Raw genomic sequence first — 57,671 nt, forward strand, 5'->3', positions numbered from 1 at the left:
GTTTTCCGAGCCGTGAATCACGCAGAGCAGCGAAAATCAATGCATCCTGACCCTAAGCCCCCCGCTGACCTTGCATTCCAATGAGGCTGAAGCAGGCAAACAGGATGGCCGCCACGCAGACGATCGACGGACCTGCTGGAGTGTCGAATACGTAAGCTGCCCGCAGGCCTGCTACGGCCGAAACCGCCCCAATCGCAGCCGCAATCACTGCCATCGTTTCCGGCGCTCGCGCCAGGTTGCGTGCGGCCGCGGCCGGAATGATCAACATAGCGGCGATCAGCAGCACGCCTACAACCTTGATTGCGACGGCGACTGTGACCGCCAATGACAAGGTAAGGATCAACTGCTCGCGCTTGGGGTCGAAGCCGCTGGCATAGGCCAGCTCCTCATTCAGTGTCGCGGTCAGGAGTTGCGACCAGCGCCACGCAATCAGCCCGACGACAAGCGCCGCACCACCCCAGATAACGGCTAGATCGGCGCGCGAAACGGCGAGAATATCGCCAAACAGATAGGCCATCAAATCGATACGAATGCCGGACAAAAACGACACCGCAACAAGACCGAAGGCCAGCGCGGAATGCGCCATAACACCCAGCAGCGTGTCCATGGCATAGCCGCGACCGGCCAGGAGTGTCACAGTCAGCGCCATCAGGAGAGCAACCGTCAGTGCGCCCGTGAAAATCGACATCTGGAATGTCAGCGACAGCACCACACCCAGTATCGCGGCATGTGCTGTCGCGTCTCCGAAATACGCCATGCGGCGCCAGACGACGAAACATCCAAGCGGAGCTGCGGCAAACGCCACACCCACGCCGGCGAGCGTTGCTCGCGTCATGAAATCATCAAGCATTATTCTGCCGCTTCCTGAGAATTTGCACCGTGGTCGTGGTGATGATCGTGATCGTGGCGATAAAGGGCGAGCGCGCCGCCCGTGCCTGTTCCGAACAGGGCCCTGTACTCCGGGGCCGAGGCCACCACCGCGGGTGATCCCGCACAGCAGACATGGCCGTTGAGGCAGATCACGCGATCAGAGGCGCTCATGACCACGTGCAGCTCGTGACTGATCATCAGGATCGCGCAGCCGGTATCACGGCGGACGTCTTCGATCTGCCGGTAGAATGCAGCCGACCCCGGCTGATCGAGACCCTGCGTCGCTTCGTCCAGCAACAGGATGTCCGGCCGATTGATCAGGGCCCGGGCCAGCAGCACGCGCTGGAACTGTCCGCCCGACAGCTGCGACATCTGGCGTTTCAGAAGGTCAGGCACACCGGCTGATTCAAGCGCATTCGCGCAATCCTGTCGTGAAACGCGATTGGTCAGTCGCAGGAAACGTTCAACGGTGATCGGCAAGGTCGGGTCGATGTGCAGTTTTTGCGGCACGTATCCGATTTTCAGCCCGGGCTTCAGCGTAACCCGCCCGGCGGACGGCGTGGTCGCCCCGATGATGGCCCGCAAAAGGCTGGTCTTGCCCGAGCCGTTTGGTCCGACGATGGTTACGATCTCGCTGGGCTCGATTGCAATATCCACATGACTCAGAACTGTGTTCACGCCATAGCGCACGCTGAGATTGTCAACGGTGACTAGGGTCATCTTTACGCCTTTTCGGTGCAGTCGGGGCAGATGCCTTCGGCCTCTACAACCGTCCGCTCAATCTCGAAACCCACCGCGCGCGCAGCCGCACCCAGCGCGCCTTTGGCCGGGGCTGAATGCGCCTCTGCCACGGCATCGCATTTCCGGCAAATCATGAAGGCGGGCGAATGCGCGGCGCCGGGATGCGCGCACGCGACAAATGCATTCAGACGCTCGATCTTGTGCACGAAACCGTTATCGACCAGAAAGTCGAGCGCCCGGTAAGCCACCGGCGGCTGCGATCCAAACCCTTCCTCGCGAAGGCGGTCAAGAATAGCATAGGCACCAAGCGCCCGATGTTCCTGCAGCAACATCTCCAGCACCTTGCGCCGAACCGGGGTCAAACGCAGCCCTTCTTCCCTGCATCGCGCCTCGGCCGTGGCCAGGGCCGTTTCTACGCAGGTCGCATGGTCATGTTTCTGGAACCCTACGGGGGCCGATTGATCAGCCGGCACGGGTCGCGTCTCACTTGTCATGTTATTCCATATCATGTATGCCGCTCGTAACGTTATAAAATCACACAGAGGGTCTGATGTCCAGAAAGCTTCTTCCAGTTTCAATCATGGCTGCGCTGATTGGGGGCACAGCCATGGCAGATGTCCCGAACGTGGCGGTCGATATTGCGCCGGTGCATTCGCTGGTGGCGCGGGTGATGGAGGGTGTCGGGACACCTGACCTGATTGTTCCGCCGGGTGCTTCCCCACATGAATACAACCTGCGCCCCTCGGAAGCCTCAGCCCTGCAGGAGGCGGATTTAGTGTTCTGGCTGGGCGAGGGCCTGACGCCATGGATGGAAGATGCGGTTGAGACCCTCGCCGACGGTGCGACCGTCACGACCCTGCTGGAGTCGGACGACACCATTCTGTTGGATTTCCGCGAGGGTGCTTTGTTCGAGGCGCACGAGCATGGCGATGAAGACGAACATGGTCATGAAGAGCATGCCGAGGACAAGGAACATGATGACCACGATCATGACGACGAGCATGCCGAAGATGGCGAACACGCGCATGAAGAAGACCATGGGCATGACGAGCACGACGAAGACAAAGAGCATGATGATCACGCCGAGGATGACGAACATGGCCACGAGGAGCACGCTGAGCAAGACGATCATGATGCGCATGCCCACGGCGAACACGATCCCCATGCCTGGCTTTCGCCCGAGAACGCCCAGATTTGGCTGAACCTTATTGCGGCAAAGCTCTCCGCTGCCGATCCGGACAACGCAGGTGCCTATTTCGCAAACGCTGCGGCGGCGCGCGAGGAACTGGATGCGCTTTCCGCCGAAGTGGCCGGGATGCTTGAACCGGTCCGTGGCGGCAGCTTCATCGTGTTCCACGACGCCTACCAGTATTTCGAGAATGCGTTTGACTTCCCGGCCTCCGGCGCGATCTCTCTCAGCGACGCTTCCGACCCGAGCCCGGCTCGCATTGCTGAAATCCAGGGTAGAATTCGCGGTGAAGGCGTTGGTTGTGTTCTGGCAGAGCCACAATTCAGTCAGGGAATTATCAACACCGTGCTGGACGGGACCGAGGCCAGCACAGGCGTAATTGATCCTCTCGGATCTGATCTTGAACCTGGTGCGGCCTTGTACCCACAGCTTATCCGGAACATGGCCAAAGCGCTGGCCGAGTGCCTGTGAACCACTCAGACCACCCGGTCGAAGGCTCAACTTCGACTGGGTCAAGTGCCGCTTGGGGCCTCGCGCATAGCGGACGCTTGGTGGCTTTGGCGATCGCGCTTATTCTAGCTGGATCGGCGCTGGTGTTGTGGCTCTCCGTCCCCTGGAACCGACTTTCGCAATGGGCGGCGCAAGAGCAGCGTGACTTCCAGAACGCAATGGCCCGCGCCCTGCGGGCGATCCGTGCTGGCGATGCCTGGGCAATCTGGGCGTTGTGCAGCGCGACTGCCGCCTATGGCTTTGTCCACGCCCTTGGACCCGGGCACGGCCAGGTGTTGCTGGGAGGAACTGCGCTGGCCAGTGGAGCAACGCTGCGTCGGATGATCGTGCTGACGCTGGCTTCGAGCCTCGCGCAGGCTGGCGTTGCAATATTTCTTGTGGGCGGCGTAGCTCTCGCTCTGGGATGGGCGACGCGTGACCTTGTCGGGATGACCGAAGCCTGGCTCGCCCCAGCAAGCGCAATTGCAATTTCCGCGATTGGCGTGCTGCTGATCGTAAGAGGCGTGCGAGGCTGGCCTCGGCAGGAAAGAGTAAGGCATGGCCGTCACGTGTCTCACTGTGGTTGCGGTCATGCCCACGGGCCAACCGTCTCTGAAGTGCAAAGCCTGAACTCGACACGAGAAGCATTAGCGCTGATCGGAAGCGTGGCTGTCCGACCCTGCACGGGCGCGCTCTTTGTACTGGTGATCGCACTGCGTATGGACGTGTTCCTTGTCGGCTGCCTCGCGGTTCTGACGATGAGCTTGGGAACAGCTGCCTTTAATCTGATTGTTGCCGGGTCGGGTGTCGCAGCGCGCAGGCTGACAAGTTTTAAGCTTGAGGGTAAACGCCTGAAGCAGTTTTCTGCCGGGCTTCATATTGTCGGTGGTGCGCTCATCGCAATTCTTAGCGCCGGGCTTTCAATATCATATCTGGACGGTTCGATCTAATTTCCCTATGAATGATATGTTATTACATAGTGATTCAGGAGAGCTTACAGTGACGTCCCAAGAAGCAACGGTTACCGATGACGCGTCGGATCAGCGGATACCGGTCACGGTTGTGACGGGTTTTCTCGGCGCCGGAAAGACAACGCTGCTGAATGCGGTCTTATCGGAATCGTCAGCCGGACGTATTGCAGTGATCGTGAACGAGTTCGGCGAGGCGGGGCTGGATCACGACCTGATCGAGTCTGTCGAAGACGAAATTGTCCTGATGCAATCAGGCTGCCTCTGCTGTTCGATCCGGGGCGATTTGTCAGGAACGATAGGCAGCTTGATCAAACGTCGAGACGATGGGCTGCTGGGTTTCGAACGTATTGTAATAGAGACGACAGGGCTGGCCGATCCGGGTCCTATTTTGCAGACGCTTTTGGTCGACCCCGGTTTGGCGCACACCACCCGCATGGACGGTTTGGTGACAGTCGTTGACGCAGCCACCGGCCCCGCGACACTGGACGCGCAGTTCGAGGCGGTCTCGCAAGTTGCGATGGCTGATCTGATCCTGCTCAGCAAGACAGATCTGGTCACTGCGGCGGCAGCAGACGCCTTTTTAAAACGATTGAGCGGATTGAACCCCACGGCCCGGATCGAGCGGCCCGTTGCTGATCAATTCGAGCCAGACACACTCTGGGGATTGAGCGGCTTGCGCAAGGGCGTGGCCCAGCAAGACGGGATTGCTTGGACCACACCTGCTGCGGAGTGCAAAAGCGACCCGCTCGCGAACCTCTCCGGACTGTCCGCGCTCAAGCGGTCGTCTTTTGTCCCCACACCACATGATGCGAGGATCAGTTCCGCCTCGATTGTATTGGACGCGCCGCTCAAGGACGCAGCGTTTGACCTCTGGCTGGACACGCTGGTCGCACTCAAAGGGCCAGATATTCTGCGCGTCAAAGGTATCGTCTTTCTAGAAGGCATCGACGTCCCCTTCGTGTTTCATGGCGTGCAGCACATTTTCGATCCGCCGGTCCCACTGGAGAACTGGACTGGCGATGACCGCCGCTCGCGCATCGTGGTCATCGCCCGAGATCTCAGCCGTCCTGAATTACAACGCAGCCTCGACATGCTGCGCGCCCATCAACCAGACATCGCCACGAAAGACGAAGTGTTCCTGCCCATGACTGATACTCGCCTTCCTGTAACCGTCCTATCAGGCTTCCTTGGTGCTGGCAAAACCACCCTCCTGAACCGCGTGCTGAATAATCGCGAAGGCAGGCGTGTCGCCGTGATTGTCAACGACATGTCCGAGGTGAATATAGATGCCGATCTGGTGCGCGCTGAAACCGAGCTGAGCCGTACCGATGAGACGCTTGTCGAGATGTCGAACGGCTGTATCTGCTGCACCCTGCGCGACGACCTGCTGGCCGAGGTGCGGCGGCTGGCTGCCGAAGGCCGGTTCGACTACCTGCTGATAGAGTCCACTGGTATCTCCGAACCCCTACCCGTCGCGGCAACCTTCGATTTCCGTGACGAAAACGGTGAGAGCCTGTCGGATGTCGCCCGACTCGACACCATGGTCACGGTCGTGGATGCCGTGAACCTACTCAATGACTTCTCCAGCCATGACTTCCTGCGTGACCGTGGAGAGACAATGGGGGACGAGGATGAGCGAACGCTTGTCCATCTTCTGACGGACCAGATCGAGTTTGCAGACGTGGTCATCCTCAACAAGGTAGACGATGCAGGGGCCAAGCGCACCGATGCCGCCCGCAAGATTATTCGCAGCCTGAACGCGGATGCCAGGATCATCGAGACGAACCATTCAGAGGTTGCGAGCAAGGCAATCCTCGACACCGGCCTGTTCGATTTCGACACAGCTCATGAGCACCCGATGTGGGCCAAGGAACTGTATGGTTTTGCCGATCATGTCCCGGAAACCGAAGAGTACGGCGTCTCGTCATATGTGTACCGCGCGCGTCAGCCGTTTGAGCCCGAGAAAATTCTGACGGTGCTGAACGGCGACATGCCCGGTGTGATCCGCGCCAAAGGGCATTTCTGGATCGCAACTCGGCCCATGTGGGTCGCCGAGTTCTCGCTTGCTGGCGCCTTGTCGAGCGTAAAGCCGATCGGGACATGGTGGGCATCGGTTCCAAAGGAACGCTGGCCCGAGCATCCGTCAGTGCAGAGCTACATCAAGCAGCATTGGATGGAACCCTGGGGGGACCGGCGACAGGAGATCGTCTTTATCGGCTCGGGCATCGACTGGCCGAAACTGAAATCTAGGCTCGATGCCTGCCTGCTGTCCGAGACCCGTGCCCCCGGGCCGGATGCTCTTCCAGGAGATTTGCCTGACCCGTTCCCGCTATGGCGCCGAGTGGAGGATGCCGCATGAGCTACGTCCAGTCCGAGTTAAGAAACGCAGCTGTCGGTGTTGGCATCGCTGACACTCCGGATGGGCTTGCCAAAATCCGAACACCCGGTTGCGCGGCGACAATCTGGCGCCGCCAGGTCGAGCCGGGTTTTCAAACATGGATCAACGCTCTCGATCCGTCGCAACTGCCAAAAAGGGCGGCTCGTTCTGCGCCCGGATGCGGTACCCGAAGCCACGCGCCATCTTTGCGAAATGGTAGCGTTAGACGAGGGTGCAGAGCGAACATGGCTGGAAAACGACATCGCCGATCTGGCTGCACGTTTCGCCGAATTGATGCATGCACCCTATCTGCGCTTGCGGCTGGACGTGATCAATACAAACGCGTGTAGAAAGTTCCACATTGACGCGATCTTCGCGCAGTTGATCTGCACCTATCGGGGCACCGGCACCCAATACGGGATCTCAACCGACGGCGAGGACCCAAAACGGATTTTCACCGTCGCAACCGGATCGCCTATGGTCATGCGCGGCACGCAATGGCCTCAGAAACCGCCCTTAGGCCTCTTGCACCGCTCACCGACCATAGCGGGTACCGGCGAAACTCGGCTTGTTCTTGTGTTCGATCCGATTTTCGACATTGAAGAAGAGAAGGAGTAACGAGACTGACGGCCGGTTTGCTTTTTTGTACAAGACAGCCGCATTCTGGCTGATGTTGTTGAAAAAGTCATTGGTTTTGACGGTTTGCTCGGGACCAACGCTCTGATTTTGTGGAGCAATCTGCAGCCGTTCCGCCTTTCTAGCCTGCGACTGGTTCCATCGGCTTGAGTTTCGCCGACTTCCGGAGCCTTTGGGCGGTGGCTGCGAGAGTGAATTCGTCCTGGCCGCCGCCTGGCCCTCGTAATCGTAGCCCAGCTAGTCATGCTGGCATCCACGGCGAAGCCCTGGCCGCAGACCAGCCCTTCCTCCATGCTCCACTCAACAGCTGCCTCGAACACATGACGGAAGCAGATCACTCTCGCGAAAGCGACCGGGTCGGTTCTTCGAGAATGCCGAATGCGCTGGAATGCTGTCATTCAGATTAAGACAGAAAAACCAAGCTCTAATGTCAGCGTGATCAGTCAGAGGTACAACAATCCGTCGCTCGCATCCTTTCCCAGTAAGTCGTTTGTTGCTTCGCATGCAGACCAGCATGACGCCATAGATTTGACCGCCTTAGAAAACTCAGCTTCCCAACACGAGCTCTGTTGGCTTGTTTTGATAACAAACAGGCCGCAGGAATCGGCGGATCGACAGCGTTCCAACACTTGTCGCCCCAAAATTTGTTGAGGCAGGATAAGGGCCGCCGTGTACCATACTGTCGGCAACCTCGACGCCGGTCGGGAAGCCGTTGAACAGAACCCGCCCGGCCTTTCGTTCGAGAACGGGAAGAAGTTCGGCCGCCAGGTCGGCATCCCCGTCATCCATGTGGATCGTCGCAGTCAACTGACCCTCTAGAGCTTTGGCCAACTGCGTGAATTGCTCCGCGTTCTCGGTCACGACAACCACGCCCAGAGGCCCGAAGACCTCGTGTGACAAAACCGGGTTGGCCGCGAAAGTCTCGGCAGAAACGCGATACAGGAACGCACTGGCGGATCGGCTTTCAGCGGTCCCGGCAAAGACCGTCTCAACATCTTGTGTCGATGCGATGCGGTCCCGGCCATCGCAGAACGCACTGGCAATCCCTTCGGTTAGCATGATCTGAGGTGTGACCTCGTGCAGCGCTTTGGCGGTTTCCGAGATGAAAGCCTCGGCGTCCGGTCCGGCAGGCAAAATGGCTAACCCCGGATTTGTGCAGAACTGCCCCGCCCCCATGGTCAGCGATGCCGCCCAGCCGCGGGCTATATCCGTGGCGCGGGCGTTCAAAGCCGTAGGCATCACGAACATAGGGTTTACGGACCCCAATTCGCCGAAAAACGGAATGGGTTCGTCGCGCGCCGCGCACAGATCGAACAGCGCCCGCCCGCCCCGCAATGAGCCGGTGAACCCAACTGCCTTGATGAAGGGGTTCTGGACCAGCGCACCACCCACTGCATTGCCGCCGTCGTGAACAAAGCTGAAAACGCCGGGATTTATGCCCAGCGCTGCCCGTGCTGCGTCGATTGCCTCGGCCACGATCTCACCGGTGCCCGGATGAGCCGGGTGCCCCTTCACGACCACCGGGCAACCTGCGGCCAGCGCGGCTACGGTATCACCCCCGGCGGTCGAGAAGGCCAGCGGGAAATTTGAGGCGCCAAATACGGCTACCGGGCCAATCGGACGCTGGACCATCTTCAGATCCGGTCGTGGTAGCGGCTGACGGTCTGGCAACGCCGCGTCATGGCGCAGATCAAGGTAATCGCCCTTGCGGATATGGTCTGCGAATAGACGCAACTGACCTGTGGTGCGGCCCCGCTCGCCTTCTAGCCGCGCGGCGGGTAGGCCGGTTTCGGCGCTGCCGATCTCAGTGATCTCGGCGCCGCGGCTTTCGATCTCCTGGGCGATGCGGTCCAGAAACGTGGCCCGGTCTTCGCGGGTGGAATAGCCGTAGGACCAGAACGCATCCTCGGCGGCAGCGCAGGCTTTTGCCACGAGATCCGGAGAACCCGCAAAGTAGCTTTTGGGTTCTCCATGCGCCGGGGCGGAGAAAAAGCTGCCTTCGCCCGCCATCCATTCTCCTGCAATCAGGCTTTTACCGTCCATGTCAAAATCCTCAGATAAGATCGCGTGCCGCGAGGTTTTTCATCAGCGCACTGGTGCCGAACTCCCAGGGGGGACATTCGGTTGACAGTCTTACTGTGTTGGAAAGCACACCAAGCGCAGGGTTGGAGATTTCTACGACATCACCCATCTTATGCGTGAACCCGCCGCCGGGCGTGTCGCGGTCCTGGGTTGGTGCAAAGAGCGTGCCCAGCATCAGAAAGAACCCATCCGGATACTGGTGGTGTGTGCCCCGCGTCTGCCCCACAAGGTTTTCCGGATCGCGGCTGATTTCGGTCATTGAGCTGGTGCCATTCAGCACAAACCCGTCCTCCCCCGTCACCTGCAAGGTCAGCTTGGCCTGCCTTACGTCATCAAGACCATAGCTGTCGTCGAACAACCGCAGCATCGGGCCAATTGCGCAAGAGGCGTTGTTGTCCTTGGCCTTGCCCAGCAACAGAGCCGAGCGCCCCTCGACATCGCGCAGGTTCACATCGTTGCCCAGCGTTGCCCCCCTGATCCGGCCGGTGCTGTCCACGGCCAGAACGACCTCGGGTTCCGGGTTGTTCCAGGTCGAAATCGGGTGCAGCCCAATGCTGGCCCCGAAGCCGACCGCTGACATGGCTTGCGACTTGGTGAACACCTCGGCATCCGGTCCGATCCCAACCTCAAGGTATTGCGACCACACATCTTCTGCGATGAGTGCCTCCTTTAGCGCCATAGCCTTTTCCGATCCGGGCACCACGGCGCGCAGGCTGTCGCCCAAAATCTCTGTGCAGCGTGCACGGATGGCGTCGGCTTTGGCTGGATCACCCTTGGCTTTCTCTTCGATCACCCGCTCAAGCATCGACGACACAAAGGTGACCCCGCAAGCCTTGATCGGTTGCAGATCGGACGGCGCAAGAAAGTAGGGCTTGTCCGGGTTTGGCGCTTCGGTCGAATTCGCCACGACATCCGCAAGGCTGCAGACATCCGTCCCGGGTACTTCACGGGCCTCGGTGGCCGGATCATCCAGTTCCAGAAGTTCCTGCATCGTGGGCACGTTTGCCGACGTGATGTCCACGAGGCGATCGCTCCGCCGTGCGACCAGCGCGGGTCCTTGCGCCTCGGGCAGCCAGATCCGGCCAACGAAAGTTCCCGTGTCAGGTAGGTTCAGTGTCATTCGGTGGTTCCCAAAGAATAGAGTTTGGACAAGAGCGCGTCGGCCCGATCGCAGGCAGCCCATATCAGCGACATGTGGTCGGCGCCGTCGATCACGTGCCAGTCGGCATTTGCGGATTGAGACATCAGCGCACCGCTGCGCAAGAACTCATGGGTTTCAGAGCTGCCGTTGACGTACAAGACGGGTCCGCGGTCTGTTTCGGGCGGCAAAGTGAATGCCGTGACCTCCTCAGGTGTCAGTTGCAATTCCGACTGCAGGAAGGACAGCCGCACGGGGGCAAGATCGTAGACCCCGCTGAGCGCCAGAACCCCACGGATACGGTTGGCCAGCGTGGCGTCGGTCATGGCAGACAGCGCGAGATGGGCACCTGCGGAATGTCCAATCAGCACGAGTTTCGACGCCGGAAACCGCTCGGCCAGCGCCCGCAATGCCGCCCGGACATCAGCCACGACATCGGTCAGCCGAACCTCTGGCATCAGACGGTATTCGACATTGGCCACAGCCGCACCCGCAGGCAGAAAGGCCGGTATCATGAACCGATGCGTCTCCGCCTCCAGCGCGCGCCAGTAGCCGCCATGAATGACAACCGGCAACACCGTCCGAGGGCCGGTTCCGTCGGTCCACTCAACCCACTGCCGCGCATGATCTCCATAGGCTACGCGCGTGAACCGGGATCGCTTGGCAACCTCTGCGCTGTGCTGCGCCATACGGTCGAGGGCATCCACGAAGTCTGGAATAACCTCGGAGAATTTGAACTGCCGATCCCAGAAAGCCTGCACAGTTAATCCCCCACCGTGGTCTCTGCAATTTGTCGATAAGCCTGATCCAGCGCACGGATTTGCGAATCTGTCGCTCCGCGTGTCGAGTTGACGACAAGGCCAATCAACGCAATGCAACTGGCGGAGCTTTCGACCGGTATCAGGGCCACATTTGTTCGGCGTGCTACCTGACCTTCGAACCATCGCAGCCCGACTTCGGTCACCTGACCGATGGCAAGGTCTGGGATGGTTTCGAACCCGTAGGTGCGTTGCAACCGTGTGCCGCGCGTCTCGCGCCCGATGGAATGTGGACCCATGTTCAGTTCCATATCGCGAGCGATCGCCAGAAACGACGTCAGCTGGGTGCTCTGTCGCAATTGCAGAAGGATGGGTTGGACCAACGGCGCCAGTCGCCCCACGCCGAACCCTTGCAAGCCCACGCGGACCGCCGACATACCAGTAAGGTAATTCCCCTGCCCGTCCCGCCGCAGCATCCCTTCGGCCTCAAGCGTCGCCGTATGGCGATAACCGCTGCTGGCCGGAACGTCCGCAGCCCGGATCAGCCCTGCGGGAGAGGAATGCGCCTGACGCCCGGGGGAGGTGACAAGGGCCTCGAAAACATCGACTGCGCGTGCATAAGCGGTTTGTGTCATCCCGTGGCACTCCCTCTGATTGATCGTTTGGCACTTCGTAGTGCGGGCCCCTGTGACAGGATCGCGTCATCTGGTAGGTCCCAGGCAACATGCAGTTCGGCCCACGAATCCGCTTTGACCGAGGCGGTCTCCAACCCCCGGGGCAATACGATTTGCACCGGTTCTTCGACGCGCTGCGGCACCACGTTTCCGCCGAGGATGTCCAGCGCCAGTCCAAGCGCCCGCGCGCCCATGCTGGCCGGATAGTCCAGCGCCGCCATCGGAACCTTGTGGTGAAGACACAGCTTGTACATCTCGTTCAGGTCACCACCGGTATGGGCAGGAACGTCGAACCCGCCCTCCAGGAACCGGCGTACCGAGCCCACCCCCTGCAACCCGCTGTCACACCACACACCGTCCGGTGGGCGACGGGCTTCGGCCAGAACCTTGCCGATGGCGTCATAACCCCCTGCTTCAGTCCAGTCGGTGTAGCTGACGTTTTCCACGCGAATGCCCGGAAACTCCGCAAAAACGGCCAGTGCCGCCTGCTGTCGGCGCAAGGCCGGGCTGGCCCCGTCGAGACCGCTCAGCAGCCAGACCCGACCCTGCCCGGACAGATGTTCCGCCATCCAATGCGCGCTGATACGTCCGATCCGGTGGTCCGAGGCCGTGACAAAGGAAACCAGCGAGGACCGGTCGTTGGGGCGCCGGTCCACGGCAACAATGGGAAGGCCCTCGGCTGCCAGTGCCCCCAATCGGTCGCTGAGTTCGGTGTCGTTGACCGAGGTGATCGAGATTAGCAACAGGTCAATTTCCTGCGCCACCAGTTCATCAATCTGCCGAAGTTGCAAAGACGGATCGTCCTGCGCATCCAGCACGAACAGCGCGTCGATCTGAGCCTGTGCGATGCGTTCGGCATAGAACAGGCTTTGCAGCATTGCGCGGCGCCAGGCATTGCTGGTCGAGGCGTTGGAGAACCCGATGCGATAGGGTGCCGGGCGCTGATAGCGGCTGGCATCCACCGTCCGGACCAGCGCAGGGTCCCATTCAAGATCGGGCGCACCCTCTCTTTTCCCGGCCCCAGTAACGCCCGGCCGGGCCAGGAGTTTCTTGCCAGATCCGATCTCCGGCACCTCAAGTGCTGCAAAAATCATCTGCCGGGCCTTTGGACCCAATCTCAGGAATCCGTGGTCGAACCTTTCAAGCCAGCCCGCCGCGACCATTGCCCGCAACAGCCCAAACCCCGTTGAGCGGGTGACGCCCAGTTCCTCAAGAATATCATGGGTGCGGCGCGGCGTGTTCTGCGCGTCGAACCCTTTCAGGATCGCAGCGATGCGCTGCACGTTTGATTTATCATCCTGAGACATGGGCGCCTTCCCGATCAGCTCTGCGACCGTTTCATGTAAACGGCTGCGGCGAGGATAATCAGAGCGCCCTTGATCACCAACTGCAGCTCGATGGACAGGCCCAGGATCACCACGATGTTGAACAGCGACACAAGGATCAGCGCCGCCAGCAATACGCCAGGGACCGAGCCCTTGCCGCCGGACAACACCGCCCCGCCAATCACCGCTGCCGCGATACTGTCCAGCTCGTATCCACGTCCGGTCCAGTTATCGACGATCCCGACATAGCCCACCAGAAACAGACCGGCGATAGCGGCCATCACACCCGAGATCACGAAGGCCACAACCACCAACAGCTTGGTCGGCGCGCCGGTCATGTAGGCCGCGTCCGGGCTGTCTCCGTAGAGCTTGAGGCGGCGGCCGAACACGGTGCGTTCCAAAACCCAATGGATCCCGACGGCGACGATGGCCAGTGCGATCAGCGCGACGGGGATGCCAAGGATGTCCCCAGTGGCGAGCCAGCGGAAGGTCTCCGGCAAAGTTCCGCCCGGCGCGCCCTTGGTATAGGCAAAGCGGATACCCTGAAGCACGATCATTGTCGCCAACGTCGCAAGGAATGGCGTCACTTTTCGATAGGCTACGAGATAACCATTGATGGCCCCGATGAATCCGCCCAGCAGCAGACCGACGACGAAGATAACAGGCGTCGAGTCGATCAGCGAGGTCGACAGAACCGCGACCGTCGCCATGATCGACGCCACCGAAAGATCGAGACCCCGCACGATGATGACGATCATTTGACCGATCACCACAAAGCCAAGCGGCGCGGCCTGGATCAAAATGTCCTTCAGGTTGGCGGGGGTCAGGAACCGGGGCGACAGCGCCGTTGTCACCGCCCAGATCACCGCAAGAAAGCCCAGAAGGATCAGCAGTTCCCGCCGCTGGGTTGCGCGGACGGTGGCACGGTTGGGTTTGACGTTTGTGGGGTTGATGGCGGTCGCGGTCATGACTTGCCCTTTCCTGCAAAGAATGAAACGGCAGCGATGATGATCAGGCCTTCGGCGATCCACTGGTAGTAGCTGGAGATGTTCATGAAGTTCAGGGCATTGGCCAGAAACGCCAGCAGGATCACCGCCAGCGCGGTACCCAGAACGCCACCTTTGCCACCGGCCAGCAACGTGCCGCCGACGATCACCGGCGTGATGGACCGCAGATCGAACCCAACGCCCGCACGCGGGTCGCCCACACCAAACCGCCCGGTCATGTACATGGCGGCAACGGCGCAGAGCAGCCCCGACAGCGCATAGATGGCCACTTTGGTCTGCCTGACCGGAAGGCCAGACACGGCGGCAGCGACTTCATTGTCACCGATGGCAAAGATGCGAGTGCCAAAGGTCGTGCGCCACAGCATGAAGCCGACCAGCAGGTACAGAGCGATGACGAACAACATGCCAAAGGGCATGACGCCGATGCGCCCATAGGTAAAATCTTCGAAGAACAACGGCACCGATCCCGAGGGCTGCCGGGTGATCAGCAGCGCCGCACCAGCCAGGATCGTCGAAGTGCCAAGCGTGGTGATCAGAGGGTGCACGCCGACATAGGCGGTGAGGCCTCCATTGATCACGCCGATGAATATCCCGAGCGCCACGACAGCAGCCATCGCCATCAACAATGTACCGGCGCTGTCCCCCGCAATTGCCGCGAACACCACGCACAGAAAACTGAGCGCTCCGGCATAGCTGAGGTCGATCCCGCCGGACAGAATGACGATGGTCTGCGCCAGGGCGACAATCGCAAGGGCGACCATCTGATCCTGCACATTGGCCATGTTGAGCAGGGTCGCGAACCGGTCGGACGCGGACATGCCGATCACGAATACAAGTGCGATCAGTGCGACAACAACCAGGTGAACGGGCTGGGCGCGCGTGGCGCGGGCGATCGTGCTCATGCGGCAACTCCGTGATGGGTTGAGGTCTCGGCGGCGGCAACGGCGATGATCGCCTCTTCGGTGATCTCTTCGCCGACCAGTTCTTTTGCGAGTTCTCCGTCGCGCATGACATACACGCGATCACAAAGACCCACGATTTCAATCAGTTCCGACGAGATCACCAGCAAGGCCATGCCCTCATCCGCCAACTCCCGCAGTGTCTTGTAGATCTCGGATTTTGCACCGACATCGACGCCGCGCGTGGGCTCATCGAGGATGAGCAGCTTGGGCCGGTTTTCCAGCAGGCGCGCAATCAGGACCTTTTGCTGATTGCCCCCCGACAGGGCCGAAATCGGCAGCCCGACATGATCAACCACCACGCCCCGGCGTTCCTTCAGAACGGCGGCCCTGCGTTCCTCGTGACCCGACGGAATCGCGTTGTGATGCACTCCAAAGCCGGGCGTCGTGGCCGCAAAATTGCGCGCAACAGAAGAGTTCAGGAACAGCCCGTCATCCTTGCGGGACTCGGTCAGCATCAGAATGCCCGCCTCGATACAGCCCGCCGGGTCCCGATGCGGCATCGGTTCACCCATCAGGCTCACATTTCCGGTGGCCGGAGCCACCCCGAACAAGGCCAGCGCAAGTTCGGTGCGGCCCGAGCCAACCAAGCCGGCCAGCCCAACAATCTCACCCGCATGTACGTCAAAACTGGCAGGCGGAAGGTGCGGAGCAACCGAGAGGTTTTCCACCTCCAGCACCTTCTCGCCCGCCGTTGGGTTCGCGGCCTTGTGCGGGAAGAGGTCACCAAGCTCGCGCCCCACCATGGCCGCGATAACGCTGTCGTGGGTATAATCAGTGGTGGGCCCTTTCGAGGTCACCACCCCGTCCTTGATCACCGTGATATCGGTGCAAATCTCGAATATCTCATCCAGCCGGTGGGACACATAGACCAACCCCATCCCCCGCTCGCGCAGATCGTTGATGATGCGGAACAGGTGTCTGGTCTCGTTCTGGCTGAGCACTGCGGTGGGCTCATCCAGGATCAAAACCTTGGCCTCGACCCGCAGCGCCTTGGCAATTTCGACCATCTGCTTGTCTGCAACTGAAAGTGTTTCAACCAGAACGTCGGGGTCGAGAGTGATCCCCAGATCGTCCAACAGGGCTTGCGCGTTTTCCTTCAGCGCCTTGCGGTCAATCAAACCCAGCCTCGTGCGCGGCTCAGCCCCCAGATAGATGTTCTCGGCAATCGACAGCGCGCCCAGAACCGAAAACTCCTGATGCACAACCGCGATTCCAGCAGCCAGGCTCTGACGCGGATCGGACCAGCCGGCCTCCTGCCCTTCGAACTCCACATGTCCGGCGGTTGGGGTGTAGAGCCCGGTCAGCAGCTTGATCAGGGTCGACTTTCCAGCGCCGTTCTCACCGCAGAGCGCAACGGAATGGTGGCCGTGAACTTCGAACTCGATGCCCTTGAGCACTTCGTTGGGGCCAAATGACTTGCTGAGGCCGCGCGCGGCCAGGTATGGCTGTGCCATCGTCTCTCCTCCCGTGGAGTGGCGGGGCGGTACTTTGCCGCCCCGATCCGGCTATTTGGGATAGACCGCATTGAACGTGGCCGGGTCATAATCAGCGCCCACGCCCGAGGACATGATGACTGATCCCGGCTTGTCCATCAGTGCGTAATCCGCAACGAACACGTCCGCCTGAACCGAAGGTGTTTCGTGCCCCTCCGAGACGACGACCTGCTGGTTCACTTCGATCCGCTTGGGAATGCCTTTGCCGTCGAGCACATCGAACAGAACCTCAAACGCGCGCGCACCCATCGCTGGCGGATAGTCGATGCCAATCATCGGCACGTCATTGTTGACCGACAACTGGTACATGGCGTTGAAGTCGCCACCGGTGTGCGGCGGGATGGTTCCAGCCTCGTAACCCGCCGCCAGGAAAGCTTCGATTGATCCCGACCCCTGCAGGCCCGAGTCCGCCCAGACACCGGAGATTTCGTCACCGTATTTCTGGATTAGAGCGGACATGATAGTCTTTCCATTTGCGGGCGACCAACTCGTGTATTGGGTCTCCAGCACTTCCAGTTCCGGGAACTGGTTAAACACCTCCATTGCGGCCTGAATGCGGGCTTCGGCAGGTGAGGCACCGGCCAACCCGCCCAACATCACAACCTTGCCTTTGCCCTCAAGCTTTTCGGCCAGCCATTGTGCCGAGATCCGCCCCAGCGCCTGATCTGACGCGGTGACGAAGCTGATGAAATTCTCTGTAGACGGGACAGAGCGGTCCACCAGCACCACCGGAATGCCCTGACGCTTGGCCCGGCGAATGACCGGATCCATGGCCTCGGCTGTAGCGGGCGAAATCAACAGGATATCGACGCCCTGCGCGATCAGATCCTGCACGTCGGCGGCCTGCTTGCTCGGGTCGTCATTGGCATCGGTGATGATGAACCGGCTCAGCTTGTCCGCATTGCGCTCGGCCGCCGCTTCGATCCCGTGCAGCATGGCCACGCGCCATGGGTTCGAGATCGAGGCATTGGAAAAGCCAATCGTATAGGGCCCCTCTTTCTTGTATTCAGCGGCGTCATAGATTTCCAATGCGCCCGGGTTCCAAAGAAAGGTGCGCGGCACCCCTTGATACCCCTCTGCCATCGCCGATCCGGCAAACAGCCCCAGAGTCACGGCCGCGGCCGCAGTTTTGATCATACGCATGCGTTTCCTCCCTGGCGTATTGATTTGTTTTGATTATTCGGCAGCGCGGATCAGGCCGCCCGCGTTGCTCCCGGCCCGGGGGTCCTTGAACATCACCCCGTCCTTCATGATCATCGACAGATTGTCCTGATGCTGAACTAGGCTGACATCCTGAGTGACGTCCCCTTTGACCAGAAGCAGATCGGCAAGGAAGCCCTCTTTCACCTGACCAATCTGGTCTTCCATCTGCATCAGCTCAGCACCGACCGTGGTCGCGCACCGCAGCGCCTCGACGGGCGAATAGCCGAAATAGCGCACGAAATGCTCCAGATCCCGGGCGTTCTGACCCATTGGCGTGACGGCGAAACCGTAGTCACCTCCGACAGCAACGCGCAGGCCCCGCTTGCGGATTTCATGATAGGTGGCGCAGGTGGCATCGAACTTGCGGAACAGGTTCAACTCTTCGGCCACCTCTTTGGTGATACCCACCACATCGCCTTCGCGCGTTGCATTGTGGACAAGGCCGAACGCCGGTCCGAGGATAACGCGATCCTTGGCCTCCTCCAGCATGTCCAGCGCTTCTTCATCGGCGAAGTCGCAGTGATAAATGCAGTCAACGCCGTGACGCACGGCCATTTTCACGGATTCTGACGACCGCGCATGGGCGGCAACCGTCTTGCCATACTTGCGCGCCACCGCCATGAAGGCGGCCAGTTCGTCGTCTTCCAGCGGCGTGATCTCGGCGCGGGCAAACGAGACGAACTCATCCCCCGAGATATTGATCTTCATGTTGTCGACATTGTCGCGCACGCATTCGCGTGCCACGCGCCGCATTTCGATGGGGCCATCGGCGACCAGACCAAAACTCTCTTGATAAATGTGGCGCTTGCGCTCGTCACCCAGGCCGGCGGTTGTCGTGATCTCGGGGCTTGAGGCGCGCATTCTGGGCCCGTCCAACATGCCCTGATTGATCGCATCCCTAGCCGTCACACCAAGCATCGGCTTGGCCGAAGCGGCCTCGAAAATGGATGTAAACCCGTGGCTCAAAAGCAGACGAAGGTTCTGCGCCGTCAGCAGCATGTGTTGTTCAGGGCAAAGCTGGCCCAACTCCCACGGCTCACCAACACCGGTAAAGCTGGGATGGCAGTGACCTTCGACCATACCGGGCATCAGTGTATGGCCCGTGCCATCAATGATCTCACTGGCAGATTCTGCAGATGTGTCTTCACCCTTCGTGATCGAAGTGATTTTGTTGTCGTTGATGGTTACGGTTCCGGGGTAGCGCGCGTCTGATACGCCATCCCAAATCTGAGCACCTTTGATGGTGATCTGTGACATCTTTTCCTCCCTGAGCGCAGACTTGAACCCGCTGCGATCAAGAAAAAGGTGCATCAAATCTTAAGCAATTTAAGCGCGCAAAGCAGCTCTTTATGCCATATATTGGACTAAGCCATTTCGTGGGATGGCTGGCGTTGCCAGTACAAAATGCCTGGCGAAATGAACTCAACGCTTCGCCCTGTCCGGACTCGGCACCCGTCGCTGAGCAACGGCTCCAAACCTTAGTTCTCCTGAAATTCAGTCAACCTGTTCCTCTTGTCGCGCAATCTTTGGTCAGGTGTTCCAGTTTCCGCTGTGGCCATTGATCCGCAAACTCTTTATCCCAAACCCCGTGTTTAACAGGCAGAGAATACTGACCCGTGTTCGACCTACCATCGCTGCGCGCGACCCTTTCCCAGAAATTTGACCTGACCCCGTCTCCCGAGCTGGCCGCCGGGATGAGCGACATACACAACCGCATGAGCCGTGTTGTTACGCCCGCCGACTGGGCCATTCATGCGCCATATGTCAAGGCGATCAACGCGCTCAAAAAAGAGCGTAACGCCGTGATTCTGGGGCATAACTACATGACGCCCGAGATCTATCACGGTATCGCCGATTTCGTCGGTGACAGCTTGCAACTGGCGATAAAGGCGACCGAGGTCGAAGCGGACTTGATCGTACAATGTGGCGTTCATTTCATGGCCGAGACGTCCAAGATCCTCAGCCCTGACAAAACGGTCCTTATGCCGGATATGAATGCGGGCTGTTCATTGGCCGAGTCCATTACCGCCGAAGGGATCGAAGAGATGCGCCGCCGCTATCCTGGCGCACCGGTGGTTTCGTACGTGAACACCACCGCCGAGGTCAAAGCCGCCTCGGACATCTGCTGCACCTCGTCCAATGCCGCACAGATCGTCGCGGCTCAGGAAAGCGACACCGTGATCATGACCCCAGACCAGTATCTGGCGCAGAACGTGGCCCGAGAAGTGCCACAGAAAAACGTGGTCTGGTGGGAGGGCTCCTGCATCGTGCATGAGCAGTACAGCGCGCAGGACCTGCGTGATTTTCGCGAGTGGAACCCCGGCACCCGCCTGATCGCCCACCCGGAATGTCCGCCCGACGTCGTGGCCGAGGCGGATTATTCGGGCTCGACCAGCGGCATCGTCAAATATGTCACCGACGAAAAGCCAGAAAAGGCTCTGCTAATCACCGAGTGCTCGATGGCGTCCAACATTGCGGACGCGTTGCCCGAGGTGGAATTCGTCGGCCCCTGCAACATGTGCCCGTACATGAAGAAGATCACCTTGGAAAAGGTGCTCTATGCGCTCGACACCATGACCCGGCAGGTCGAAGTCGAGGCCACGGTGGCCGGTAAGGCGCGGCAGTCGGTGCAGCGAATGATTGATCTCTCGCGCCAGCTGGGAATTTGATCCGCCAATGCCGAACACTGCCACGCAAGTGATCACTACAGGGCGCGTGATCATAATCGGCGCTGGTCTCGCCGCGATTTATGCGGCGCTGAAGCTGGCTCCACGGCCGGCGGTAATGATCTCGCCGGATCCGCTTGGATCGGGCGCAAGCTCCGCCTGGGCGCAGGGTGGTGTTGCAGCGGCGATGAATCCTCACGACAGCCCAGAGGCTCATGCCGAGGACACGGAACTTGCCGGTGCCGGGACGGTCCTGCGCGGCGTCGCGAACTATGTGACCCGCGCTGCCCGCGACCATATTCTGGATCTGACAAACCTTGGCACCGGGTTCGACCGCACAGCCGACGGAGATTACATCCTGTCGCGCGAGGCCGCTCACAGCGTCGCGCGCGTGGTGCGGGTCAGGGGCGATCGCGCCGGGGCCGAGATCATGCGGGCGCTGATTGCCGAGTTGCGCAAAACACCTTCGGTGCAGGTGCTTGAAGGGACACAAGCCATCGGATTGGAGAGCGACGGCAATCGCGTTACGGGTGTGTATCTGAGCCGTGCCTCCGAAGAAGGGTCAAAGCCGGTGCTGTTGCGCGGGCCAGCCTGTCTGATGGCGGGGGGCGGTTCGGGCGGGCTCTATGCGCTCACCACCAACCCGCCCCGCATCCGCGGTCAGGGGATCGGCATGGCCGCACGGGCAGGCGCCCGGATCGCCGATGTGGAATTCGTGCAGTTCCACCCCACCGCCATCGATGTTGGTGAAGATCCCGCCCCGCTTGCCACCGAGGCACTGCGCGGCGACGGCGCGGTGCTGATTGATCGGCACGGTCACCGCTTCATGACCTCTGTGCACTCGGACGCAGAGCTGGCTCCGCGTGACGTGGTGGCCCGAGCCGTTTATCTGCAGGCACAAGCAGGCAACTGCCCGGCCTTGGACACACGCACCGCCATCGGTGCCGAAATCGCCACGCAATTCCCTGCCGTGGCTCGGGCTTGCGCCCGCAACGGACTGAACCCGGTGACAGATCCCATTCCTGTGGCCGCTGCCGCGCACTATCATATGGGCGGGGTGGACACCGACCTGAACGGCCGCAGTTCGCTGACCGGCCTCTGGGCCTGCGGCGAGGCGGCTTCGACCGGGTTGCACGGCGCAAACCGTCTCGCTTCTAACGGGCTACTCGAAGCTTTGGTCTTTGCCCGCGCCTGCGCCGAAGACATTGCTGCGTGTGTGCCGGCAGGTGACTCGCCCAAAGTTGAAATCCAATTCCAACCCGGCGGCAACGTCCCCAATCCGCAGGCTATCACCACCCTGCGCCGCACCATGACGGACCATGTCGGCGTGGTTCGCGATGCCGACGGCCTGCGCCGGGCACTTACGTGCATCGCCCAGCTTGAATCCAAACACGGCACCGCGGATGCCTTCCGCAACATGACCGCAACCGCCACCCTGATCGCCTCCGCCGCGCTCACGCGCGAGGAAAGCCGGGGCGCCCACTACCGCTCCGACTTCCCCGAGGCCGCGTCCGGCATCGCCCAACGCTCGTACCTGACACTGGATGAGGCCATGGCGCTGAGGGACCACATCGCAAAGGAACCCGCATGAACCACGCCGCCCTTCCCGATCTGGTGCTGGAACCCATCGTGCGCGCCGCTCTGATGGAGGATCTGGGTGCCTATGGCGACATCACCACCCGCACCGTCATTCCGGCAGGCACCACCTACACCGCACACCTGAACGCGAGAGAGGATGCGGTGGTCTCGGGGATGCAGGTGGCCGCGCTGGCGTTTCGTCTTGTGGATCCCTCACTGCAGATCAAGACCCATATCCCAGACGGTCATCGCTGCGCCAGGGGGGATACACTGATGGAGATCGTTGGCGACGCTGCCGCGATCCTGTCGGGGGAGCGGGTTGCCCTGAATTTCGTCGGGCGGCTCAGCGGCATCGCGACCCAAGCTGCCGCACTGGTGGCCGAGACAGAAGGCACCAAGGCCCGCATCACCTGCACCCGTAAGACCACCCCGGGTCTGCGCGTCGTCGAGAAACAGGCGGTCCTGCATGGCGGTGGTTTCAATCACCGCTATTCGCTATCGGATGCGATCCTGATCAAGGACAACCACATCGCCGCCGCTGGGGGCATCCGCCCCGTGCTGGAGGCGACCAAGGCCCACGCCTCGCACATGATGAAGGTCGAGATCGAGGTGGATCGGCTGGACCAACTTGCCGAAGTGCTTGAAGTTGGCGGCGCCGATGTGGTTTTGCTCGACAATATGAACCCCGCGACGCTGCGCACAGCGGTCGACATGATCAACGGGAGGCTTGTGGCGGAGGCTTCCGGAAACGTGACGCAAGAAACGGTCGCACCCATTGCCGCCACAGGCGTCGACTATATTTCCTCGGGTGCGCTGACTCATTCCTACCGGACAGTGGATCTTGGGTTGGATTTCTGAGTGATTGTTGAACCTCGTCCGACGTCAGCGTTATCCAGTCAAGCAAGTCGCCTTGCGCTTGGTCGAGTTGCGAACAGGTGGCTGGTCCTCCCCCAATGAAGTGGTCCACCGCTATATTTGCTAAGCGGCATGCCAAACAGAACCGTCATCGTCAGACAGGTTTGGATCGCGGCGTCACTGGAACTCGGTTAGCGGCTGCGCCTGCCTGTCGAAGGCGGTTTCTACGTCATCTCAAGATCGAACCAGATCGCCAGCAGCAGGCGCCGCTTCGACGCATCATTGTAAGCCGACGGGTTCGTAGATTGTATTTCGCGTGCACCCAACGGCTCATACATCCCAGCCACCACGCTTCACTCCAATAGAGAATCCTCCGACCGGATTTGTGCAGCAAAACTCGGCACAGGATCCAGCCTTGCATAAGAATGCGGGACAAACCGCAATTTGTATGGTTGTACAAATGGCGCCAGACGGCCGCGCCGGAAATTTCTATCTCAAATCTGAAGCCAAAGCATGTCGTTGGACACGTCTTGCTGGTCCAATTGTGCAGGCTGGGCCGTGTCGAGCGGTTCGGGCGCAGGCCCAGGTGCAGGCAGCCCTGATTGCGTTTGCTCCAGCGGAGAAATGACAAGCGTCATGTAGAGGACTTCGTCAACCGATCCCGTGTCAACTTCGGTTTCAGCTTTGTCTATGTCCTTGAAGATGAATGCATCGGTCAGAACAACCTTGTCGCCGTCGGCCGGAACACTTGATTTTTTCATGTTGTTGATGACGGTGTAGGCTGTATGCGGTTCACCATTGTTCCAACACTCTGAAATGGTTTCGTGGCAGGAGTCACAATGGCCTTGAGTGTCTTCGGTATCATATAATTCGCTCATTTCGAGTTCCTCGTAATTTGCTCATCAAGGGGCTGAGAGATTTCCGTCATCGTCGGTAGTGCGACCAGCAAAAAAGGGGCCACATCACAGGCAGTGGAAAGTTGTGCGATATTGTGCAGCACGGTTTTGCATGGTGTCCTCCTGGATTGGCCGGTTTGGTAGTTTCCAGAAGACACGGCGTCCCTCGGGACATAGTTTCAGAGTTCACGGGTTCGTTATCACGCACTGTCGAAACCGATCCTGGTACAGTGGTCCGTGGAATTGCCGACCCAAATGAGGTGCGGATCCACTAACCTCCTTGCCCGCGACACAACGCGGCATGGTTTCGAAGAGTCCAGAAATCTTGCCCGCATGATCTTCTTGTTGATGACATGGTGTCCGATCGCTGAGACGCAGTGAACCAAAATCTTCTTGGCCAAATCCAGGCCTACGGTTCTGACTGTCATTGGGTGGCTCGTTTCCGAGCAGTCGATGACAGCTGCGCTATGTCGCGTTCGATGCCGGAGGTGCGGGAGCCATTCCTCCCATCCGCTATGGTCAAGGAGCGATTTTGATCTTTGTTTTCAATTCCGCAGTAATAACACCCTTTGACGCCCACCCAGCGACTATTCAGAGATCGGTGAATGTGCCAGTCGCCAGAACCGGGCCAGTTGGGGCACCTGTTGGTGATCCGCCCAGTGGTTCCAAGGAGACGGCTATTGTTCCTGTACGGACGCCAGGTGCGATCTCGTCGGGCACACGTATGCGGGTCGAGCCGTCAGCCTCCAAGAGTCCCAGAGACACCGGCGCGTCTGCACCTTCGGCAATCAGCCAGAGTTCCAGCACGCGACCTTCTGGCGCTGCGCCCGCGACTTGTTCAATGACTATCTCATGGGTTGGTGGAATAACTCCGGCGATGAGCATCAACTCGCCATCAGCAGAAGCAAGTTCGGCTTGAAACTGAGGGGTGAGGTCTGGGCTTCGCAGAACCGGACCAAGCGCGACAAAAGCAACAGCCGCAGCTGCGGCAAGCCCCAGAAGGCCCAACAACCATGCGCGACCCCAGGTGCGTTTCGACGCGGTTGGTGACACCGAATTCAGAACAGCCGCTTTGATTCTTTCCGGCGGAGTAACGGGTTCAACCTGATCGGCGAGCGGCGCAAAATGTGCCTCCCAGGCGTGCACCAGCTTCCTCAGCCTTGCGTCATCGCGCAAGCGGTCCTCGAACCTCAGACGGTCGTCGGCATCCATCAGATGCAGGACGTATTCCGCGGCACGTGCGTCGTCGTCAAAGGGATCGTCGGTGGCGCTCATCGCGTAAGGCATTCCTTCAGTTTTTGCAGGCTGCGCCGCAGCCAGGTTCGCATCGTGTTCAGAGGAACCTCGTAGCGTGCCGCGAGGTCCTTGTAGGTTTCTCCATCCAGATAGGCGCGCCGCACCGCATCGGCCCGGTCGGGCTCCAACTCCGCCATGCATGTCTCGATTTGCGCGCGTTCAGAGCTCGCGATGGCCTCGGCCTCAGGGCCAGGACGGGCATCTTCCACATCAAACACCGTTTCGATGTCTTTTGACGGTGCCTTGCGGGTGCGTAGCCTGTCGATTGCCAGGTTCCGGGCGACCGTGATCAGCCATGTCATCGGGCTGTGGCCCGTGACGGCGTAGCTGTCAGCCTTGTGCCAGATCCGAAGGTAGACCTCCTGCAACACGTCCTCGGCCTCGCTGCGGTTGTTCAAAACGCGAAGGCAGATGCCGAATAGTTTTCCGCTGGTGGCGTCATAGAGCGCGGAAAAAGCCGCATGATCGCGCAACGCCGTTTGCGCGATCATCTTTTCGATTTCCGCTCTGGTCGTCATCGAGGTCAGTGCCCCTTCGGCAATATGTCATGGTCTGCTCGGACCCTGTCAGACAATAGCATACGTGCCTCCCGCCCAACTGCGGAAGGCACGCGAAACATCAAACTCGTTACGCGGCGCGCTTATTGCGCGGTCACAACCGTCATTACCAGCTTGTCGTCGACCCGGATGGGACCATCCTCTTTCGCGCCAAGTGTGTATTCGAAGATGCCAGTTTCTGTTCCGCCCTTTTCCGAATGGACCATCAACATGAGCATCTCGCCTGCTTTGACGTCTTCGGTCAGGATCGCCGCGACATCGATGTTGTCGCCCATCCTCAGTGGGGCATACCCCACCACCGGACCCGGTTTCATTTCAGCATCCGTGCGATGCACCACAAGCCAACCGTTGTCGGCCGCGATGACCCTTTCCGCGCTCACAATACCGTTTGCCACGGATTGATCAGACGCGTCCACGGACGGAGCCAGCGCATGGCCATCCGCGAAGGCTCCGGTTGATATCAAGCCAAACGTAATAAAAATCGCTAGTTTTTGCATTTTCTTTCCTGTTCAATGTTCGGCGCCAAGCGGCCAGATGAAATAGTCACGCAGAGGGGCACCCAAAAGTTTCAAGGTTTCAGAGTTTTTTATGTCGGTGGTCTTGGCCCGGTGGCGCGCCTGCGTCGCGAAAAACCGATCCTGACAATCGGAGGCGGCGGCGAGCCGTTCTCCGATCCGCGACCGAATCTGAAATTTGCCGCAGTGAGATCGATGTTGGCGATGCTTAGGACACTTCAAGCCACGGTGACCTCACTTTGTAACCGCATTGCTTCCGCGACGTTCGACGTAGCGGGCGCATCCTTGGGCCACATTCACGATCCTCGCCGCCGATGATCACTTTTCAGGCAAAGATGGTTTAGGCACGTGACAATCTTTCTTTTGGTGAGATCGGCCCAGGGCCGACATTCGGCTCTGCTCGAACTCGTTCCATCAGTTACCTAAACCAAACATCCGTGCATCAGGCTGCACCCTGGAAGAGCCGTAACGGTACAACTCTGAACCCCTAAGCCTGTGTTTCACCAGACCCATAGATCCGATCAATATCGGGCTGTTCCGTCAAAACCATGTGTACCCAAATGTACACATGCTGGAAAAATGCCACGATGAAGGCGTTCCACGATCCAAACGCGAGCGCGATGCCCCAGAGCCCCAGAAACACCAGACCGTACATGCCGTTGGATGTGTATTTGAACATCCCTTGTCGAACGAAGGGCATCGCAATGATCGCATTGTCAAAGTGGTCAGCACCAATAGCGCGCCGGATAGTGAAGAACTTGATCACCGAGTGCATTGTCACAACGGCAACCAGTATCGCCGGTATTGCAAGAAAGACCTCAGCGCTGCGAAACCCGGAGATAGGAGTCTGATCGAGCCAACCGACAATGATGATCGTGATGGGACGTGCGATAAGCAAAGGCAAGAACACAGTTGCCCAAACGGTTAGTGCCCGATCCCCGAACATCCGGGTCATCAAACCCTTGTAGAGCTCAAGGCGGAAAACCACGGCGACCAAAAGCTGATGGACAACGGCGAGCAATATGGAGCAGGTGGCCCATTTCTGCGCGTTCCAACTCAGAAACGTTCGGTTTGAGCTATCTGATACCAGCAAGGATAAGGCACCAGAAACGAGAAGCACGATGAGCCCAACATGGAGTACTTGGCCTTGAAAGATGTCCTTCCAAGTTGCCGTGGCTCGAATGGTTTCGAGACGTCCCATGGTGTCGTTCCTATATGATCTGCCTGGATCCCCACGGGAGCAACCAAGTTGAGGAATACACGTATTTGACGGAATGGTATCGTCCCGAACCGTACGTTCAAGCAGATACCGAGCGCCACGGCCGTTTTCCATTTAAAGTGGCTTCTTACCGGTTGGTGGCCGTCCCGGCCTGTTCTCAAATCCAAAAGTGGGTCGATCGTACAGCTTGGACGGATTAGGCTGCGCAAGCTGTTCGCGGTGGTCAGTTTTCGACGCCAAGCTCATCACAAAAGAAACAAACAACGGATGCCCACCCATGGTTAAGCACAAAACAGTCATTCTTCTGATAGGGCCAAAGGGTGCGGGCAAGACCTATCTTGCGTCACGCATGGAGGATGAGATCGGCATCCCGTTTCTGCGGGTCGAGCCGATCTGGCTGAAGCTGATGGATGAGATGGAGCCCGGCTCCAGTGACTTTGACAATGAAGGGTTGTCGAGAGTCCTGAGAGGTGTTCGCGAACATCTGTCGGCAAAGGGCAGTGTTGTACTGGAAAGCACTGGAACCGCTCCGTGGTTTTCGGACATGCTCGATGCGCTGGAGAAGGCAGGCGAACTCGTTCTGGTCAGGGTCAACGCCCCGGCCGAGACCTGTCTGGATCGAATTCACAGGCGAGATGCGTCACAGCACATCCCGGTCTCGGACGACAGGATAAAAGAGATCAATGCGCTTGCCACACAGGTTCAGTTGCCCAGGAGCGTTGTGGTCGAGAATACGAGCGAAGCAAGAGCCAATGATTTTCTGAAAAAATCCGGTCCCGCGCACTACGTTTCGGTGTGGTGCCGGTTGATCGACACCGCTTTCCGCGCCCATGAAAAGTGTCAGAGCCGGGCGCAGGTCACAAGGCAGAACCACGTGAACCGGCCCTGCACCGTGGTTCCGGTGCAGGGAGGTGATTTACGCGAAAACCGCAAGCTTGATCTGCTTGATCAGTTCCTTGTCGAGCGCGGCCTTTCGCTTGAGGCGGGCAAGCCGGCCCTTCTCAAGCGTTTCAATTATGTCTTCGATGAGCTTGATCTTTTCCATCGCACGGCGCAGCTCGCGCACGGGCAGACTCCGGATTGCCTTGTTATATTTGATCTCAAGTACTTCCAGTTCGACCAGTCGGCGCATGATCTCAGGGACCGAGGAGTTGCCTGATATGTTGGCTTCTTTTTCCATTGCCAGGTACTTGTCCCGCAGCGCGTCCACTCCGGGGCTGGGGTGGCGGCGGCAGAGCTGAAGGCTCTTTTTCAAGCTTTTCTCGTCATCCTTACGCAACGACTTGTACCGGGCGAGGCGTTTCCGGGTCTTTTCAACCGGGCGCGGTACAGGCGGGTTTGACCCTGCGCGCTTGATGTCGGCGGCGAGTTTCTCGATTGTCTCGCCGATCTCGACCGAGGCGATGGTTGCCTTGACCGACGCCTCGGCAAGTTTCTTCGCCTTTTTTACGATACCTGCACAGGCCGAAGGATTGCTTTGCTTGGCCTTCAGGAAAGAGCGTTCCAGAACGACGACGGCGCGGGCAGGCTTGTCCTGCGCCCGATACAGACGGGTGAGTTCCTTCAAGGCTGCAAGCAATCGCTTTTCAAGCGCGGCCATTTCCGCAGTCTTTACCTTGCCGGCCATCCTGAGGGCGGCGTTCACAATGTCGATTTGCTTGCCGTAGATCTTTGCACCTGCGCCGATGGTCTGTTCAATGTCCGGCCAGGGCCACTCAATGCTCTTGTCTTTTCGCTTGCCGATTCCCAGCGCGGCCTGCGTCTTTTCACCGGCGATGCCGTCCTGTTTGAGCCGCTTCGCCTTTTGAAACGCCTTGACCGCTGCCTCTGTTTTGTCGCCGAAGATGCCGTCGATCTTTAGTTTCGCCTTTGGCGGGGTCTTGTTCAGCGCTGTCTGAAGTGCTTTGACATCGGACCCCTTGGTCCCCTTCTTCAATTTCTTCATTTCTGTTCTCCAATAAATTCAACTCTTTACGCTCGGGTGGCGGCAGTTCGACCTCTTTTTGGAACCTGAGTTTCTTCGAGCCCGCCAGCGGCGAGAAAATTGTTTTGCGTGTGGATGTTGTGTCCCGAAGCTTTGCGCGAACTTCCATGGGTGATGAAGCCGCTGAACGCGGCTTCACCTTGGTTCTTTGGGTGTCAGGCCACGGCAACGGCGTCGTCATGCGCCGCCTTGCAGACATGATCGACATGGCGATGGTCGGTGCCGCAGCATCCGCCGATGACAGTCAGGTTCGGCAGCAGGCGCGCAAGCTGTTGATGCAGTTGGCCGAACTCCTGCGGGTTGCCATCATCCAGCTCTTCGGCCTCGTCCAGCTCGGCATGCGACAGGCGCGAGGCGTTGGCCCGCAGACCTCGGATGCGCAGGGTCCAGTCACCGCCCTGTTCTAGCACATGCCGGAAGTGATCGGGATGCGCGCAGTTGATCATGAAATAGGCAGCGGCTCCGTTCGTCGCATCATCCACCTTTTCGATAGCGGATTGCAGGCTGTGCCCCGAGGGCAACCGGCCGTCCGTTTCGACCGTGAACGAAATGACGACCGGGATATCGGCCTCTCTCGCAGCATTGACGATGCCGATGGCCTCGTCCGCATAGGTCATCGTGATGGCCGAAACCATGTCGGCGCCAAAACCAGCAAACCAGTCAACCTGCGTATGGTGGTACGCTTTCGCCTCGGCCGCGGTCAGGATCTCGGTGGGTGAATACCCGTCGCAATGGGGCCCGATCACCCCATTGATGACAAATGGCGAAGCGGGCGTTTCATATTTGTCGCGCAGTTCGGCCAGGGTCGCCACCACGTCGCGGTGGACCGCCTTGAGCCGATCGCGGTCGATGCCCAGTTCCGCAGCCCAGCGCGGGCTGGCCCGCCATGTCGGGGTGTCCATTACAAACCCCCGGCGATTGCGAACCGCCAGCTCAGCGAAACCGCGCATATAGCGATCGATGGCCTCGACGCCCTTTTCGTGTTCGAGCGCCTTGAACGCCGCAAACAGCGGCAGCTCGATCCCTTCTTGAAAGACCAGTGTTGTCTCCAACCCGCCGTCGGCCAGCATCTGCTGTTCTTTCATCTGCGGAAGCGCATTGCGATATTTCATTTCTGTCTCCTTTGTCGGCGCCCGGTTGGCGGGCACGTCTCGGTGACATCGGGATAGGCGCCGTTTCGGCCTGAGACTCGCGGGATTTCTGAGCTTTTCCTGAGAAAGTCTGAGCGTTAGTCTCGACAGCAGGCGAAAAGCCGCCGGGTCAGCTGTGGGGCAAGGCATGACATTCGCGTTTAACGATTGCGAAATTGACACGGAGCTTTTTCAGATATCGCGCGACGGGGTCCGGCTCAGCCTGACACCGCAAACCGCACGCCTGCTCGACTATCTAATACGGAACCGGGACCGCGTCGTGCTCAAGGACGATCTGGTCGAGCATGTGTGGGAGGGGCGCGCGATCACTGATGCCACACTGTCAACCGCGATCAAGGAAGTCCGGCAAGCCGTAGGAGACAGTGGCCGGGATCAGCACACGATCCGGACGGTTCACGGCAAAGGGTTCCGGTTTGTGGCTGAAATCACCGCGCGGGGCACAGCCAAGTCCCATGTTCGGCAATCGGACCGGACCATTCTGGCGGTTTTGCCGTTTCGCAGTCTCAATCCGGAGCCGAAAAACGACTGCGTCGCCGAGGGCCTGACCGAGGATACCATCACCAACCTATCCCGGTTTCGGGAGTTCACTCTGCTGTCCCATCGCACCACCGTCCAGATCGCTGCCGACGACATGTCGAACACCGAGATGAACCAGACCTTTGGTGTCTCTCATGTCATCGAAGGCAGTATTCGTGTTTCGCCACAAAAGCTGCGGGTGACGGTTCAGGTGACCGAGGCCATCAGCGGCCAGTTGGTAGCGACCGAACAGTTTGATCGCGGCGGCGGGACCGCGGACCTTTTCGAAATTCAGGAAGAGATCGCGCGCCTGATTGCCGGACGCCTTGGCAGCCGTCATGGCCTGATGGCCAACCAGATTTCGCAGACCGTACCGGTCCGGCGCGCCGAGTCCTGGGATACCTATCGACTGGTTGCAAGGTTCTACGAATACTACCGCAGCTATGATCCGGACATTCACTCTGAGACCCGGGATCACCTGCAAGAGGCCCTGACCCAGGACACGCAGTCCGCCGACGGTTGGGCCGCCTATGCGATGTTGCTGCTGGAGGAGTACCGGTATCACATCAACCAGCGCCCTGATGTCGATGCGCTCGCGCTGGCCTCGGACGCCGCGCAGCGCGCTGTTGCAAGCGATAGCCTCAACGCCTTTGCACAGATGACCCTGGCGCTGACGATCTTTTATCAAAAGGACATCGCCGGGTTCCGGGTTGCGGCCGCGCGGGCCTTGGAACTGAACTCCGGTCATTGCGACGTTCTGGCCGAAATCGGCTCATGCCATCTGTTCCTTGGTGAATACAAGCGGGCGGTCGAGCTGCTGGACCGCGCCATTGAGCTCAGCCCGATTCATCCCGGCTGGTATCATTACGCGCGGTGCTGGTTCTACGCCGATCAGGGCTTCTTCGAGGCGGCGGTACTTGAGATCGAGAAGGTCCCGATGCCCGAATTCTTCTGGTATCAGGCGCATCTGGCCTGGCTTCACGCGGAACTGGGCAATATGGACAAGGCACGGCGCGCCGCAGACATGATGCGGGCCATGTTCCCGCAGTTTGAAGATGTGGCTGTGGCCGAACTGGAGCTGACCAATATCGGCGCTGAACGCGGAGCAATGGCGATCCGGGGCTGGACCAAAGCGGGTCTGGACATCAAAATGACCGGATCTTAGGGCGGGCACGCAAGAGCAATGGCATCGCGACAAGGCCCGAAACCACAATGGCACCCGCAAGCGCCGCGTGCCCCCCTGAAACGAGTATCAAGCTGCCTGCCCCACCGCCAAGCGCAAAACCCATGAGATAACGCGCCATGCCAAGTGCGGGCGCGTCGGTACCGTCCAGATACAACGGGAAGAACAAGAACAGCCCAAATGCGTTGCACAGGATCATCATCCCCAACGTGATCTCGGAAAACGAGAGATAGGTCAGACCGCCGGCAAAGGCTGCCAGAACAAGACCGAATAGCCGCCATCTGTGCCTCCTCTCATCCGGCACGCGGCTTGCAAAAAATGACCCGAGCGCGGACAGAATGAGGCTGGCGGCGAGCCAACCACTGACCGTCTCGAAACCCTGTTCCCGGGCGAACACCTCAAGAAACGCCCAATAAGACCCCATCAGGACAAAGAATGGAAACAGGCTCAGATCATGAGCCCATGTTACAGGCAGATGGGTGCGCGGCATGTCCGATGACTCGGGCCACAGCAGTGCCACGACCTGGACGCCAGCCAAAACAGCCAGGATTGGCAGCAGCGAAACGCCGGTTGCGGCAGTGCCCGCCAGGATCACGAAGGAGGCAATACAGCCAAAGCTCATGCCATGGCCGAAAATGCGCAGCATGTCCCGGCTGTTGATCGCAAGCGACAGCGGAACAGACAGCACCACACCAGACGCGACCCCGCCCACAGCCGACCCGGCGATCAGAACTGTCTGGCCGAATGTTGGGTTGAGCGATGCCCCCAGCAGGCCGAGACAGACAATACCGCCGCAAAACAATACCACCCGTGAGTGCTGGACGCGCGATCCCAGTACGCATCCGATGGCAGCGGTGGTCAGCACCAGGCTTGCGATCAGCCCGATAGCGGTGCTTGTACCGCCGCTTTTGTCAGCCAACTCAGCCAACCAAATCGGCATCGTGTTCAGAATAGTGGTCGCGTAGCTGATTATGAATATGGACGTGTCTTGTATTCGGTTGCGCACATATACCTCATTCAAACGAGTTGCCGCTGCAAGTTACCCAGGTGCGAGGGTTATCTTACACCAAACGATCGCATTTTGGCGCTCGTGTGGGATCGTCTGGACGACTCCAATGACCCCGGCAACTGAGAGCCGGCTGCTTGGCACAACCGAGAAACGACAATGATCCATGGAGGGCGCGGTGACTGGCCAACATCCTGCGGCAATGGCTTTGGCTGATCGAAAGTACCTTCTCTCCGACGCCGTTCATCACGTCATCCGGTGTGTCGGTCTGCATAGATATGATACTCGGGGGCCACGGCTCTAGGGTCTGGCCTCGTTATTGTGTCATAGCCAATGTGAGGTTGGGGCGAGAGCGATGGCGGACAAGAAGACCTTTTGGCACCCCTCAGCAATCGCGCTCGCTGCAATGGTCATTTACCGGCTATGAGGCCCGAACCTAACCGTACATTTGCCACTCAAGCTTCAGGAAATAGTTCCTTGCGTCCCTCAGAGAATCTTGTGCCTTTTTGAGAAAACGTTCTCTTTTGGCTATGAGGTCGTCCAGTTTTTTGAAGGTCTTATCCGCCGCCTTCTTATCTTCAAGCTTCTTTTTGTAGTTCTTACGGAGATATTCCAACTCGCTCATCAGTGTCTTGTCAGGCGCAGCGTCAACCAGGCACTTTACCATTGAACCAAGCTGCCGTTCTTTGCCCGTTTTCTTGTCGACCTTGGAGCATTCCTTCTTCGCCGCACTCAGCTTCTTCTCAAGCTTCTCTACCCTGCTTTTGGCTTTTTCATAGGCTTCTGTTGCGCTGGATTTAGCCCTTCTCAGGCGGTCGTACTCGGCTCTTAGTTTGCCGTAGGTGTCAAAAAGATCCACCAATCGATCTTCGATCCAGAACAGTGCGCTCTCGATCGTCTCGAACGTTCCTCTTTTCATAGTCGGCAGGAAAATCTTGTCTCCCGGTTCGATGTGACCCAACTTTTTGTAACCGGCCAAAGCCGGCGCGTTGTACGACATTTTGTAGACAGCTTTCCAATCCTTCGGGTCGAGACCGTTACGCTTCAGGATGCCGATCATGCCCTCGCCCTTCTTCACAACATGGCTCTTGAGCACTGGAATCATGGGAAAATCCCTTTTCAATAAGTGTCGAAAATGTATCTGCGCCGAATCCAAATTTGGCGGCGCGTTTTGAACAGAAGGTCGAGCCTTAAGCGCGCTTAGAAACGACCACCAATACCCACTCCGCCATAGGTGATCGGCATCTTGCCCTTCAATATATCCTTGAGGTCGATACCGATGAATCCATTGACCTCCAGTTCAATTTTATCCTTGGTCAAGACCTTGATCTTGATCGGCACGTGAAGCCCGCCGCCCTTGGGCTTTGGCAGCTTAATCGGTTTGCCCGTTTCCAGCGCGTTCCGTTCTTTGCGTGCATTCAGCAAGTCGTCGCGAAGGCCCGTCAACGCCAATGCCTGTGGCGTGCCCGGATCCTTCTTCTTGATCTCCTTCTCGACACTCTTCTTCTCTTTTTCGATGCCTTTTTTCACGGCGCCAGTGGCGGCCTTTGTCAACGTCTTGTCGAGCTTTCCCGCCTCGGCACAGATGATGTTTTCGACGACTTTTTCTGTGAACTTCTTTTGCGGAGTTGACTTGGCCTTCTTCTCGATCTTCTTCGACGCCTCCTTGCAGGCGGCCTCCAGGTGTTTCGTCCACGGCATCGCCATGAGCAGGGGGGACATCACAGTCAATACGTTGCTCGGTAACATCTAAAATATCCTTCAGTCCGGTAATGGAGTTAAAAGGTAATGATACTCCCGTCAGGCCAAACCGGTCCTGAGCAGGTTCTGAGCATTTCATGACGAACTTATGTCTGATCGGCCTATGCCTGCGCTGTAAGTCACGTCGAGGCTTGGAGAACTCGATACTCGCCAAGTGAGCTAGGTTTTCGGTGAGGCAGGTAGACTTTGGTCCGACCGTGAGGATGCGCAAACTTGCGCATGCTGGTTATCGTCAGGTGACGGCGGTGCAGATTGTGCGAAGTGATGACTTGGACCTTCTAACGCTGGTCCGGAACACAAAAAATCTTCAACCTGTGTGACCTGCTTTACTGAACGTGTCGCGGAATCCTGCCAGACTGAGGATGTTAGTGAGTGAGCGTATACGAGTTTTGGAACGCTGAATTTTAATTTTTCCTCCCAGAGACTTGGGCGCGCAATTGATCTGCGCGCCCGTTTTCATCTTTGGCATCTTCTGTGATCCGACAACGGGAAAACCCGCCGGTTAGTGGCACCACAGATCCTTCCGGTGCGGAATGTCGTCACGATGCTTCTCGACCCATTGCATGATCGAACCCATCGTGCAGTCTCTTCCGCCAAAACCGCTCCAGGGCTCAAAGTCCCGGACGTGCCAGACGCTTTCCTGATCCAGCTTCAAGAGACGGATCAGGACCGATGCGACGATGCTGCCGCCCACGCCGGTCAACCGCCCGCCGCCTTTTTCCTGGGCTTCCTGCAGGCAGTAGTACCACAACGGGGTCTTGTCGATATGGTGGTCTTTGAGCACCGAAGGGGTGTCCAGGCGGTGTAGGCCAAGCTTGTCGGCCATTTGCTGGCCAGACGGGATTTGCAGGGCCGTCCGATCCCTTAGAATGTTGCGCAGCCCAAGCTTTTTCGCTTTGTCAATTTTGATCGGAAACCCACCCCAATCGAGCGGTGCGCCCACGATGTTGTCCGGAAGTTCGAACAGCGACGCGGCCATCTTGGTGCCAACCGGAAGCGCCCGTTGAGCTTTGTCTCCCGAGTGGTCGAAGAACATGCGCATCTCGATATCGCTTTCGGGTCCGCGCGCCTGGAACCCAAGCATGTCGAACAGCTTGTGATCCGTTTCGCTTCTCTTCAACTTGTAGGTCGGCTGAACGGTTGCATGACCAAACCTATAAGCCGCGACCGAGAATTCCGCTGGCATGATCGGCCCCTTGTCGTGGAAGGGGTCATGTTTCTTCACGGCATGAACCACATCCGGGTCCACGAATGCGGGAAGAAACTCGTTCAGAATAATCCACTGGTAGTGTAGTCGGATAAAGCGGCGAACCTCCTCGAACCCTTTCAGGCGAGGCGCCACGTGATGATCCCAGACGTCCTTGCGGACCCCCATATGGGCGCAATGCCGGACGTCTTTGGCGGTTTCGTTGTCATCAGCAACATGGCTCATCAATATGTTGTGCAGGCAGATGAATGCGCCCTGAATCTGACTGACGATGATGTTCTCATCGTTTCGGAAATCGCCAATCAGGGCGGTTCCTTCAAAATTACGGGCGAGGTCGAGCGGGCTGTCCTTGCGACCGAAGAGCATAAACCCGTGATGCTTCTTCGAGTACAGGTAGCCAGAAGCTTCGGGCCCGTCGCCATAAACGCAGTCGAGATCCAATGCGGGCGTCCGGACATTGCGTATTGACCTGGGGTCGATGCGGGTCCCGATAGAGGAGGTCGTGTCCAGCGTGATGTCGTGGTCGATGAATTGGCCGAGAAAGGTCATCCCGGCGGCTGCGGGCCCGTCTCCCACATGGCTTGTTCGCATGGTTTCAACCAACGCATCGAAACCGTTGACGATTTCATCCTTGGTCAGGTTTCCGGTGATCGGGTTGGCTTTGTGCAGATAACCGAAGTGCTGAGGCAGAGGTTCGTCTGAATTCAGTGCATTGTGGTTCAGGCACTCGAAGACAAGATGGTCGTGCTTAGACAGTCCATGATATCCCATGGTTGGCTCCTAAAATTGTGCGCAAATCAAACGCGCGAGTTTGAAAATAGAATTGAGTTAAGGTGGCTGCTTCTATCACAGAATGTGCTGTTCGTGAACCCGCTGCGAGATGTGCATGGTCGCAGCGTGTTGTAATCGATCCTCCGATTGTCATTAGTCTCTCAGGCTTCAGCAAGGTTGCCAAAGATATGCTCGTTCAGACATTCGCCGCGTAGCCTACCGTTGAATGACTCGACACAGGCATTGTGCGAGGGTTTTCCAGGCGCGATGTAATGCCAGCTGACGTCGGCCCTGGCATCATTTCAGAACATTATAGGATGCCTTGCCGTCCCTTTGTCGCTGACAATCATGTCCCGCTGGCCGCGCATGGGGATCAGCTCATCCAGGTCACGGGTCATGCGGGCACCAGACAGCGAGCGATCCGCAAGAACATCAGGCACGAAGTTCAACGACCAACGCTGATTGGCGCGATCCGGGACGAGAATAGGCCTGAGCGTGCCCACCCGCCCTTGTTCCAAATGATCTTATGACGGGCACCTCAATCGATCAGACAAATCGGTCCAGATTTGGCGACAGAACGCCTTGCCCGGAAAACGGTCAAGACTTCTCAATAGAACCAATCGACGCCACCGAAAAGCAGCCACTTTATCAAACCGGCGAAACCTTGAATAAAAGTGTGTTATGGCCGCTCTGAACCACGCGGCCATCCTGATTGGTTATCTTTAGCTCCAACCGCACCGAACCGTGTCGACCGCCACCGGATCTTTGCTTGCCCGCGATGACAATTTCGGCAGCGATTGTGTCGCCGGCCAAGACCGGGGCCTGGAACTGCCAGTTCCAGGCAAGCGACACAAAACCGTCCAGATGGGCCTCGGCGTTGTTTTTTAAGCCATCGACAACGGACAGGACCAACAGGCCATGCGCAACCCGATCGCGAAATCCATGTGTTTCGGCAAAAGCCTTGTCCATGTGCAACTCATACCGGTCCCCGGAGACTACGGCGAACTGATCGATCAACTCGGCCGAAATGGTGGCCGAGCCGATTTCGATGCGATCTCCGATCGACAGGTCATCGAAACCGTAGTCGCCTGGAGCCAGGTAACTTGTCTTCTCAGGCGGGTACGGGTGCATCGTCACGCAAGAGCCCTTTGGTTTTGAGATCAACCCAGAACTGGGCCGGGATGTCGTGACTGAACCACTTCAGGTTCTGCATCAGCTGCGCGACGGTGCGCGTCCCGGCCATGAAGGTCGGAACAGCCGGGTGCGCGACCACGAATTGCAAAGCAGCGGCTGGAAGCGGCACATTGTACTCGGCACAGACGGCTTCGATCTTACGCACCTTTTCCATGATGTCGTCAGGCGCAGGGGCGTAGTTGTATTTGGCGCCTTCCTTGGCGCCGGTCGCCAAAATCCCCGAGTTGAAGCCACCTCCGACGACAACGGCTGCGCCACGCTCCTCACAAAGAGGAAGGAATTTGTCGAGCGCCTCTTGCTCCAGAAGCGTATAGCGCCCGGCAAGGAGGAAGCAGTCGAAATCTCGGCGCTCAAGCGCGGCGTGGCAGACTTCCCATTCGTTGACACCCACACCGATAGCCTTGACGACACCCTGATCGCGCAGGCTTTCCAGCGCTTTCCACGCCCCATCCATCGCCTGTTCAAAGACTTCGGGCTGATCCGCACCGCGAGTGAACACGTCGATGTCGTGGATAAAACAGATGTCCATGCGCTCCAGAGCAAGACGCTGCAAACTGTCTTCGAAAGACCGCATGACACCATCATAGCTGTAGTCGAAATGCATGGTGAAGGGTGCGGCATTGGTCCATGGTTCAAAGTTAATTTCACTGCGTCGCGCGGGTTTCAGGACGCGGCCGACCTTGGAGGACAGCACGTAGTCATCCCGGTTCTTCCAGCGCAGTCCCTGGCCCGTGCGCAGTTCGGACAGCCCATGCCCGTACATCGGCGCAGTATCGTAATAACGGACACCCGCATCCCAGGCGCTCTGGATCATTGCGTCGGATGTTTCTTCATCGATCTCGCGGAAGATATTGCCGATCGGAGCCGTGCCAAATCCAAAGCTTGTCACTTCCAGATCGACCCTGCCAAATTTCACCTTCGTATGCGGGTTCACTGCTTCAATCTCCCCGTTAAGTAACCAAACGGTTATATACAGACTTCCCATGAAAAAATCAAGGCACTTGCTCTGGGATATTTAACTTGACGCGTGCAGACGGGTTTGACTAATAAAGTAACCAGATAGTTACAAGGCAGGCTGATGTATCTGACAGAAATGCATACGCAAGTCCGGGACATGACCCGGCAATTCTCTGACGATGTGATCCGCCCTTTGGCGGAAGAACTCGACCGTGAGTCTCGCTTTCCGGCCGAGATTTACGAGCAGATGGCAGAGTTGGGCCTTTTCGGCATTGGCGTTCCCGAAGACATGGGTGGGCCAGGCTTTGACACGGTGACCTATTCAATCGTGATGGAGGAACTGTCGCGCGGATACGCCTCTGTCGCGGATCAATGCGGCCTGGTTGAGCTGGTCTCGACCCTGCTGGTGAACCACGGAACCGACAACCAGCGCGACCGATGGCTGACGGATATTCTTGCGGCAAAGAAACGCGGCGCCTACTGCATTACCGAACCCGAAGCGGGCACAGATGTGTCCGGCATTCGCACCACCGCCGTGCGCGATGGGGACGACTGGGTTTTGAATGGTGGAAAGATCTGGATCCACAATGCACCGGTTGCCGATGTCGGGTTCGTCCTTGCCCGTACCGATCCGGGTGCAGGCCATCGCGGCATGTCCATTTTCATCGTCGACCTTCACGCAAAAGGCGTGACCCGCGGCCCCAAGGAAATCAAGATGGGTCAGCGCGCCAGTCAAGTTGGCCCACTGTCGTTCGATGATGTGCGATTGCCGGCCGACTCCCTGTTGGGCACCGAAGGGCGCGGCTTTCACATGATGATGAGCGTGCTGGACAAGGGCCGTGTCGGCATCGGCGCGCTGGCGGTTGGCATTGGCCAGGCTGGGCTTGAGGCCGCCGCCGATTACGCCCAGCAACGCAAACAGTTCAACAAACCGATTTCCGAGTTTCAGGGGGTTCAGTGGATGCTGGCAGACATCGCCAAAGATGTCGAAGCCGCCCGCCTTCTTGTCCATTCCGCAGCCCACAAGATTGACACCAAACAGGACGCGACCAAGGCTTGCTCAATCGCCAAGTGTTTTGCTGGCGACATGGCTGTCGCACGGTCCGCCGACGCGGTGCAGGTCTTTGGCGGGTCCGGATATATTCGCGGTTTCGAGGTCGAACGTCTGTATCGGGACGCCAAGATCACTCAGATCTATGAGGGGACCAATCAGATCCAGCGCATGATCATCGCGCGCGAGCTTTTGACGAAGGGAGCAGCCGCATGAGCCAGCAAGTCGCTCTGATCACGGGGTCCAGCCGCGGAATCGGACTGGCCGCCGCCGTGGAATTGGCCAAGGAGGGGTTTCACATTGCCCTCAACGCGCGTTCGGATGGAGACGAACTTTCAAGGGCGGCAGAAATCATCGAAGCCCTTGGCGTGAAGGCGTACAAAGCCGCGTTTGATGTCAGCGACATTGACGGCCATGGTGCCGTGCTGGACCGGATCGAAGCAGCGCTTGGCCCCATCACCACGCTTGTGAACAATGCAGGCGTCGGCGTGATGAGCCGGGGCGACCCGCTGGACGTGACCGAGGAAAGCTATGACCGTTGTCTGAACGTCAATGCCAAGGCGCTGTTCTTCCTGACACAATCGCTGGTCAAGCGTTGGCTGGCGTCCGATCGGAACGTTGACTTGCACTATTCCATTGTCAATGTGACCTCGTCCAATGCGGTAGCGGTTGCTGTGCCGCGCGCGGAATACTGCGCCTCCAAAGCCGCCGCCGCGATGATCTCCAAAGCTTTCGCGGCACGCCTTGGCCCGGAGGGTATCCCGGTTTTCGACGTGCAGCCCGGCCTGATTGCGACCGAGATGACCAGGGCGGTGATTGCCAGCTATCAAAAGCGTGCCGAAGAGGGCCTGTGCCTGTTCCCGCGCGTCGGTCAACCCGAAGAGTTGGGCGTCGTGATCGCCTCGCTGGCCACCAACCGCATCCCCTACACGACAGGTCAGACCATTTCGGTTGATGGCGGTATGCTCGTTCCCCGTTTCTGAGGATCCAATCCATGAAAATCCAACTTCCTGACACGCACGGCGCATTGGGTGACTACACGCTGGTCGGTGCACCCGTTCAGCCCTCGACACTGACGCCAAACTCGGCGCGCGTTTTGTATTCGGCGGCCCACGTCGTGGCGAACCCCTTCGGCGACAACGACCCGACGGGACCTGCCAATGTCGATTGGGCCAAAACCATGGAATTCCGTCACTACCTGGCAGGCATGGGCATGGGTATCGCCGAAGCCATGGATACCGCCCAGCGCGGTATGGGTCTGGATTGGAACGGCGCGCTGGAACTGATCCGCCGCACGAAAGAGGAACTGCCCGACGCGCTGGTCGCCAATGGATGCGGCACCGATCATCTGGATCCGGCGGATGCGAAAACACTGGACGATGTGCGCCGCGCCTACCTGGAGCAGGTCGAGGCCATTCAGAAGATCGGCGGACGCCTGATCCTGATGGCCTCGCGCGCGCTGGCCAAAGTGGCGAATGGGCCGGAGGACTACGTCACGGTCTACCGCGACGTGCTTGCCGCCTGCGATCAACCGGTCATTCTGCACTGGCTGGGTGAGATGTTCGACCCGCAACTGGCAGGCTATTGGGGATCGGACAGCTTTGAACTCGCGCTGGAAACCTGCCTGGCGATTATCGAAGAAAACTCATCCAAGGTGGACGGGATCAAGGTCTCGCTTCTGGAAGCCGAAAAAGAAATCATCATGCGCCGCCGCCTGCCCGAGGGCGTGAAGATGTATACCGGCGATGATTTCAACTACCCAGAACTGATCGAGGGCGACGATCAGGGATTTTCCCACGCACTTCTGGGGATCTTTGATCCGCTTGCACCGGCAGCGGCCTGCGCTGTCAGAAAGCTGAGCGAAGGAGACACCGGGGCTTTCCGCGCCACCCTGGATCCGACCGTTCCGCTGGCCCGCCACATCTTCCGAGCGCCAACGCGATATTACAAAACCGGGGTTGTGTTCCTCGCGTGGCTCAACGGGTTCCAGGATCACTTCATCATGCTGAACGGCGCGCAATCCACACGCTCCCTGCCCTATTTCGTGGATTGCTTCAAAATGGCCGACGAATGCGGTTTGCTGCGTGACCCGGATATGGCGATTGAGCGCATGGGCAATCTGTTGAAGCTCTACGGGGTCTAGGTCATGCGCGACTTTTCCGATGACCATTCCGCGCTGGCCCTGAACACGGCGACGCTGGGGCACAATCTGGACGGATTTGGCGCGGGCTGGTCGCCGGAGCAGGTGATCGACGCCTGCGCTGCACGGGGCTATGGCGGCATCACCTATTGGCGACGTGAGTTGGACGGCCGCGCACAGGAGATCGGCGACAAGACCCGCGCGGCCGGGCTCGCGGTTGTGGGCCTTTGTCGAACACCGTTCCTGACCGGCCCGCTGGCCCTGCCCTCGGATCAGGAGATCATGGACGATTTCCACCTGTCCATTGATGAGGCCGCGGCACTACAGACATCCGTCCTGACCATCGTGAGCGGAGGGCCCGAGCCCGGCACCAAAGGGGTTCTGGAAAGTCAGAAACTACTCGCGGATCGTGTCGCGCGCGCGGCGCCCTACGCGGCAGAGCGTGGTGTTCAGCTTGCGCTGGAGCCATTGAACCCGGCGATGGGCGGCAACCGCACTTGCCTGATGACGGCAGCAGACGCGCTGAACGTGTGCGATGCGGTGGGCGTGGACAATGTCGGAGTGGCTATCGACGTCAACCACGTCTGGTGGGACACCTCTTTGGAGCAAACACTAGCCGGACGTGGCGAGGGTCGTGTGCTGGGGTATCATCTATGTGACTGGCTGGCCGATACCAGCGATGTTCTGCTGGACCGCGGCATGATGGGCGACGGGGTCGCAGACCTTCGGGCGCTGCGGGAAGCCGTGGAAAACACCGGCTATATTGGCTTCTGCGAGGTCGAGATCTTTTCAGCCAATAATTGGTGGAAGCGGGACCCGAACGACGTACTCGACGTCATCGTTGATCGTTTCAGAACCGTTTGCTGAATGAAAAGGACCCAACACACCGACGCCTCTTGGTAGCATCGCGGTTACCGTATCAGGATGGAACGGAAATCAATTACATTTGTCCCGGTCGGTCTAGGTAAGAACAGATCACTGATGGCCTCAAACGCGCTGAAGGCGTCATTGCGGACCAGATCCGCTGACAGATCCCGCCCAGCGGCCCGCAGGCGGGCACATGTAGAGCCGTCAGCGAATGCACCGGCATTGTCCTCGGACCCATCAATCCCATCGGTGTCAGCCGACAGCGCGGTGATGCCAGCGCTCCCGTCCAGTTCGAGCGTCGGAGACAACGGAAACTCGGTGTTGCGCCCGCCTTTTCCGTTTCCTCGCAGGGTTACTGTGGTTTCACCGCCCGAAAGGATGACAACGGGTTTCTGAATGGTCGATCCTTGCGCAAGACCTCGCGAGCAATGGCTGCGTGAACGCGCACGACATCGCGGGACTCACCCTCAATCGCGTCTTATAGAATGACAGCGGGCCCGACCACAGGGCTGCAAACGCACGGACCAATTGAGCCGCGCCTATACCGGCACCGACAACAATAGCCTGCCCTTTCGGGGACTCTGGCAGATGCGGCTTCAGCGCCTCAATCGGATCGGCTGCGTGCACCGCCGCGTGAAACAACGATGTCAGAAAGGCCTTTCCGAGGTCACAGTTCGATATCGCAGACAAAGACACCGTCGGCTCCACCTTCGAGGTTTTCCACGATGCGGCCGCCAATCTCTTGATGGGTCGGGTCCACCAGGTATGTATCGCGCACCGCCACATCTCTGAAGTCGAACCAGAACATGTCATCGAAATTGCGCACCAACGGCGTTTCGACGGACACGTTCCTGCGATGCTGAAAATCGACGATGCCGTCGATATGCGCGGAGAGTCCAGCCAGATCCGCGTACAGCGACGCCTTCGTTGCCTCGCTTGTATCAGGTTTGAACCGCAGGTGAACCAAGTGACGTATCATCGCGCATCCTTTAAAAATTATTCCCAGAAATCTGCTTTCTTTCGATCGCTGAACGCGGCCAGACCCGTCTGCAACTCAGGATACGCCGCGGCAACACGGCCTGCGAGGGCCTCGAGAACGCGCTCGCGTTCTTCTCGTTCGGCCGCATTGATCAGCATCTTGGTCAACTCGGTGGCAACGGATCCACGATGGCGCATCCGCTGGGCAAGCTCTGTGGCTGCTTCCCCGCCCTGCCCCGTTGCGACGATCTGATCCACCAGCCCGGCAGGCAAGGCGTCCTGCGCCGAAAATTCCTCGCCAAACAGCGCCATGCGGCGGACCGTCTGAGCGCCAAACCGGCGCACCGTGCGTTGGGTTCCGGACCAGCCAGGAATGATGCCAATCGAAGGCTCCGGCTGGCCGATCCGAATGTGGGATTCCGCGATCCGGTAGTCGGCACAGGCAGCAAGCTCGAGCCCGCCGCCCAAAACATGGCCGTTCAAAACAGCAATCACCGGTTGGCGCAGCCGCGCCAGCGCGTCCAACGCCTGTTGCCCGTCGCGCAACCAATGACGGCCAAATTCATCCGGGGATTGACTTGCCCAGGCATGGATATCCCCACCTGCGCAGAATGCCTTGCCCGCGCCTGTCAAGATCACGACATGGGTGCTATGATCACGTTCGATCCGACGGCATAGTGTCAGCAGATCGTCCATCATCGGCATGGTCAACGCATTCAGGCGCTCTGGCCGGTTGATGGTCAGCCGCGCAATACCGTTCTGGATATCCAACAAGAGATGATCCACGGGGTTTTTTACAAACGCAGACCCATGAGGGCGGGATCGAACAAAGCGGCATCCATCGTTTTCAGGTCCTGTGCGACCAGAAGCGGTGTCGCCGCCTGATCCAGAATATCCCTCTGCAAATCTACTCCCGGTGCGATTTCCGTGACCATAAGACCCTTTGGAGTCAATTGGATCACACACCGTTCCGTCACGTAAGTAACGTCCTGGCCCTGCGTCTTGGCACGTTTGCCCGAGAAGGAAATCTGATCGACCTCATCCACGAACTTGGCGATTTTACCCTCTCGCAGGATTTTCAAAGCGCCATTCTCAATCGTCATCTTTGCGCCGGCATTGAAATTGCCGGAAAAGACAATCTTGTGCGCCCGCGTGGTGATATCCACAAAGCCGCCCGCGCCGGCGGTTCTGTGCGGAATTGCCGACAGGCGGGACACGTTAACCGAGCCGTTCTTGTCCACCTCCAGGAATGAAAGCAGCGAAGCGTCAAACCCGCCCGCCTGAAAATAGCAGAACTGATGCGGCGACGCGACGAAGGCCTCGGCATTGGCGGAACAGCCGAACTTGAAATCCAGCAGCGGCACGCCGCCCACGGCACCTTGTTCGATCATCCAGGTGACCGAGCCGTGCAGCCCCTCTTCGACCAGAATGCGCGGGACATTGGCCGAGATGCCGAAGCCGATGTTGACCGCCCAGCCGTCTTTCAATTCCTTTGCCACGCGGCGGGCGATGACCTTGCCAATGTCGAACTCGACAGTGCGAAAGCTCTCGATCGGACGGGTCAGTTCGCCCGAGATCGCCGGGTCATACTCGGTTGCCGTAGTCTGCAGCTGATCCGGAGCCTCGACAATCGCATCCACGAGGATGCCGGGAACGTGTACGTCATGGGGGCGAATGCTGCCCGCTGCCGCAATGCGCTTGGCTTGCGCGATGACAACGCCACCTGAATTGCGGGCGGCCAACGCCATCTCCATCGCGCCCAGATACGCGCCCTCATGTTCGAAGCTCAGGTTGCCTTTTTCATCAGCCGTGGTGGCTCGGATGATGGCGACATCGGGGGCCATGGATTTGAAATAGAGCCATTCCTCGCCTTCGAACTGCATCCGTTTGACGATGGGTTCGGCGCGCGCCGGAGCGTTCATGGCGCAGCCTTCGATCTCGGGGTCGACGAACGTGTCCATCCCCACTTTGGTCAGAACTCCCGGACGTTTGGCGGCCGCTTCGCGCAGCATGTCAAAGATAATACCGGACGGCACGTTATAGGCCCGCACTTGATCGGCCGTAATCATCTTCCAAACCTCCGGCGGGTCCGACTTGCTGGGCCCCGAGGGGTAGGATCCGCCGATGATCCGCGACAACAGACCAGGTTTGGCTACGTGATCCACGCCCTTCGTTCCAAACATGTCGCCCGCTGCGATGGGATGGATTGTCGTCAGGTCGCGGGGACTGCCTTCCTCGTCGAATCGCGCACCAATTCCTTTCAGGATTGCATCCGGACAGCACAGGCCACTGGATGAGTTCACCGCAACAATTGCGCCGTCCGGAATGAGCTTGGCTGCCGCGCGGGCCGACATCTGCTTGGTCATGCGGTCCTCATGAAGTAACTAACTAGTTATAGTTTATGCCTTGATGAGATGTGCAAATCAACAGGAATTTCAGTCACGCTGGAATTGACCTGACCAAAAGTAACCAATAGGTTACTTATAAACACATTCCCCAGGAGCACCCCTATGAACATCTACTTTCAAAACACGTACCAACGGAGCTTCGGTACGTTCCCGCTGACCGAGCGCGAGTTGCGCGATGCCATGATGATTGCAGGTGAAACTGGCTATCGCTCATTCGATACCGCACAGATGTATGGGAATGAGAAAGAAACCGGTGACGCATTGTCGGAACTCGGTATTACCCGCGACGAGATTTGCGTGACCACCAAGGTGCATCCCGACAATTTCGGGGAGGAGGCTTTTTTGCTCTCTGTCGAAGAAAGCCTGAAAAAGCTGCAACTCGATTATGTCGATGTGCTACTGCTGCATTGGCCGCCGGTTGGCGGAGACATCGCGCCCTCGCTGAAGCTGTTGGAACAAGCGCATGCGAAGGGTCTGACCCGGAATATCGGTGTATCCAACTACACCGCCCGGATGATGAGGGATGCGACCAAAATCATCGGCACGCCGCTGGTGACCAACCAGGTCGAATTCCATCCGCTGCTGAACCAGGACGTCCTGTTGGCCGCCGCTACCGAAACCGGTATTCCCCTGTCCTCTTACTGTTCGGTTGCCCGCGGCGAAGTTTTCAAACACCCCATGTTTGAAGAAATCGGGCAGGGCTATGGTAAGACCGCGGGGCAGGTCGTGCTGCGTTGGATCCTGCAAAAGGGCGTATCGATCAACACCATGTCCACCAAGCGCACCAATATAGCGGCTAATTTCGACATAATGGACTTCACCTTGTCCAGCATCGACATGGACAGGATCGACGCCATGACCCACTCCGGTTACCGGATCGTGACCGATGATCTGGTGCCTTGGGCGCCTAACTGGGACTGAGGCAAAAAAGGCGGTGCCAAAGTGTGGCACCGCCAGCCTGGGGAGTGTTCCTAAGCCTTTGAGAGCGGTAAAGCTCAGTGATTACCCCGGATCATGTCAGAGGCTTTTTCTGCCATCATGATCGTCGGCGCGTTTGTGTTGGACCCAATCAGACTGGGCATGGCCGAGCTGTCGCAGATCCGCAGGCCATCGATCCCATGCACCCGCATCTGTGGATCGACCACCGCCATTTCATCGACGCCCATCTTGCAGGTGCAGGTCGGGTGGTAGGAGGTGCGGCCATATTGTCGTGCGTATTCTTCGAACTCCGCCTGCGTTTTTACGCTGTCGTCCGGGAAACGGATCTGGCGGATGTATTTTTGCAGGCTGTTCTGCCGGAAAATCTCAACGCTGTGCTTGACGCCTTCGACCGAGGTTTTCAGATCGTCCGGATGCCCCAAGAAGTTCGGATCGACCAGCGGCATATCTTCGACCCGGTTCGACCGCAGCCGCACCGTTCCCCGCGCCTTGGGCCGCAACGTATAGGAATTCAGCGTGATGCCGGAGCTTCCCTTGGGCACGCTTGGCACACCGGCTTCTGCACCGGCACCGGAGAGGAAGTGGAACTGGATATCCGGTACCGGAGCGGCTTTGTCTCCGTACCAGAAAGCACCGCCCTCAACCACGTTCGAGGCCACCGGGCCAGAACCAAACATGTAATACTGAATCCCGGCCCAAACCGCCCAATGAGGCTTGTTGTATTTGTCCAGGCTCTGATGGCCGTTCAGTTCTGCCACGATGTCGATGCCGAAATGGTCATGCAGGTTCTCGCCCACACCCGGCAGGTCGTGCTTGACCTCGACTCCATGTTCGCGCAGATGCGCCGCCGGTCCGACACCGGACAGCATCATCAACTTGGGTGTTCCGATCGCACCCGAGGTTACCAGAACCTCTTGATCCGCAGTCACTTTCTCAACGTGCCCGCGCCGCTCGAACTCCACACCTGTCGCACGGCCGTTCTCGATGAGAACGCGATGCGCCTGACAGCCGGTCTTGACCGTCAGGTTCTTACGCGACAGCGCGGGCTTCAGGTAACCAACGGCGGCCGAGCAACGTTTCGCGTTCCAGGTCGTTACCTGATAGACCCCTGCCCCCTCCTGTACCGGACCGTTGAAGTCGGGGTTGTAGGGAATGCCCGCCTCCTGACAGGAGCGCACAAAGGCACGCGTCATTTCCTGCGGAGCGGCAAGGTTAGACACGCCCAGCGGGCCTTCGGTACCGTGCCACTCACCAGACAGGATCGCGTTGCGTTCCGAGCGAACGAAATACTTCTGGATGTCCTTGAACGACCAACCTTCGCAACCCTCTTCGCTTGCCCAGCGGTCATAGTCGACCGGATTGCCGCGTGTGAACACTTCGGCATTGATGGAACTGCCGCCGCCGATCACCCTGCCCTGCGCATAAGGAATTTCGCGGTCATTGGCATGACGCTGCGGAACGGTATTGAAGCCCCATGTGTGCGGCCCATCCGTCATCTTGGCAAAGCCGACAGGCATGTGGATCAGCGGGTGACTGTCCTTGCCGCCGGCTTCCAGCAGCAACACCCGGACGCTGCTGTCTTCGGTCAGCCGGCTGGCCAGAACACATCCGGCAGAACCACCACCGACGATTACATAGTCGTATCCGCCCTGCGCCATCACTCCACCCAATGCGACCGCTTTCCAAACTCGACATGAATCGATTTGACCTGAGTATATTCCTCGACCCCAAGCATCCCGGCCTCTCGGCCCCAGCCCGATGCCTTGAAGCCGCCAATCGGCAACTCCGGCCCCCCGGCCAGAGTGGTGATCACCCAGAACCGACCCGCCTGAACGCGGCGCGAAATGGTCAGAGCCTTGTCGATATTCTTGGACCAGACGCTGGCGGCGAGCCCGTATTCAGTGTCGTTGGCAATCGCGATCGCATCGTCAATCGTGTCGAACGGGATCACACAGAGAACCGGGCCAAAGATTTCCTCACGCGCAATCGCCATATCGTTGGTCACATTGGTGAAAACCACTGGGTCGATGTACTGCCCGCCAGAGATTTCCGGCGTCGTGCCACCGGTCAGCAGCGTCGCACCTTCTTCCTGTCCCTTGGCGATGTAAGACAGGATGGTGCGGTTTTGCGCATCCGTCGTAATCGCCCCCGCCTGCGTGCGTTCGTCCAGCGGATCGCCCACGCGCACCTTGCGTAGCTTGTCAGCCACCATTTTGGCGAACCTTTCAGCAACCGAGCGTTCCACCAGCAGACGCGCGCCTGAGACACAGCACTGACCGGTATTGAAGGCGATGCCAAAAGCGACGCCGTCGGCGGCATCTTCCAGATCCGCATCGGCAAACACAATCTGGGGATTCTTGCCGCCCAGTTCCAACCCCAGTTTCTTAAAGTTGCTTTGCCCCGCAGCCGCAACCACCGACCGGCCCACGGCAGTGGATCCGGTGAAGGACAGCATGTCCACATCCATATGCTCGGCCAGTTTCTGCCCGATCACACTGCCCGAACCGGTCACCACATTGAACACACCATCCGGCAATCCGGCCTCGGACAGGATTTCCGCCAGGATCAGGGTCGTGGCGCTGGTGACCTCTGATGGCTTGGCCACAATTGTGCAGCCCGAGGCCAGAATGTAGGGCACCCGCTCGCACAGGATCAGGAAAGGGAAGTTCCACGGTGTGATCAGGCCTACCACGCCCACGGGTTCGCGCGTGACGATCCCCATCGCGTCGTCGCCGCAATTGTTGAAGCTGTCGCCATGCAGCGCGCGTGCAAGACCCGAGGCAAACTCGAACATGCCCACGCAGCCCTGAACCTCTGCCCGCGCCTGCGCGATCGGCTTGCCGTTTTCCAACACCTCCCAATAGGCGATTTCTTCCGCCCGTTCGCGGATCAATCCCGCCGCCTTCAGCAAAACCGCTGCCCGATCCGCGCCGGACAAACCACACCAACGACGGTCGTCAAACGCCCTTCGAGCACAGGCAACTGCAGTGTTCAGATCTTCGTTCGTGCAGCGCGGGATGCATGTGACCGGCACGCCATGACCGGGAGACGAGCGTTCGAATACATCCCGATCCCCAGCGGCAACCGATTGGCCATCCATGAAAAATCCGAACACGCGCGGCTCGGAAGGTGGTGTCAGAATTTGGCTCTGTTGGTCCATTGAAGGTGCTCCATCATGTCAATGCCGCGGCGGCGCTAGGCAGATGCGCCCTGCCCGTCGCGCAAGTCACTCCAACCACCATCGACCGAATATTGCGCATCATGCCCCTGGGTTTGGATGTGCAAACCTCAACAATCATAGTTTTCCTCCCTCCTCGGCTCGTGCGTCAAAACGATCTGAGTTTTCAGGTCCCCGGGACGATCAGAAATGCTGTCGAAAGCCTCCTGAATGCCGTTCAGCGGATAGGACGCGCCGGTGAAACGATCTGTCCTGATCCGGTCATGAGTCAGCAATGTGAGAGCATCGTGCATATCCTGACCCATTCCCGCCACGGACCCCTTGATGGAGTTTTCCTGTAAAATCGTTTGCAGGATGTCGATGGGCAGGGTTTCACCTGCGCCGGTCAGGCCAAAGGCGGCGATATGGCCGCCCTTGCGGATCAGCCGGGTCGCCTGTTGATAGAGGGTGGGCAAGCCAACGCTTTCGATCACAACATCCGCACCGCGGCCATCGGTGTGGCGTAGCACTGTCTGCTCAAGGTCGTCCGGATCAGTGATGCCAACATCTGCCCCGACCTCCAGCGCCATATTCACCCGGTCTTCAGACAGATCGGCAACGATGATGGGAGCTGCGCCGATGGTGCGAAGCAGTTGCACATGCAGGTTGCCGATTGGCCCAGCGCCCAGCACCACGACGGATTGGCCAAACGTGATGCCCGCCTTGCGCGCGCAGCGCACCACGCAGGCCAGGGGTTCGGTGAGGGCCAGCACCTCAGCCGAGACCTCTTGCGGCGCCGGAATGACGAGACGCGCGGGAACCGAGATATACTGGGCAAAGGCCCCAACCATGGTGATCCCCATCTGCTGCATTTCCGGGCAGTTCAGGATCTCATTGCGCCGACACCAATAGCAGGTGCCGCATCCGATGTTCATATCGACAACAACCGGGTCGCCAACAGTCAGGCCACTGACCCCTTCGCCCAGTTCAGCAATGGTGCCGGTGAACTCATGACCGGGGATCATCGGCAGGTTCTCTGCGGCGTAGTGTCCGTTGAAGATATGGACGTCGGTGCCGCAGATACCGACACGGGTGATACGGACCAGAACCTCATCCCGGCCGGGTTCGGGGCGCGGGACATCCTGCACCTCGAACCGGCCCGGTGTGACCAGGACCGCGGCTTTCATGGTCGCCGTCATTTCACGACCTTTAGCTTTGTTCGGTCGATGGTCAGCGCGATCGCCGCAATCAGGATCAGGCCGAACACCATCTGTTGTTGTGTTGCATCCACCTCGAAATAGAGCATCGATGACCGGATCACCGCCACGATCAGCGTGCCGATCAGCGTATTGATTACGCCGCCTACGCCGCCGGTCAGGGGCGTGCCCCCAACCAGAACCGCAACGATGGCAGGCAACAGAAAGCCGTTGGCAAGGGTGGGCGACCCGCCGGACAATTTGACCGAGAACAGAAGGCCCGCAACCGCGGCCAAGCCGCCTGAGAGGGCAAAGGCCATGATCTTGATCCGATTGACGTTCAGGCCCGAGGCGACGGCGGCCGGTTCCCCCGCTCCCACCGCCTTGAGCGCACGGCCGAAGGTGGTACGGGATTGCAGGAACCATGCACCAAGCACCAGAATGGCCGCGATGAACAGCTCGCTGGGGATGCCGGCAACTGATGCTGTCATCCAGCCAAAGGTCGAATCCCGCAACCCGGCATCCATGAACAACGCGCGCTGGCCGGACATATATTGTGCGGCAGAGTAAGCGATACCGCCAACTGCCAGTGTCGAGATAAAGGACGGGACGTACATCCGTGTCGTCACAAATCCGGAGATGCTGCCCAGAACCACGCCGGACAGAATACAGATAAGCGCGGCGGCAATACCAAAGGTTGGCAGGGCAATCGTGGCGACAACCGTGGTCATGTTGGCAATCGATTGCGCCGACAGGTCAATGCCACCGATATAGATCGCAAATGTCATGCCAAGCGCCATGATAAACAGCGGCACGATATCGGCCATCATCGAAATCAGGTTGGCCGGGCGCAGGAAATTCGAATCTGCGATACCGACAACCAGCACAAGCGCCAGCAGAGTGATCCAAGGCAAATGGGGTTTGATGCGTTCAAAACTCATGAGACAGGCCTCAGATCATGTGGTGGACAAGATCGTACAACGACGGCTTGTCCCCCGGGCTGCAGTCGAAACGTTTTTGCGCGACGCCGTCCTTGAGAACGACAATCGTGTGGCTGAGGCCGATGGCTTCTTCCAGAGTGTCCGCGACCAGAATGATGCCCACGCCATCATCCGACATCTCGCGCACCATGTCGTAAACGTCTTCCTTGGCACCGATATCCAGACCGCGTGTCGGGTGGTCCAGTAGAATGATGTCGGATCCGGCCGACCGCCATTTCGCCAGAACAACCTTTTGCTGGTTGCCGCCCGAAAGCCCTCCGCAATCCTTGTAGACATCGGGCGTCTTGATCGCCAACCGGTCGATCCATTGCTTGGCCAGCGACTTTTCCTCACCGATGCGCAGGACGCCGGAATTGGCGTAATTGTCCATCTGGCTGAGTGTCATGTTCTCATAGACATTCATGCCAGCGACGATCCCCTCGACCTTGCGCTCGCGCGGGATATATCCGACGCCACGCGACACACCGGACTGGGCATTGAACCTTCCGATGGCCTCACCCTTGAGCGACACGGTTCCCGAGGACGGCGTTTCCAGACCGAAAATCGTTCTCAGAATCGCTTCGCGCCCCGACCCCTCTGTACCGACCAGACACAAAACCTCGCCCGGGCGCAGTTCGAACGAAATATCCGAGTATTTCCCCTGCAGCGAAACATTCTGGAAAGAGACCAATGGGTTTGCATCACTCTGATAGGGCTTCTGCTTTTGCTCGCGGTAGTATTCCTTGTCCACGTCGCGGCCGACCATCTTGTGCTGAATTGCATCAACCTCCGCCGCGTCGTGGGTAACGACATCGACAACCTCGCCGTCCTTCATCACGTAGATCCGGTCAGAAAGGTCCAGAACCTCGTCCATCCGATGGCTGACAAAGATGAACGACGCGCGCTTGGTCAGTTCGCGGACGAGGCTGAACAGCAATTCGACCTCTTCCTTGGCCAGAACCGAGGTCGGTTCATCTAGCAAAATGACCAGATCGCCATCAATCCGCTCCTCCAGTGTCAGGACCTTGGCCAATTCGACCAGCTGGCGTTGTGCAAAGGACAGTTTCGAGGTGGTCATCGCCGGATCGATATCCAGCTTGACCTTGGCCAGCTGCTTGCGCGCGGCCTCGGCCATGGCTTTCCAGTCTATCACGCCATAGCTGACGAATTGCTGCTCAAACCCCAGAAAGATATTCTCCATTACGGTCAGGTTGGTGATCAGGGATTGCTCCTGAAACACCATTCCAATGCCGTGATCCATCGCTTGGCGCGGGTTCTGAAACCGGACCTTGGTGCCGTCGATGGTGATATCGCCGCCATCGGGCTGATAGGCGCCATAGATGACCTTCATCAGGGTCGATTTGCCGGCACCGTTTTCGCCGACCAAACCGACGATCTCACCGCGCCCGATCTGAAAATTCACGGCTTTCAGCGCGTGAACGCCGGGGAATTTCTTGTCGACATTGATCAGTTCGTACATTTGCCCGCCCCCTATTTCACAAAGGTTACGGATTTGCGGTCGGTCGACAGAACCACCGCCGCGATGACAAGTACGCCCAGAACGCCATCCTGCACGTAACCTGGGAGCCCTATGACAACCATGCCGTTGTTGATGACGTTGACGATCAGCACACCGATCAGGGTGTTCCAAACGCCGCCGATGCCGCCCCAAAGCGCGGTGCCGCCCACGACAACCGAGGTTATGGACACAAACATGAAGTTCGATCCGGTCGCGGTCTCAGCAATGCCGATCCGGCCCACCGCGAGCAACGCACCAACCGCATAGAAAATACCGGCCAGTGCAAAACCCATGATGCGCACGCGGTTCACGTTCAAGCCCGAGGCATGGGCCAGTTCCTCGCCCCCACCGACGGCATAGAAGTTGCGGCCCAGCGTGGTGCGCGACTGGATGAACCAGGCGATCAGCAGGAACAGCAGCGCGACGTAGCACATGATCGGGAACCCGAACCACCGTTCTGTCAGCAATGAGCGGAACAGGTCATCCTCAACCCGTATCCGGTCGCCGCCGGTCAGGAGCAGGGCAAAGCCGGTGCCGACAAACCCCATGGCCAGCGAAGCCATGAATGAGGGGATTTTCATCAGAACGTGCACCAAACCGTTGATCAGCCCGATACCGGCACCGACCAGCAGCGCCAGCGGCAAAGCCAGCCACGCCCAAGAGGCCAACGTGCCCCCCAGCGCGATAAAGGCAAAAGCAAAGACCACGGCACAGACCGAAACGGTCCCTTCCATCGACAGGTCGATCGAGCCCATGATGATTATGAAGGTCACGCCAACGGCCACCATCAGGGCGGGCGCAGAGGAGATTCCGACCCGCGCAAAATTACGCAGCGAGAAGAAGCGGGGCTCCATCACGGTAAAAAACAGAACCAGGACCAAAAGGACGATCAAGGGTGCCCACTTGATCAGAACATCCCGTGTCAGCACATTACTCACGTGCTTCCTCCCACTGAGTGAATTGACCGGGCCGTTCGCACTCTGAACCAAACCCCAGCCCGCGCAAGCAGGCCGGTGCGAACACCAGCCTGCAGTTTTCTTAGTTGTACTGGATCTGACCGTTGGAAGTGGACCAGAAGTCCTTCCAGTCATAGGTCGGAACGCTATCGAGATACTCGGCCTTGAACGCCAGTGCATCTTCGGGCTGGACCATGATGGTGGGACCGTAGAACTCGCGATGCTCATTGGGCTCTTCGGACGGCTTGAAGTGGCCGGACGCCGCGTAATAGGCCAAAGCTGCGGTGATACCGCCACCCCAATGCGGGTTGGTGAACACCGTCGCCAGAATCTTGCCCTCGCCCACCAGCTGAACCGCCTGCGGGTTTCCGTCATAAGACACGATAGGCATGCCTTCGATGCCTTCGGCACGCAACGCCTCAAGCACACCGTAGGCAATGGTGTCGTTGGCGCAGTGCACGCCTTTGATCTCATCGCCGTAGCGCGTCAGGAAAGCGCTCATGACCTGGTTGGCCTTCTGCGTATCCCAATCCGCCGGCTCGGCGGCCAGCAATTCGGCGTCCGGATAATCCTTCAATGCGGTCTTCAGGCCCGCAAGACGCTCAATGGCAGGGTTGTTCGAGGCGATTCCGCCCAGATGCACAACACCGCCGGATCCGCCCATGGCGTCCAGCAGGATGCGTGCCGTCTGCTCTGCCGGGCCTTCGTCGGACCAGCTCATGTGGCTGACATAATTGTCGCCAAAGTCCCACGGGTGCAGATCGTCGGTCTTGTTCCAAAGGGTCGAGACATAGGCGCCAGCCTCTGCGCAGGACTCGACAACCGGGCGCGCGTTCGGCGCGTCGTTGGTGTCGATGGCCAGAGCCAGTTCGCCGTTGGTCTTGGACAGCAGCGCCTTGACGTCAGCAAGTGATTTTTCCGACGATCCTTCATTGATCAGATGTGTCAGGAAATCCTTGGGTTTGCCCAGGCTTTCGACGAACGCTTCACCCCCGGAAACGATCTCATTCCAGTAGGGGTTGGTGCGGTTGCGATACGACCACGCGATGGTCGGGTCGGTGATTGCCGCGCGGGCCATCCCGCCCAGCATGCTCGACACCGCGGCACCGCCAACGCCATAGGCTGAGGCAAGCAGAAAATTACGGCGGGTAATCGTCTCCTGCTCGATGAACTTCTTGATGAATGACATGTCGTCCTCCCTTTTCGTCTGGCACATGGGATCTCAGGCGTTCGTGTGTCTGCCCCCCCTTGGCACAAATGCCGCCTTGCAACACTAATACCTAATGCACTAACTAGTTACTTCTTTACGAAAGCCTGTGTCAAGCGTTAAGAATGAGATAATAAGAGCGTCGAACACGCTCCGGGAGAGACCTGCTGCGACGGCAAAATCGTAAACTTGCACAGGCGACCGCCTCACTCCATTAATCGGGGACGGTGTCGAAAAGCACTAAAAGCAAAGAGGACAAGGAAAGTGGCCGAAAAACCGATCACAAAGAAGCGGGATGCTGAGGCAACCAAGGCCAGAATCCTGAAAGCGGCGAAGAAGGAATTTGCGAAGAACGGCCTTGGAGGAGCGCGCGTCGACGAAATCGCTGAGCGTGCACAGGCCAACAAACGCATGTTATACCACTATTTCGGAAGCAAAGAGGACTTGTTCCGGACCGTCCTAGAAGACGCTTACTTGAGCATCCGATCTGCTGAGCGAAAACTCAATCTCGAGCATCTGACGCCCACCGAAGCAATCGAGGCCTTGGTGCGCTTCACCTGGCAGTATTATCTAAAGAACCCTGAGTTTATTACTCTGGTGAACAGCGAAAACCTGCATCGTGCCAAGCATATCAAATCCTTGCCCAATCTCCCCGAAACGATGCGTGGTCTGGTCGGTATGGTCGACGACATCCTGAAACGCGGTCAGGAGAGCGGCGAGTTTCGGGACGGGGTCGACGCAACGCAGTTGAACATCACGATCGCTGCCATCGGATACTACTATCTGACGAACCGGTATACGGGCTCATTCCTGTTTGAGCGCGACCTGATGGACAAGGAAGCGTTGGAAGAGCGTATTGCCTTTAACGTCGAGACAATTCTGCGACTCGTTCGAAAGTGATCTAGTTGGTGGCAGGCGCGTTAAACACGTCGCCCACTATCGAAAGGACAATCCTGCGTCTTCAATCGCTTTGGCCGTGCATTCGATATCTTCGGAGTCCTTGGCACCCGACACGCCTACCGCCCCGATGCAGTCCGCCTCTTCGA

Annotated in this window: 51 protein-coding genes and 7 pseudogenes (1 of these 58 running past the window's edge); 17 read left to right on the forward strand and 41 right to left on the reverse strand. The window is 58.8% G+C overall.

The annotated features are described in order from the left end of the window. Positions 1-52 precede the first annotated feature (52 nt). Genes GOX53_RS21600 through GOX53_RS21610 form a run of 3 tightly spaced genes read right to left on the reverse strand, consistent with a single transcriptional unit; the run spans position 53 to position 2,105 of the window. Complete coding sequence (locus GOX53_RS21600) at positions 53-850, reverse strand: metal ABC transporter permease (RefSeq protein ID WP_171180073.1); 798 nt, start codon at positions 848-850, stop codon at positions 53-55. Then, positions 850-1,590: a metal ABC transporter ATP-binding protein gene (locus GOX53_RS21605; protein ID WP_171180075.1), complete on the reverse strand. Its 741-nt coding sequence runs from the start codon at positions 1,588-1,590 to the stop codon at positions 850-852. The genes GOX53_RS21600 and GOX53_RS21605 overlap by 1 nt, the downstream gene beginning before the upstream one ends. Positions 1,591-1,592: 2 nt before the next feature. After that, positions 1,593-2,105 (reverse strand): Fur family transcriptional regulator, encoded by a 513-nt coding sequence (locus tag GOX53_RS21610; RefSeq protein ID WP_171180076.1) that lies wholly within the window; start codon positions 2,103-2,105, stop codon positions 1,593-1,595. Positions 2,106-2,161: 56 nt separating this feature from the next. Between GOX53_RS21610 and GOX53_RS21615 the strand changes: the two genes are divergently transcribed. The 6 genes and pseudogenes from GOX53_RS21615 (at position 2,162) to GOX53_RS21635 (ending at position 7,255) form a co-directional block, all read left to right on the forward strand. After that, positions 2,162-3,271, forward strand: coding sequence for a zinc ABC transporter substrate-binding protein (locus GOX53_RS21615; RefSeq protein WP_171180078.1), 1,110 nt, complete (start codon positions 2,162-2,164; stop codon positions 3,269-3,271). 80 nt (positions 3,272-3,351) lie between these two features. Next, positions 3,352-4,239, forward strand: coding sequence for a nickel/cobalt transporter (locus GOX53_RS21620; protein ID WP_371810391.1), 888 nt, complete (start codon positions 3,352-3,354; stop codon positions 4,237-4,239). 16 nt (positions 4,240-4,255) lie between these two features. After that, positions 4,256-5,341: pseudogene (locus tag GOX53_RS21625) on the forward strand (GTP-binding protein); the annotation flags it as partial. A 63-nt stretch (positions 5,342-5,404) separates the two neighbouring features. Next, positions 5,405-6,619, forward strand: coding sequence for a GTP-binding protein (locus GOX53_RS21630; protein WP_171180182.1), 1,215 nt, complete (start codon positions 5,405-5,407; stop codon positions 6,617-6,619). Then, positions 6,616-6,726, forward strand: a pseudogene (locus tag GOX53_RS30325) (DUF1826 domain-containing protein); the annotation flags it as partial. The gene GOX53_RS21630 and the pseudogene GOX53_RS30325, both read left to right, overlap by 4 nt. Then, complete coding sequence (locus GOX53_RS21635) at positions 6,680-7,255, forward strand: DUF1826 domain-containing protein (RefSeq protein WP_371810384.1); 576 nt, start codon at positions 6,680-6,682, stop codon at positions 7,253-7,255. The pseudogene GOX53_RS30325 and the gene GOX53_RS21635, both read left to right, overlap by 47 nt. Positions 7,256-7,515: 260 nt before the next feature. Here GOX53_RS21635 and GOX53_RS29870 read toward each other — a convergent pair. From GOX53_RS29870 to GOX53_RS21685, 11 genes and pseudogenes are all read right to left on the reverse strand, one after another. Continuing rightward, positions 7,516-7,693: pseudogene (locus GOX53_RS29870) on the reverse strand (IS5/IS1182 family transposase); the annotation flags it as partial. Positions 7,694-7,819: 126 nt separating this feature from the next. Next, the gene (locus GOX53_RS21640) at positions 7,820-9,316 is read right to left on the reverse strand and encodes an aldehyde dehydrogenase (NADP(+)) (protein WP_171180081.1); all 1,497 of its coding nucleotides are present in this window, start codon (positions 9,314-9,316) and stop codon (positions 7,820-7,822) included. A 10-nt stretch (positions 9,317-9,326) separates the two neighbouring features. Next, positions 9,327-10,475: a fumarylacetoacetate hydrolase family protein gene (locus tag GOX53_RS21645; RefSeq protein ID WP_171180083.1), complete on the reverse strand. Its 1,149-nt coding sequence runs from the start codon at positions 10,473-10,475 to the stop codon at positions 9,327-9,329. Next, positions 10,472-11,254 carry an alpha/beta hydrolase gene (locus GOX53_RS21650; RefSeq protein WP_171180084.1) on the reverse strand — a complete coding sequence of 261 codons (783 nt, stop codon included), beginning with the start codon at positions 11,252-11,254 and terminating at the stop codon, positions 10,472-10,474. Before GOX53_RS21650 ends, GOX53_RS21645 begins: the two co-directional genes overlap by 4 nt. Before the next feature lie 2 nt (positions 11,255-11,256). Further along, positions 11,257-11,886 (reverse strand): helix-turn-helix domain-containing protein, encoded by a 630-nt coding sequence (locus GOX53_RS21655; RefSeq protein ID WP_171180086.1) that lies wholly within the window; start codon positions 11,884-11,886, stop codon positions 11,257-11,259. Further along, positions 11,883-13,232: a substrate-binding domain-containing protein gene (locus GOX53_RS21660; protein WP_171180088.1), complete on the reverse strand. Its 1,350-nt coding sequence runs from the start codon at positions 13,230-13,232 to the stop codon at positions 11,883-11,885. Before GOX53_RS21660 ends, GOX53_RS21655 begins: the two co-directional genes overlap by 4 nt. A 14-nt stretch (positions 13,233-13,246) precedes the next feature. Further along, positions 13,247-14,218 (reverse strand): ABC transporter permease, encoded by a 972-nt coding sequence (locus GOX53_RS21665; RefSeq protein WP_171180090.1) that lies wholly within the window; start codon positions 14,216-14,218, stop codon positions 13,247-13,249. Continuing rightward, the gene (locus tag GOX53_RS21670) at positions 14,215-15,159 is read right to left on the reverse strand and encodes an ABC transporter permease (protein WP_171180093.1); all 945 of its coding nucleotides are present in this window, start codon (positions 15,157-15,159) and stop codon (positions 14,215-14,217) included. The genes GOX53_RS21665 and GOX53_RS21670 overlap by 4 nt, the downstream gene beginning before the upstream one ends. Continuing rightward, a complete protein-coding gene (locus GOX53_RS21675; RefSeq protein ID WP_171180095.1) occupies positions 15,156-16,673 on the reverse strand; it encodes a sugar ABC transporter ATP-binding protein in 1,518 nt (505 codons plus the stop codon). The genes GOX53_RS21670 and GOX53_RS21675 overlap by 4 nt, the downstream gene beginning before the upstream one ends. 51 nt (positions 16,674-16,724) lie before the next feature. Then, positions 16,725-17,855, reverse strand: coding sequence for a substrate-binding domain-containing protein (locus tag GOX53_RS21680; protein ID WP_171180097.1), 1,131 nt, complete (start codon positions 17,853-17,855; stop codon positions 16,725-16,727). A 33-nt stretch (positions 17,856-17,888) separates the two neighbouring features. Then, a complete protein-coding gene (locus GOX53_RS21685) occupies positions 17,889-19,172 on the reverse strand; it encodes an amidohydrolase family protein (RefSeq protein ID WP_171180098.1) in 1,284 nt (427 codons plus the stop codon). A gap of 359 nt (positions 19,173-19,531) precedes the next feature. On the opposite strand from GOX53_RS21685, the gene nadA reads away from it, so the two are divergent. From nadA to nadC, 3 genes are read left to right on the forward strand one after another with little or no spacing between them, the layout of a single operon-like run. Beyond that, positions 19,532-20,584, forward strand: a complete 1,053-nt coding sequence (gene nadA, locus GOX53_RS21690; protein ID WP_171180100.1) for a quinolinate synthase NadA — start codon at positions 19,532-19,534, stop codon at positions 20,582-20,584. Between the two features lie 7 nt (positions 20,585-20,591). Next, entirely contained in the window at positions 20,592-22,172 is a 1,581-nt protein-coding gene (locus GOX53_RS21695; protein WP_171180102.1) for an L-aspartate oxidase, read from the forward strand. After that, entirely contained in the window at positions 22,169-23,017 is an 849-nt protein-coding gene (gene nadC / locus GOX53_RS21700; protein ID WP_171180104.1) for a carboxylating nicotinate-nucleotide diphosphorylase, read from the forward strand. The genes GOX53_RS21695 and nadC overlap by 4 nt, the downstream gene beginning before the upstream one ends. Before the next feature lie 122 nt (positions 23,018-23,139). Here the strand turns inward: nadC and GOX53_RS30330 are convergent. The 6 genes and pseudogenes from GOX53_RS30330 to GOX53_RS21725 all read right to left on the reverse strand — a co-directional run. After that, positions 23,140-23,352: pseudogene (locus GOX53_RS30330) on the reverse strand (hypothetical protein); the annotation flags it as partial. Positions 23,353-23,508: 156 nt separating this feature from the next. After that, the gene (locus tag GOX53_RS21705; RefSeq protein ID WP_171180106.1) at positions 23,509-23,892 is read right to left on the reverse strand and encodes a hypothetical protein; all 384 of its coding nucleotides are present in this window, start codon (positions 23,890-23,892) and stop codon (positions 23,509-23,511) included. Between the two features lie 609 nt (positions 23,893-24,501). Next, positions 24,502-25,185 (reverse strand): anti-sigma factor domain-containing protein, encoded by a 684-nt coding sequence (locus GOX53_RS21710; protein WP_171180108.1) that lies wholly within the window; start codon positions 25,183-25,185, stop codon positions 24,502-24,504. Next, entirely contained in the window at positions 25,182-25,724 is a 543-nt protein-coding gene (locus GOX53_RS21715; RefSeq protein ID WP_171180110.1) for a sigma-70 family RNA polymerase sigma factor, read from the reverse strand. Before GOX53_RS21715 ends, GOX53_RS21710 begins: the two co-directional genes overlap by 4 nt. Before the next feature lie 122 nt (positions 25,725-25,846). Further along, a complete protein-coding gene (locus tag GOX53_RS21720) occupies positions 25,847-26,260 on the reverse strand; it encodes a hypothetical protein (protein WP_171180112.1) in 414 nt (137 codons plus the stop codon). A gap of 505 nt (positions 26,261-26,765) precedes the next feature. After that, complete coding sequence (locus GOX53_RS21725; protein ID WP_171180114.1) at positions 26,766-27,479, reverse strand: methyltransferase; 714 nt, start codon at positions 27,477-27,479, stop codon at positions 26,766-26,768. Between the two features lie 187 nt (positions 27,480-27,666). Here GOX53_RS21725 and GOX53_RS30335 point away from each other — a divergent pair. Beyond that, positions 27,667-28,173 (forward strand): annotated as a pseudogene (locus tag GOX53_RS30335) (AAA family ATPase); the annotation flags it as partial. 240 nt (positions 28,174-28,413) lie between these two features. On the opposite strand, the gene GOX53_RS21730 reads toward GOX53_RS30335, so the two are convergent. After that, entirely contained in the window at positions 28,414-29,442 is a 1,029-nt protein-coding gene (locus GOX53_RS21730; protein WP_171180116.1) for a peptidoglycan-binding protein, read from the reverse strand. A 194-nt stretch (positions 29,443-29,636) separates the two neighbouring features. Further along, positions 29,637-30,593: a homocysteine S-methyltransferase family protein gene (locus GOX53_RS21735; RefSeq protein WP_171180118.1), complete on the reverse strand. Its 957-nt coding sequence runs from the start codon at positions 30,591-30,593 to the stop codon at positions 29,637-29,639. A gap of 166 nt (positions 30,594-30,759) precedes the next feature. Here GOX53_RS21735 and GOX53_RS21740 point away from each other — a divergent pair, with 166 nt between their 5' ends. After that, on the forward strand, positions 30,760-32,313 hold the full coding sequence (locus tag GOX53_RS21740; protein ID WP_171180120.1) for a winged helix-turn-helix domain-containing tetratricopeptide repeat protein: 1,554 nt from the start codon (positions 30,760-30,762) through the stop codon (positions 32,311-32,313). On the opposite strand, the gene GOX53_RS21745 is transcribed toward GOX53_RS21740, so the two are convergent. The 7 genes and pseudogenes from GOX53_RS21745 to GOX53_RS21775 form a co-directional block, all read right to left on the reverse strand. After that, the gene (locus GOX53_RS21745) at positions 32,294-33,250 is read right to left on the reverse strand and encodes a hypothetical protein (protein ID WP_171180122.1); all 957 of its coding nucleotides are present in this window, start codon (positions 33,248-33,250) and stop codon (positions 32,294-32,296) included. The two genes, GOX53_RS21740 and GOX53_RS21745, sit on opposite strands and share 20 nt — an antisense overlap. A gap of 523 nt (positions 33,251-33,773) precedes the next feature. Beyond that, positions 33,774-34,442, reverse strand: a complete 669-nt coding sequence (locus tag GOX53_RS21750) for a hypothetical protein (RefSeq protein ID WP_171180124.1) — start codon at positions 34,440-34,442, stop codon at positions 33,774-33,776. Between the two features lie 95 nt (positions 34,443-34,537). Beyond that, positions 34,538-35,086 carry a hypothetical protein gene (locus GOX53_RS21755; protein WP_171180126.1) on the reverse strand — a complete coding sequence of 183 codons (549 nt, stop codon included), beginning with the start codon at positions 35,084-35,086 and terminating at the stop codon, positions 34,538-34,540. Positions 35,087-35,600: 514 nt separating this feature from the next. Next, complete coding sequence (locus tag GOX53_RS21760; RefSeq protein WP_171180128.1) at positions 35,601-37,076, reverse strand: peroxidase family protein; 1,476 nt, start codon at positions 37,074-37,076, stop codon at positions 35,601-35,603. Positions 37,077-37,237: 161 nt separating this feature from the next. Next, positions 37,238-37,351: pseudogene (locus GOX53_RS30340) on the reverse strand (integrase core domain-containing protein); the annotation flags it as partial. A 373-nt stretch (positions 37,352-37,724) separates the two neighbouring features. Then, positions 37,725-38,207, reverse strand: coding sequence for a MaoC/PaaZ C-terminal domain-containing protein (locus GOX53_RS21770; RefSeq protein ID WP_171180187.1), 483 nt, complete (start codon positions 38,205-38,207; stop codon positions 37,725-37,727). Then, entirely contained in the window at positions 38,188-39,204 is a 1,017-nt protein-coding gene (locus GOX53_RS21775) for an aldo/keto reductase (RefSeq protein WP_171180130.1), read from the reverse strand. The genes GOX53_RS21770 and GOX53_RS21775 overlap by 20 nt, the downstream gene beginning before the upstream one ends. Before the next feature lie 159 nt (positions 39,205-39,363). Here GOX53_RS21775 and GOX53_RS21780 point away from each other — a divergent pair, with 159 nt between their 5' ends. From GOX53_RS21780 to GOX53_RS21795, 4 genes are read left to right on the forward strand one after another with little or no spacing between them, the layout of a single operon-like run. Further along, on the forward strand, positions 39,364-40,494 hold the full coding sequence (locus GOX53_RS21780) for an acyl-CoA dehydrogenase family protein (protein ID WP_256415896.1): 1,131 nt from the start codon (positions 39,364-39,366) through the stop codon (positions 40,492-40,494). Beyond that, positions 40,491-41,261, forward strand: a complete 771-nt coding sequence (locus tag GOX53_RS21785; protein WP_171180134.1) for a 3-ketoacyl-ACP reductase — start codon at positions 40,491-40,493, stop codon at positions 41,259-41,261. The genes GOX53_RS21780 and GOX53_RS21785 overlap by 4 nt, the downstream gene beginning before the upstream one ends. 11 nt (positions 41,262-41,272) lie before the next feature. Next, positions 41,273-42,421, forward strand: a complete 1,149-nt coding sequence (locus GOX53_RS21790; protein ID WP_171180136.1) for a dihydrodipicolinate synthase family protein — start codon at positions 41,273-41,275, stop codon at positions 42,419-42,421. A 3-nt stretch (positions 42,422-42,424) separates the two neighbouring features. Then, positions 42,425-43,285: a sugar phosphate isomerase/epimerase gene (locus GOX53_RS21795; RefSeq protein WP_171180138.1), complete on the forward strand. Its 861-nt coding sequence runs from the start codon at positions 42,425-42,427 to the stop codon at positions 43,283-43,285. 44 nt (positions 43,286-43,329) lie between these two features. Here GOX53_RS21795 and GOX53_RS21800 read toward each other — a convergent pair. The 4 genes and pseudogenes from GOX53_RS21800 to GOX53_RS21815 all read right to left on the reverse strand — a co-directional run. After that, positions 43,330-43,763, reverse strand: a pseudogene (locus GOX53_RS21800) (MOFRL family protein); the annotation flags it as partial. Between the two features lie 189 nt (positions 43,764-43,952). Continuing rightward, the gene (locus GOX53_RS21805) at positions 43,953-44,264 is read right to left on the reverse strand and encodes a Dabb family protein (RefSeq protein ID WP_171180141.1); all 312 of its coding nucleotides are present in this window, start codon (positions 44,262-44,264) and stop codon (positions 43,953-43,955) included. A gap of 17 nt (positions 44,265-44,281) precedes the next feature. Continuing rightward, on the reverse strand, positions 44,282-45,037 hold the full coding sequence (locus GOX53_RS21810) for an enoyl-CoA hydratase/isomerase family protein (protein WP_217351873.1): 756 nt from the start codon (positions 45,035-45,037) through the stop codon (positions 44,282-44,284). A 20-nt stretch (positions 45,038-45,057) separates the two neighbouring features. Next, a complete protein-coding gene (locus tag GOX53_RS21815; RefSeq protein WP_171180145.1) occupies positions 45,058-46,629 on the reverse strand; it encodes an acyl CoA:acetate/3-ketoacid CoA transferase in 1,572 nt (523 codons plus the stop codon). Positions 46,630-46,773: 144 nt separating this feature from the next. Here GOX53_RS21815 and GOX53_RS21820 point away from each other — a divergent pair, with 144 nt between their 5' ends. Further along, positions 46,774-47,592, forward strand: a complete 819-nt coding sequence (locus GOX53_RS21820) for an aldo/keto reductase (RefSeq protein ID WP_171180147.1) — start codon at positions 46,774-46,776, stop codon at positions 47,590-47,592. Positions 47,593-47,666: 74 nt separating this feature from the next. Here the strand turns inward: GOX53_RS21820 and GOX53_RS21825 are convergent, their stop codons facing one another. The 7 genes from GOX53_RS21825 to GOX53_RS21855 form a co-directional block, all read right to left on the reverse strand. Continuing rightward, positions 47,667-49,268 (reverse strand): GMC family oxidoreductase, encoded by a 1,602-nt coding sequence (locus GOX53_RS21825; protein WP_171180149.1) that lies wholly within the window; start codon positions 49,266-49,268, stop codon positions 47,667-47,669. Further along, positions 49,268-50,770 (reverse strand): aldehyde dehydrogenase family protein, encoded by a 1,503-nt coding sequence (locus GOX53_RS21830; RefSeq protein ID WP_171180151.1) that lies wholly within the window; start codon positions 50,768-50,770, stop codon positions 49,268-49,270. Before GOX53_RS21830 ends, GOX53_RS21825 begins: the two co-directional genes overlap by 1 nt. A 128-nt stretch (positions 50,771-50,898) precedes the next feature. Continuing rightward, positions 50,899-51,954 (reverse strand): zinc-binding dehydrogenase, encoded by a 1,056-nt coding sequence (locus GOX53_RS21835; RefSeq protein WP_171180153.1) that lies wholly within the window; start codon positions 51,952-51,954, stop codon positions 50,899-50,901. Between the two features lie 8 nt (positions 51,955-51,962). Then, positions 51,963-52,904, reverse strand: a complete 942-nt coding sequence (locus GOX53_RS21840; RefSeq protein WP_171180156.1) for an ABC transporter permease — start codon at positions 52,902-52,904, stop codon at positions 51,963-51,965. Between the two features lie 10 nt (positions 52,905-52,914). Continuing rightward, on the reverse strand, positions 52,915-54,423 hold the full coding sequence (locus tag GOX53_RS21845) for a sugar ABC transporter ATP-binding protein (RefSeq protein ID WP_171180157.1): 1,509 nt from the start codon (positions 54,421-54,423) through the stop codon (positions 52,915-52,917). Positions 54,424-54,434: 11 nt separating this feature from the next. Further along, positions 54,435-55,400 (reverse strand): ABC transporter permease, encoded by a 966-nt coding sequence (locus tag GOX53_RS21850; protein ID WP_171180159.1) that lies wholly within the window; start codon positions 55,398-55,400, stop codon positions 54,435-54,437. 100 nt (positions 55,401-55,500) lie between these two features. Continuing rightward, positions 55,501-56,607: a sugar ABC transporter substrate-binding protein gene (locus tag GOX53_RS21855; RefSeq protein WP_171180162.1), complete on the reverse strand. Its 1,107-nt coding sequence runs from the start codon at positions 56,605-56,607 to the stop codon at positions 55,501-55,503. A gap of 282 nt (positions 56,608-56,889) precedes the next feature. Here GOX53_RS21855 and GOX53_RS21860 point away from each other — a divergent pair, with 282 nt between their 5' ends. After that, complete coding sequence (locus GOX53_RS21860) at positions 56,890-57,525, forward strand: TetR/AcrR family transcriptional regulator (RefSeq protein WP_371810389.1); 636 nt, start codon at positions 56,890-56,892, stop codon at positions 57,523-57,525. A gap of 36 nt (positions 57,526-57,561) precedes the next feature. Here GOX53_RS21860 and GOX53_RS21865 read toward each other — a convergent pair whose 3' ends face one another. Continuing rightward, positions 57,562-57,671 carry the 3' end of a heme-binding protein gene (locus GOX53_RS21865; RefSeq protein WP_171180191.1) on the reverse strand. The gene runs 220 nt beyond the window's last position, so 110 of the gene's 330 nt are visible here — the last part of the coding sequence; the start codon falls outside the window, past its right edge; its stop codon occupies positions 57,562-57,564.

Source organism: Ruegeria sp. HKCCD8929, assembly GCF_013031405.1.
GTDB lineage: Bacteria > Pseudomonadota > Alphaproteobacteria > Rhodobacterales > Rhodobacteraceae > Ruegeria.

Coding starts and splice junctions, on each gene's coding strand:
- GOX53_RS21710 (WP_171180108.1), bottom strand. CDS start 25,185: ATGAGCGCCACCGACGATCCCTTTGACGACGACGCACGTGCCGCGGAA.
- GOX53_RS21715 (WP_171180110.1), bottom strand. CDS start 25,724: ATGACGACCAGAGCGGAAATCGAAAAGATGATCGCGCAAACGGCGTTG.
- GOX53_RS21795 (WP_171180138.1), top strand. CDS start 42,425: ATGCGCGACTTTTCCGATGACCATTCCGCGCTGGCCCTGAACACGGCG.
- GOX53_RS21840 (WP_171180156.1), bottom strand. CDS start 52,904: ATGAGTTTTGAACGCATCAAACCCCATTTGCCTTGGATCACTCTGCTG.
- GOX53_RS21830 (WP_171180151.1), bottom strand. CDS start 50,770: ATGGACCAACAGAGCCAAATTCTGACACCACCTTCCGAGCCGCGCGTG.
- GOX53_RS21805 (WP_171180141.1), bottom strand. CDS start 44,264: ATGATACGTCACTTGGTTCACCTGCGGTTCAAACCTGATACAAGCGAG.
- GOX53_RS21680 (WP_171180097.1), bottom strand. CDS start 17,855: ATGCGTATGATCAAAACTGCGGCCGCGGCCGTGACTCTGGGGCTGTTT.
- GOX53_RS21685 (WP_171180098.1), bottom strand. CDS start 19,172: ATGTCACAGATCACCATCAAAGGTGCTCAGATTTGGGATGGCGTATCA.
- GOX53_RS21740 (WP_171180120.1), top strand. CDS start 30,760: ATGACATTCGCGTTTAACGATTGCGAAATTGACACGGAGCTTTTTCAG.
- GOX53_RS21760 (WP_171180128.1), bottom strand. CDS start 37,076: ATGGGATATCATGGACTGTCTAAGCACGACCATCTTGTCTTCGAGTGC.
- nadC (WP_171180104.1), top strand. CDS start 22,169: ATGAACCACGCCGCCCTTCCCGATCTGGTGCTGGAACCCATCGTGCGC.
- GOX53_RS21780 (WP_256415896.1), top strand. CDS start 39,364: ATGCATACGCAAGTCCGGGACATGACCCGGCAATTCTCTGACGATGTG.
- GOX53_RS21670 (WP_171180093.1), bottom strand. CDS start 15,159: ATGAGCACGATCGCCCGCGCCACGCGCGCCCAGCCCGTTCACCTGGTT.
- GOX53_RS21735 (WP_171180118.1), bottom strand. CDS start 30,593: ATGAAATATCGCAATGCGCTTCCGCAGATGAAAGAACAGCAGATGCTG.
- GOX53_RS21630 (WP_171180182.1), top strand. CDS start 5,405: ATGACTGATACTCGCCTTCCTGTAACCGTCCTATCAGGCTTCCTTGGT.
- GOX53_RS21635 (WP_371810384.1), top strand. CDS start 6,680: ATGGGCTTGCCAAAATCCGAACACCCGGTTGCGCGGCGACAATCTGGC.
- GOX53_RS21645 (WP_171180083.1), bottom strand. CDS start 10,475: ATGACACTGAACCTACCTGACACGGGAACTTTCGTTGGCCGGATCTGG.
- GOX53_RS21640 (WP_171180081.1), bottom strand. CDS start 9,316: ATGGACGGTAAAAGCCTGATTGCAGGAGAATGGATGGCGGGCGAAGGC.
- GOX53_RS21600 (WP_171180073.1), bottom strand. CDS start 850: ATGCTTGATGATTTCATGACGCGAGCAACGCTCGCCGGCGTGGGTGTG.
- GOX53_RS21655 (WP_171180086.1), bottom strand. CDS start 11,886: ATGACACAAACCGCTTATGCACGCGCAGTCGATGTTTTCGAGGCCCTT.
- GOX53_RS21605 (WP_171180075.1), bottom strand. CDS start 1,590: ATGACCCTAGTCACCGTTGACAATCTCAGCGTGCGCTATGGCGTGAAC.
- GOX53_RS21695 (WP_171180102.1), top strand. CDS start 20,592: ATGCCGAACACTGCCACGCAAGTGATCACTACAGGGCGCGTGATCATA.
- GOX53_RS21675 (WP_171180095.1), bottom strand. CDS start 16,673: ATGGCACAGCCATACCTGGCCGCGCGCGGCCTCAGCAAGTCATTTGGC.
- GOX53_RS21615 (WP_171180078.1), top strand. CDS start 2,162: ATGTCCAGAAAGCTTCTTCCAGTTTCAATCATGGCTGCGCTGATTGGG.
- GOX53_RS21855 (WP_171180162.1), bottom strand. CDS start 56,607: ATGTCATTCATCAAGAAGTTCATCGAGCAGGAGACGATTACCCGCCGT.
- GOX53_RS21720 (WP_171180112.1), bottom strand. CDS start 26,260: ATGCAAAAACTAGCGATTTTTATTACGTTTGGCTTGATATCAACCGGA.
- GOX53_RS21770 (WP_171180187.1), bottom strand. CDS start 38,207: ATGCACCCGTACCCGCCTGAGAAGACAAGTTACCTGGCTCCAGGCGAC.
- GOX53_RS21815 (WP_171180145.1), bottom strand. CDS start 46,629: ATGACCAAGCAGATGTCGGCCCGCGCGGCAGCCAAGCTCATTCCGGAC.
- GOX53_RS21730 (WP_171180116.1), bottom strand. CDS start 29,442: ATGAAGAAATTGAAGAAGGGGACCAAGGGGTCCGATGTCAAAGCACTT.
- GOX53_RS21820 (WP_171180147.1), top strand. CDS start 46,774: ATGAACATCTACTTTCAAAACACGTACCAACGGAGCTTCGGTACGTTC.
- GOX53_RS21725 (WP_171180114.1), bottom strand. CDS start 27,479: ATGGGACGTCTCGAAACCATTCGAGCCACGGCAACTTGGAAGGACATC.
- GOX53_RS21785 (WP_171180134.1), top strand. CDS start 40,491: ATGAGCCAGCAAGTCGCTCTGATCACGGGGTCCAGCCGCGGAATCGGA.
- GOX53_RS21750 (WP_171180124.1), bottom strand. CDS start 34,442: ATGATTCCAGTGCTCAAGAGCCATGTTGTGAAGAAGGGCGAGGGCATG.
- GOX53_RS21845 (WP_171180157.1), bottom strand. CDS start 54,423: ATGTACGAACTGATCAATGTCGACAAGAAATTCCCCGGCGTTCACGCG.
- GOX53_RS21755 (WP_171180126.1), bottom strand. CDS start 35,086: ATGTTACCGAGCAACGTATTGACTGTGATGTCCCCCCTGCTCATGGCG.
- GOX53_RS21665 (WP_171180090.1), bottom strand. CDS start 14,218: ATGACCGCGACCGCCATCAACCCCACAAACGTCAAACCCAACCGTGCC.
- GOX53_RS21660 (WP_171180088.1), bottom strand. CDS start 13,232: ATGTCTCAGGATGATAAATCAAACGTGCAGCGCATCGCTGCGATCCTG.
- GOX53_RS21790 (WP_171180136.1), top strand. CDS start 41,273: ATGAAAATCCAACTTCCTGACACGCACGGCGCATTGGGTGACTACACG.
- GOX53_RS21610 (WP_171180076.1), bottom strand. CDS start 2,105: ATGACAAGTGAGACGCGACCCGTGCCGGCTGATCAATCGGCCCCCGTA.
- GOX53_RS21705 (WP_171180106.1), bottom strand. CDS start 23,892: ATGAGCGAATTATATGATACCGAAGACACTCAAGGCCATTGTGACTCC.
- GOX53_RS21835 (WP_171180153.1), bottom strand. CDS start 51,954: ATGAAAGCCGCGGTCCTGGTCACACCGGGCCGGTTCGAGGTGCAGGAT.
- GOX53_RS21825 (WP_171180149.1), bottom strand. CDS start 49,268: ATGGCGCAGGGCGGATACGACTATGTAATCGTCGGTGGTGGTTCTGCC.